The sequence below is a fragment of the Aquincola tertiaricarbonis genome, from assembly GCF_000969605.1.
In the GTDB taxonomy this organism is placed as follows: Bacteria; Pseudomonadota; Gammaproteobacteria; order Burkholderiales; family Burkholderiaceae_C; genus Aquincola; species Aquincola tertiaricarbonis.
Genome location: NZ_JZUE01000035.1, coordinates 1 through 42,148, shown reverse-complemented (window position 1 = coordinate 42,148; position 42,148 = coordinate 1). Strand labels below are relative to the sequence as shown.

At 70.3% G+C, this 42,148-nt stretch carries 32 protein-coding genes and 1 pseudogene; 17 read left to right on the top strand and 16 right to left on the bottom strand.

The genetic code is table 11. The annotated features are described in order from the left end of the window. Both VO99_RS25525 and VO99_RS25520 read right to left on the bottom strand, forming a co-directional pair. Nucleotides 1-7,780, bottom strand: a 7,780-nt coding sequence (locus VO99_RS25525; RefSeq protein WP_198157066.1) for a PKD domain-containing protein, incomplete at its 3' end; no start/stop codon positions are given. Between the two features lie 2,805 nt (nt 7,781-10,585). Further along, a complete protein-coding gene (locus VO99_RS25520; protein WP_046115775.1) occupies nt 10,586-12,283 on the bottom strand; it encodes a thiamine pyrophosphate-binding protein in 1,698 nt (565 codons plus the stop codon). A 215-nt stretch (nt 12,284-12,498) separates the two neighbouring features. On the opposite strand from VO99_RS25520, the gene VO99_RS25515 reads away from it, so the two are divergent. From VO99_RS25515 to VO99_RS25500, 4 genes are read left to right on the top strand one after another with little or no spacing between them, the layout of a single operon-like run. Continuing rightward, nucleotides 12,499-13,419 (top strand): DUF6345 domain-containing protein, encoded by a 921-nt coding sequence (locus VO99_RS25515; RefSeq protein WP_046115774.1) that lies wholly within the window; start codon nt 12,499-12,501, stop codon nt 13,417-13,419. Nucleotides 13,420-13,434: 15 nt separating this feature from the next. Beyond that, the gene (locus VO99_RS25510; protein ID WP_046115773.1) at nt 13,435-14,559 is read left to right on the top strand and encodes a hypothetical protein; all 1,125 of its coding nucleotides are present in this window, start codon (nt 13,435-13,437) and stop codon (nt 14,557-14,559) included. A gap of 29 nt (nt 14,560-14,588) precedes the next feature. Continuing rightward, a complete protein-coding gene (locus VO99_RS25505; RefSeq protein ID WP_046115772.1) occupies nt 14,589-15,407 on the top strand; it encodes a PEP-CTERM sorting domain-containing protein in 819 nt (272 codons plus the stop codon). Between the two features lie 35 nt (nt 15,408-15,442). Next, a complete protein-coding gene (locus VO99_RS25500) occupies nt 15,443-15,676 on the top strand; it encodes a hypothetical protein (RefSeq protein ID WP_157039785.1) in 234 nt (77 codons plus the stop codon). A gap of 16 nt (nt 15,677-15,692) precedes the next feature. Here VO99_RS25500 and VO99_RS25495 read toward each other — a convergent pair whose 3' ends face one another. Next, nucleotides 15,693-17,663, bottom strand: coding sequence for a sigma-54-dependent Fis family transcriptional regulator (locus tag VO99_RS25495; protein ID WP_052736624.1), 1,971 nt, complete (start codon nt 17,661-17,663; stop codon nt 15,693-15,695). Nucleotides 17,664-17,944: 281 nt separating this feature from the next. Here VO99_RS25495 and adh point away from each other — a divergent pair, with 281 nt between their 5' ends. From adh to VO99_RS25460, 7 genes are all read left to right on the top strand, one after another. Beyond that, nucleotides 17,945-19,465: an aldehyde dehydrogenase gene (gene adh, locus VO99_RS25490; protein ID WP_046115769.1), complete on the top strand. Its 1,521-nt coding sequence runs from the start codon at nt 17,945-17,947 to the stop codon at nt 19,463-19,465. 75 nt (nt 19,466-19,540) lie between these two features. Further along, the gene (locus VO99_RS25485; protein WP_083440925.1) at nt 19,541-21,259 is read left to right on the top strand and encodes a PQQ-dependent dehydrogenase, methanol/ethanol family; all 1,719 of its coding nucleotides are present in this window, start codon (nt 19,541-19,543) and stop codon (nt 21,257-21,259) included. A gap of 17 nt (nt 21,260-21,276) precedes the next feature. After that, a complete protein-coding gene (locus VO99_RS25480; protein ID WP_046115768.1) occupies nt 21,277-22,431 on the top strand; it encodes a c-type cytochrome in 1,155 nt (384 codons plus the stop codon). A gap of 54 nt (nt 22,432-22,485) precedes the next feature. Continuing rightward, on the top strand, nt 22,486-22,905 hold the full coding sequence (locus VO99_RS25475; RefSeq protein WP_046115767.1) for a DUF779 domain-containing protein: 420 nt from the start codon (nt 22,486-22,488) through the stop codon (nt 22,903-22,905). Further along, on the top strand, nt 22,902-24,965 hold the full coding sequence (locus tag VO99_RS25470) for a TonB-dependent receptor family protein (protein ID WP_046115766.1): 2,064 nt from the start codon (nt 22,902-22,904) through the stop codon (nt 24,963-24,965). Before VO99_RS25475 ends, VO99_RS25470 begins: the two co-directional genes overlap by 4 nt. Nucleotides 24,966-25,012: 47 nt before the next feature. Next, complete coding sequence (locus VO99_RS25465) at nt 25,013-25,309, top strand: toxin-antitoxin system TumE family protein (protein WP_046115765.1); 297 nt, start codon at nt 25,013-25,015, stop codon at nt 25,307-25,309. Continuing rightward, on the top strand, nt 25,290-25,643 hold the full coding sequence (locus VO99_RS25460) for an HVO_A0114 family putative DNA-binding protein (RefSeq protein WP_046115764.1): 354 nt from the start codon (nt 25,290-25,292) through the stop codon (nt 25,641-25,643). The genes VO99_RS25465 and VO99_RS25460 overlap by 20 nt, the downstream gene beginning before the upstream one ends. Here the strand turns inward: VO99_RS25460 and VO99_RS25455 are convergent. After that, complete coding sequence (locus tag VO99_RS25455) at nt 25,631-26,875, bottom strand: MFS transporter (protein WP_046115763.1); 1,245 nt, start codon at nt 26,873-26,875, stop codon at nt 25,631-25,633. The two genes, VO99_RS25460 and VO99_RS25455, sit on opposite strands and share 13 nt — an antisense overlap. Nucleotides 26,876-26,940: 65 nt before the next feature. Here VO99_RS25455 and VO99_RS25450 point away from each other — a divergent pair, with 65 nt between their 5' ends. After that, nucleotides 26,941-27,807, top strand: coding sequence for an AraC family transcriptional regulator (locus VO99_RS25450; RefSeq protein ID WP_046115762.1), 867 nt, complete (start codon nt 26,941-26,943; stop codon nt 27,805-27,807). Nucleotides 27,808-27,907: 100 nt separating this feature from the next. Further along, nucleotides 27,908-28,210, top strand: coding sequence for a late competence development ComFB family protein (locus tag VO99_RS25445; protein WP_046115782.1), 303 nt, complete (start codon nt 27,908-27,910; stop codon nt 28,208-28,210). 15 nt (nt 28,211-28,225) lie between these two features. Here VO99_RS25445 and VO99_RS25440 read toward each other — a convergent pair whose 3' ends face one another. The 6 genes from VO99_RS25440 to VO99_RS25415 form a co-directional block, all read right to left on the bottom strand. After that, nucleotides 28,226-28,867: an ATPase gene (locus VO99_RS25440; RefSeq protein ID WP_198157065.1), complete on the bottom strand. Its 642-nt coding sequence runs from the start codon at nt 28,865-28,867 to the stop codon at nt 28,226-28,228. Further along, nucleotides 28,864-29,259 (bottom strand): type II toxin-antitoxin system Phd/YefM family antitoxin, encoded by a 396-nt coding sequence (locus VO99_RS25435; RefSeq protein ID WP_046115761.1) that lies wholly within the window; start codon nt 29,257-29,259, stop codon nt 28,864-28,866. Before VO99_RS25435 ends, VO99_RS25440 begins: the two co-directional genes overlap by 4 nt. A gap of 70 nt (nt 29,260-29,329) precedes the next feature. Then, nucleotides 29,330-31,936 (bottom strand): ATP-dependent chaperone ClpB, encoded by a 2,607-nt coding sequence (clpB, locus tag VO99_RS25430; protein WP_046115760.1) that lies wholly within the window; start codon nt 31,934-31,936, stop codon nt 29,330-29,332. A gap of 89 nt (nt 31,937-32,025) precedes the next feature. Beyond that, nucleotides 32,026-32,559 carry a flavin reductase family protein gene (locus VO99_RS25425; protein ID WP_232315549.1) on the bottom strand — a complete coding sequence of 178 codons (534 nt, stop codon included), beginning with the start codon at nt 32,557-32,559 and terminating at the stop codon, nt 32,026-32,028. Continuing rightward, nucleotides 32,556-32,957: a CrcB family protein gene (locus VO99_RS25420; RefSeq protein ID WP_046115759.1), complete on the bottom strand. Its 402-nt coding sequence runs from the start codon at nt 32,955-32,957 to the stop codon at nt 32,556-32,558. Before VO99_RS25420 ends, VO99_RS25425 begins: the two co-directional genes overlap by 4 nt. Beyond that, entirely contained in the window at nt 32,954-33,532 is a 579-nt protein-coding gene (locus tag VO99_RS25415; protein ID WP_232315548.1) for a molybdenum cofactor biosynthesis protein MoaE, read from the bottom strand. Before VO99_RS25415 ends, VO99_RS25420 begins: the two co-directional genes overlap by 4 nt. A 258-nt stretch (nt 33,533-33,790) precedes the next feature. On the opposite strand from VO99_RS25415, the gene dapA reads away from it, so the two are divergent. Then, nucleotides 33,791-34,672, top strand: coding sequence for a 4-hydroxy-tetrahydrodipicolinate synthase (dapA, locus tag VO99_RS25410; RefSeq protein ID WP_157039784.1), 882 nt, complete (start codon nt 33,791-33,793; stop codon nt 34,670-34,672). Nucleotides 34,673-34,681: 9 nt separating this feature from the next. On the opposite strand, the gene VO99_RS25405 is transcribed toward dapA, so the two are convergent. Genes VO99_RS25405 through VO99_RS25380 form a run of 6 tightly spaced genes read right to left on the bottom strand, consistent with a single transcriptional unit; the run spans nt 34,682 to nt 40,738 of the window. Further along, nucleotides 34,682-34,936 carry a MoaD/ThiS family protein gene (locus tag VO99_RS25405; RefSeq protein WP_046115758.1) on the bottom strand — a complete coding sequence of 85 codons (255 nt, stop codon included), beginning with the start codon at nt 34,934-34,936 and terminating at the stop codon, nt 34,682-34,684. Between the two features lie 13 nt (nt 34,937-34,949). Next, on the bottom strand, nt 34,950-36,227 hold the full coding sequence (locus VO99_RS25400; protein WP_046115757.1) for a molybdopterin molybdotransferase MoeA: 1,278 nt from the start codon (nt 36,225-36,227) through the stop codon (nt 34,950-34,952). Then, nucleotides 36,224-36,769 carry a molybdopterin-guanine dinucleotide biosynthesis protein B gene (gene mobB, locus VO99_RS25395; RefSeq protein ID WP_046115777.1) on the bottom strand — a complete coding sequence of 182 codons (546 nt, stop codon included), beginning with the start codon at nt 36,767-36,769 and terminating at the stop codon, nt 36,224-36,226. The genes VO99_RS25400 and mobB overlap by 4 nt, the downstream gene beginning before the upstream one ends. A gap of 17 nt (nt 36,770-36,786) precedes the next feature. Beyond that, on the bottom strand, nt 36,787-38,199 hold the full coding sequence (thrC, locus tag VO99_RS25390; protein WP_046115756.1) for a threonine synthase: 1,413 nt from the start codon (nt 38,197-38,199) through the stop codon (nt 36,787-36,789). Nucleotides 38,200-38,201: 2 nt separating this feature from the next. Then, on the bottom strand, nt 38,202-39,515 hold the full coding sequence (locus VO99_RS25385; RefSeq protein WP_046115755.1) for a homoserine dehydrogenase: 1,314 nt from the start codon (nt 39,513-39,515) through the stop codon (nt 38,202-38,204). After that, the gene (locus tag VO99_RS25380; protein WP_046115754.1) at nt 39,512-40,738 is read right to left on the bottom strand and encodes a pyridoxal phosphate-dependent aminotransferase; all 1,227 of its coding nucleotides are present in this window, start codon (nt 40,736-40,738) and stop codon (nt 39,512-39,514) included. The genes VO99_RS25385 and VO99_RS25380 overlap by 4 nt, the downstream gene beginning before the upstream one ends. A gap of 37 nt (nt 40,739-40,775) precedes the next feature. On the opposite strand from VO99_RS25380, the gene VO99_RS25375 reads away from it, so the two are divergent. The 3 genes and pseudogenes from VO99_RS25375 to VO99_RS25365 form a co-directional block, all read left to right on the top strand. Continuing rightward, complete coding sequence (locus VO99_RS25375) at nt 40,776-41,153, top strand: Mth938-like domain-containing protein (protein WP_046115753.1); 378 nt, start codon at nt 40,776-40,778, stop codon at nt 41,151-41,153. 116 nt (nt 41,154-41,269) lie between these two features. Further along, nucleotides 41,270-41,746, top strand: coding sequence for a peroxiredoxin (locus VO99_RS25370; RefSeq protein ID WP_046115752.1), 477 nt, complete (start codon nt 41,270-41,272; stop codon nt 41,744-41,746). Nucleotides 41,747-41,891: 145 nt separating this feature from the next. Next, a pseudogene (locus tag VO99_RS25365) lies at nt 41,892-42,148 on the top strand (PhoH family protein); the annotation flags it as partial.

The window sequence follows — 42,148 nt, the reverse complement described above, 5'->3', positions numbered from 1 at the left end:
CGTCGCCCCAGTCGATGCTGTAGCCGGTGCGGGTGTCGGTGCCGGGATCGGTGATGGCGCCCACGCTCAGCACATAGCTGGCGCCTTCGGCCACGCTGTTGGCACCGGTGACGGCGGCGACCGGCGCCACGTTGCTCACCAGCACCGAGCGCGTGCCGGCGTTGGTCCAGGTGCCGTCCTCGTCCACCACCGACACGTTGATGTTGCGGGTGACGGCGCCGTCGGCATACACATGGCTGACCTGCCGGCTGGGCGGCAGATCGGCGGCCAGCACGGTCTGCACCGGGCTGCCGTCGCCCCAGTTGATGTCGTAGCGCTGCACGGTGTCGGTGCCCGGGTCCACCACGTCCAGCGTCATGGTGTACGCCGAGCCTTCGGCCACCGACGTGGCGCCCTGCAGCTGCACCGTGGGCGCCACGTTGGCCACCTGCACCACGAAGCTGTCGCTGCCCTGCTGCGCGCCGGAGTCGTCCACCGTCACCTGCACGGTGTAGCTGCCGCCGTGGTCGGCATAGGCATGCGAGATGTTGAAGCTGAGCACGCCCGCGGCCAGATTGCCGCTGCTGGTCTGGCCGTCGCCCCAGTTGACGGTGTAGCTGCGGCCGGCCGGCGCCTGGTCGGTGGGGTCGGTGAAGCTGATGCTGCGGGTGAATACCGTGCCTTCGTTGACCGAGAGGTCGGCGCCCGCCTGCACGGTAATGACCTCGGCCGGTGCCACCACGTTCACGCTGCGGCTGCCGGCATTGGCGAACACGCCGTCCTCGTCCTGCAGCGCCACGCGGATGGTGGGCGTGCCGGGGTTGGCGTAGGTGTGCTGCAGCTCGCGGTTGGCCGGCAGGTCGGCCGCGGCCACCACCTGCAGCGGCGTGCCGTCGCCCCAGTCGATGCGGTACTGGGTGACGGTGTCGGCGCCCGGATCGACCACGGTGCCCAGGTCCAGCACATAAGGCTGGCCCTGCACCGCATTGGCATTGCCGAACAATGTCAGCGTGGGCGCCACGTTGGCCACCACCACCTGGAAGCTGTCGGTCGCCACGCTGTTGGGCAGGCCGCGCTGGTCGTCGGCGCGCACCTGCACGGTGTAGCTGCCGTTGTCGGCAAAGTAGTGGCTGATGCTGTGGTTGGGCGTGTTGCCCACCGTGAACACCTGCGGCGCCTGGCCGTCGCCCCAGTCGATGGTGAGCAGATGGCCCTCGGGGTCGGGGTCGCCCAGCGTGATGCTGTGGTTGAACCACACGCCCTCGTTGGCGGTGTCGTTGGCGCCGGCCTCCAGCCGCGGCCCATCGTTCACGTTGGCCAGGTTGATGGTGGTGAGCACCGGCGTGGAGGCATAGGCCACGCCATCCGAGCCGGTCCAGCGGAACTGGTCGGCACCGAACCAGTCGGCATTGCCCTGGTAGGTGAGCTGGCCGGCCTGCAGCTGTGCCAGCGTGATCTCCTGCCCGGCCACCACGGCGGTGCCGTTCAGGCGCAGCGTGCCCTCGCCCGGCAGCGTGGTGATGCGGATGGACTGCAGCGTCTGGCCGTCCACGTCGGCGAAGCCGGCCTCGAACACGGCATTGCCCAGCACCAGCGGCGTGTCCTCCTGGCCGTTGGCGATGACGTCGGACACCTGCGGCGCGGTGTTGCTGAAGCGCTGAAGGCGGATCTCGTAGGTGTCGTTGCCACCATCGCCCACGCCGTCACCATTGCCATCGCCGCTGGCGATGTAGCTGCTCCAGCTGACGACGAAGCCGCCGTCGGCCATGCTGGCGATGGCAGGCTGCTGCTGCGTGCTGTATTCGTAGCCGTTGATCTGCGTCTCGCCGTCCACCGCCTGGCCGGCGGCGTTGTACTGCTGCAGGTAGACGTCGCCGCCGTTGTCGCCGTACCAGGCCACCACCCAGCCGCCGTTCTCCAGCGCGGTGACGTCCACGTCGTACTGGTTGCTGCTGATGGTGGTGTTGACGCGGAACTCCGCGCCCACGGCCGTGCCGGTGGCATCGAAGCGCTGCGCATACACGCCCCAGCCGCTGAGGTCCTGCTGGTAGGACTGCCAGGTGACCAGGAAGCCGCCGTCCTTCAAGGCGGTGATGGCCGGCTGCTGCTGCTGGCTGTCGGTGTAGCCATTGACGGCGAATGCGCTGCCCTGGGCCACGCCAGCGGCACTGAAGCGCTGGCCGAACACGCCGTAGCTGCTGCCGTCCAGGTCGTTGTCGGTCCACACCACCACGAAGCTGCCGCCCTGCAGCACCGCCAATGCCGGCTCCGACTGGTAGCGGAAGATCTCGCCCCGGCCGGGATTGGCCTTCGTCTCGCCGCCCAGCGCCGTGCCGTTGGCGCCATAGCGCTGGAAGAAGACGTCGGAATACTCGGTGTCGTTGTCGCTGTAGGAGTCGTGGTGCCAGGCCACGATGAAACCGCCGTCGGCGGTGGCCGCCAGCGCCGGCTGCACCTGGTTGGACGTGGTCAGCGTGTTGACGCGGAACTCGCCGCCTGCGGCGCTCCCGTTCGCATTGAAGCGCTGGCCGTACACGCCCCAGCCGGAGCCGTCCTGACCCTGCGATTGCCACACCACCACGTGTCCGCCACCCGCCAGGCCCACCACCTGCGCGTTCTCCTGCTGGCCGGCGGTGGTGGTGGGGATGCGGAACTGCGCACCCGCCGGGTTGTCATTGGCGTCGTAGCGCTGGCCGTACACGCCGTGGCTGCTGCCGTCGGCACCGCCCTGGTCGGTCCACACCACCACATAGCCGCCATCGGCCAGGCGGGCGATGTCCGACTCCACCTGCTGGCCGGCGCGCGTGGTGTTGACCGTCTGCTCCAGGCCGAAGCGCACGGCGCCGTCGATCTGCGGCGTGACGTTGATGGTCACCGCGCGGGCGGCGCTGGCACCGCCGTCGCCATCGGTCACGCGGATGCTGACGGTGCGGCTGGCGATGGGATTGCTGACGGTGTTGGCATAGGTCAGGTTCTCGATCACCTGCTCCACCGCCTCCACGCTGGCATTGGCATTGAAGCGCACGCTCAGCTTGTCGCCATTGGCGCCGGCGCTGACGATCTGCCCGATGGCCACGCCGCTGAAGCTCACCACACTGCCCACCACGCCCACCTGGCCGGCACCCAGGCCTTCATGGCGGATGCCCAGCTGGTCCTGGTTGTCCAGGCTCTGCAGGCCGAGCTGGTCCTGCGCGCCGTAGTCGGTGAGGTAGTTCACCTCCAGCAGGCCACCGTCGAAGTTGGCCGAGTCGGTGTCGATCAGGCCCACGCCCGGGTCGATCAACTGCGGCACCGCATTCACCAGGTTCTCGGCGAAGGTGACGCTGGGCGTCACGTCCACCAGCTGCGGGTTGGCCTGGCGTGTGAGCAGCGCCGGGTTGCCGAACACCTGCTGGTAGATCTGGTACTGGCCGCTCTGGTAGTCGTAGTCGGTCCAGGCCACCACGAAGGCGCCGCCGCCCAGGCCCGCGATCGCCGGCTGGTGGGCATTGTTGTTGTCGGCGGTGTCCACCCGGGTCTCGTTGTCCAGCGGGCGGCCGGCGGCGTCGAACTGCTGCACCGAGATGCGGTTGCCGTCCTGGTAGGTCACGGCGAAACCGCCGTGCGACAAGGCGGTGACGGCGGGATTGGACTCGTTGTCCAGCGTGTGCGTGTTGATGCGGAATTCGCTGCCCACCGGCGCGCCGTTGCTGCCGTAGCGCTGGCCGAACACGCCGCCGCTGTTGCCATCCTGGCCTTCGGAGCGCCACACCACCACGAAGCCGCCGCCGGTGAGCGCCACCACGTCGGGCTCGCTCTGGGTGCTGGGCGTATAGCTGTTGACCTGAAATTCGCCACCCACCGAGCTGCCATCGGCCGCGTAACGCTGGCCGTAGATGCCGGTGCTGTTGCCGTCCTGCCCTTCGCTCTGCCACACGATGACAAAGCCACCGCCTGGCAGCGCCGCCACCTTGGGCTGGTGCTGCTGCTGGAAGGTTTCGCCACCGCTGGTGTCGTTGACCACGAATTCACTGCCCTGCTTCGCGCCGTTGGCATCGAAACGCTGGGCATAGACGTTGTAGTACGTGCCGTCCTGGAAGTCGGCATACCAGGTTGCCACGAAGCCTCCGCCCGCCAGCGCCGCCACGTCCACCTGGCTCTGGTTGCTGCTGCCGCCGGTGTTGACCAGGAACTCAGCCCCTGCGGGCACCCCGTTGGCATCGAAGCGCTGGCCGTAGACGCCGCTGCCGCTGCCGTCCTGATTCTGCGACGTCCACATCAGCACGAAGCCACCACTGGCCAGGCCGGCCGCGGTGGGCGCAACCTGGTCATAAGGGGTGTAAGTGTTTGCCTGGAACTCGCTGCCCACCGGCACGCCGTTGGCATCGAAGCGCTGGGCATGCACGCCAGTGCCCCAGCCGTCCTGGCCTTGCGAGGTCCAGACGATCACGTAGCCGCCATCGGCCAGCCGGGTGATGGCCGGCAGGTTCTGCGTGTCGGGGGCATAGGTGTTGACCAGCTCGTTGCCGAACAGCGCCTGCGCGCCGTCCGCCTCGGGCGTGACGTTGACCGTGACCACCTGCGGCTCGCTGGTGGCGCCGTCGCCATCGCTCAGGCTGATGCTGATGGCGCGGCTGCCCACCGGGTTGGAGGCGGTGTTGGCATAGGTCAGCGCCTCCACCACCGCTTCCACGGCGGCGGGCGTGGCCTGGGCATTGAAGCGCAGCACCAGGTCGGCGCCGGCACTGCCGTTGGTCAGCACGGTGGCCACCACCACGCCGCCCACGCTCACCGCGCTGCCGGTCACCCGCACCTGGCCCGGCCCGTCGCCGGTGCTGCGCAGGCCCAGCTGGTCCTGGGCGCGCACGTCCTCCGGCAACTGGGCCACCTCCAGGTTGCCGTAGCCGGAGATCACGCTCACCCACAGCTGGCCGCCATCGAAGTTGGCCGAGTCGGCATCGGCCAGGTCGATGCTGGCGTCGATCAGCTGCGCTGCGGCATTCACCAGGTTTTCCGGCAGCGTGATGCTGTCGACCAGGTCGGTGATCACCGGCCGCGACTGGCGCGTGGTGGTGGCCGGATTGGCCAGCAGCTGCTGCACCACCTCGTAGCTGACCTGGGCCTGCACATAGTCGCCCCAGGTGGCCACCAGGCTGCCGTTGGCCAGTGCCGTGACCTGCGGCAGGCTGACGTTGCCGCCGCTGTCCAGCGTGTCCAGCCGCAGCTCGCCGTCCAGCCGCGTGCCGTCGGCCGCGAACTGCTGCAGCCAGGCCTGGCCGTTGTCGATCCAGGCCACGGCAAAACCGCCGCCAGGCAGGGCCGTCACGCTGGGCGTGTGCTGGTTGCCGACGATGTCGGCATGGATGCGGAACTCCGGCCCCACCGGCGCGCCGGACGCATTCAGCCGCTGGCCGTAGACACCGCCGCTGTTGCCGTCCTGGCTGTCGGAGTGCCACACCACGATGTAGCCGCCGCCGGCGAGCGCCGCCACGTCGGGCTGGTATTGGCTGCCGTCGGTGTAGCTGTTGACGCGGAACTCGCTGCCCTGGGCACTGCCGTTGGCCGCGAAGCGCTGGCCATAGACCCCGGCGCCAGAGCCGTCCTGGCCGTCGCTGCGCCAGACGATGAGGAAGCTGCCATCGGCCGCGGCGGCCACGGCCGGCTCGGCCTGGTACGAACTGCTGGCGTCGGTGTTGACCGTCCACTCCGGGCCCACCGGCACGTTGGCGGCATCGAAGCGCTGGGCGACGATCTGGTAGTAGGTTCCTTCGTGGTAGTAGCTGTACCAGGTGGCCACGAAGCCGCCGCCGGGCAAGGCCGCCAGGCTCACCTGGCTCTGCTCGTTGTCGGTGGTGGTGTTGATACGGAACTCGCTGCCCGCCGGTGCGCCGTCGGCGCCGAAGCGCTGGCCGTACAGCCCGGTGCTGCTGCCGTCCTGGTTCTGCGATTCCCAGGCCACCACGAAGCCGCCGCCGGCCAGGCCCACCACCTTGGGGTGGTCCTGCACCTGCAGCGTCTGGGTGTTGACCTGGAACTCCGGCCCCACCCGCTCGCCGGCCGCGGTGTAGCGCTGGCCGAACACGCCGCCCTGCGACCCGTCCTGGCCTTGCGAAGTCCACACCGTGACATAGCCGCCGCCGGTGAGCGCGGCCGTGGCCGGTTCGCCCTGGGTGTCGGGCCGGAAGGTGTTGACCACCTCGTTGCCGAACAGCGGCTGCGGGCCGTCGGCCTGCGGCGTGACGTTGACCGTCACCAGCCGCGGATCGCTGGTGCCGCCGTCGCCATCGCTCACGCTGATGCTCACCACCCGGCTGGCCGACGGGGCCGACGAGGTGTTGGCATAGGTCAGGCTCTCGATCACCGCCTCCACCGCGGCGCTGGTGGCGCTGGCGTTGAAGCGCAGCACCAGGTCGGCGCCGGCCGCGCCGCCCAGCTCGATCACGCCGATGGCCACGCCGCCGTAGCTCACCGTGCTGCCGCTGACCGACACCTGGCCCGCGCCGGTGCCCACGGAGCGGATGCCCAGCACGTCCTGCTGCACCAGGCCGGCGGCCAGCGGTCCGTCGTTGTCGTGCGGATAGCCGTTGATCACGCTGACCCACAGCCGGCCGCCGTCGAAGTTGGCGGAATCGGCATCGCTCAGCCCCGCGCTGGCATCGATGAGCTGGCCACCGGCATTGACCAAGGCCTCGTCGAAGGTGACGCTGTCGGCCAGGTCCACCAGCACCGGGGCGGCCGAGCTGGCCACCGAGCCCGGCGTGCCGAACACGCGGTGGAACACGCCGTAGCTGTTGTCGGTCCGGCGCTCGGCGTCGTAGTTGCTCCAGGCGGCCACGAAATTGCCGCCGGCCAGGCCGACCACGTCCGGTTCGATCTGCGTGCTGGCGGTGCGCTGGTTGAGGACGAACACGCCGTCCACCCGCTGGCCGGTGGCGCTGAACTGCTGCGCCACCACCTCGTAGTTGGAGCCGCCCACCGCATAGGTGGAGTCCCAGGTGACGACGAAGCCGCCGGTGTCCAGCGCGGCCACGCGGGCGTAGTTGTTGTAGTCCGCCCGGGTGTCGGGCGTGCTTACCAGCAGTTCGGCACCCAGCTTGCTGCCGTCCGCCGCAAAGCGCTGCGCCAGCACGCTGTTGGTGCTGTCGTCATGCCACACCGCCACGAAGCCGCCGCCGGCCAGGCCCACCACGTCGGCGCCCTGCTGCGTGCCGGCCACGGTGGTGTTGGCGATGATCTCCGACCCCAGCTTGCTGCCATCGGCCGCGAAGCGCTGCAGCACGATGCCGTAGCCGCTGCCGTCGGCACCGCTGGTGTCGGTCCACGCCGCCACGAAGCCGCCGCCGGCCAGGCTGGCGAGCTGGGGCTGCACCTGGCTGCCGTTCACATTGCTGTTGAGCGTGAACTCGGCGCCCAGCGGCGTGCCATCGGCCGCGAAGCGCTGGCCCAGCACGTCGTAGGTGTAGCCGGCGGTGGCATTGGAATAGTCGCTTTCGTAGGCCACCACGAAGCTGCCGTCGGCCAGGCCCAGCACCGTGGGCATGTTCTGGGTGCTGGTGATGGTGGTGTTGACGCGGAACTCGCCTCCCGCCGGCTGGCCGGCGGCGTTGAAGCGCTGCGCATACACGCCGCTGCCGCTGCCGTCGTGGCCGCTGGTCCAGGCCACCACGTAACCGCCATCGGCCAGCCCGGAGACCGCCGGCTGGTTCTGCGTGTTGAGGGTGTAGCTGTTGACCTGCACCTCGGCGCCCTGGGCACTGCCGTTGGCGGCGAAGCGCTGCAGGTGGATGCTGCCGCCGCTGCCGTCCTGGCCGCCGTCGCTCACCGGTGGACAGGCCGGTGACCGCCGGCTGGTACTGGCCGCCGGTGGTGCTCTCGTTGACCAGGAACTCGCCGCCGACCTTCACGCCCGCGGCATCGAAGCGCTGGCCATACACCCCGGCGCTGCTGCCGTCCTGGCCGTCGGAGCGCCAGACCACGACGAAGCCGCCATTGCTCAGCAGCGCCACCGCGGGCTCGTACTGCGCGCCGGCAGTGCTGCCATTGACGAGGAAGGTGTCGCCCAGCGTGCCGTTGGCCGCCACGGTGCGGCCATAGACGCCGTAGCTGCTGCCGTCGTTGCCGCCCTGGTCGGTCCACACCACCACCAGGCTGCCGTCGGCGCGGGCGGCGATTTGCGCCTGCTCCTGCGTGCTGGGCTGTGCCGTGCCCGGCTGGCCCGGCACGGTGGAGATGCGGGTCTCCGCCAGCGTCACCGCACCGGTGTTGTCGAAGCGCTTGAGGTAGATGTCGTAGCCATTGCCACCCGCCTGGGCCGACGACCACACCGCCGCGAAGCCGCCGGTGTAGCCCGCCACCGCGCCGTCGTACTGCGCGCTGCTGGTGGTGGTGTTGACGATGAAGTTGCCGCCCTGGGCCACGCCGGCGCCGTTGTAGCGCTGGCCGATCACGCCCTGCCCGCTGCCGTCCACGCCGGAGTTGTCTTCCCACGTGAGCACGAAGCCGCCGTCGCTCAAGGCCGCCAGGTGCGGCTGGCGCTGCTCGCCTTCCGTGGCGCCGGCCGCACGCACCTCGGGGCCGATGGCGGTGCCGTTGGCCGCGAAGCGCTGCCAGTACACGCCGGTGCCGGCGCCGTCCTGGGCCTGCGACTCCCAGGCGATGACGTAGCTGCCATCGGCCAGCACCGCGATGGTGGGTGTGTCCTGCGTGCTGGCGCGGTAGCTGTTGACCGCCTCCTCCCCATGCGCCACCGGCCGGCCGTCCAGCTCGGCCGTCACCTGGATGGTGACGGTGCTGGCCTCGCTGCTGCCGCCGTCGCCGTCGCTGATGCGCAGGCCCACCGTGCGGCTGGGCTGCGGGCTCTGCGAGGTGCTGGCGTAGGTGAGGTTCTGCACCAGCGCTTCCACCGCATCCACGGTGGCGCTGGCATTGAAGCTGATGACGAGGTTGGCGCCGTTGGCGCCGCCGCTCAGCGTGCCGATGGCCACGCCGCCGTAACTGACGGTGCTGCCGGCCAGGCCGATCTGGCCAAAGCCGTTGCCCTGGTGCCGCACGCCCAGCTGGTCGGTGGCATCACCGCCCTGCACATAGAACAGGTCGAGCCGGCCGCCGGCCAGGTCGGCGGAATCGCTGTCCGCCAGGCTGATGGCTGCGTCGATCACCTGCGGCGCGGTGTTCACCAGGTTTTCGGCGAAGGTCACGGTGCCGGTGAAGTCGCCCAGCGTGGGGTCGGCCTGGCGAACCGGCGGATTGGCATCGCCGAAGATCTGCTGCGCGATGCGATAGGTGTTGTCGCCGGGGCCCGCGGCGGTGACGTAGTCGGCATAGACCACCACGTAGTTGCCGTTGCCCAGGTCGGCGATGTCGGGCTGGTACTCGGTGCTGTTGCTGCCGGACGCCAGCTTCTGCTGGCCGGTGAGGGCCACGCCCGCCGCGCTGTATTCCCGCAGGTACACGTCGGCCGTGCTGCCGCTGCCGCTGCTGTCGTAGTTGTCGTTGAACCAGGTGACGACGAAGCCGCCGGTGGACAGGCCGGTGACCGAGGGCTGGTACTGGCCGCCGTTGGTGGTCTCGTTGACCAGGAAGGCCGCGCCCACCTTCGCGCCGGCTGCGTCGAAGCGCTGGCCGTAGACGCCGGCACTGCTGCCGTCCTGCGCATCGGAGCGCCACACCACGACGAAGCCGCCGCCCGACAGCATCGCCACGCTGGGCTCGTACTGCGCGCCGCTGGTGAAGGTGTTGACCAGGAAGGGATTGCCCAGCGTGCCGTCGGCCGCCACGGTGCGGCCGTACACGCCGTAGCTGCTGCCATCGCTGCCGCCCTGGTCGGTCCAGACGATGACCAGGCTGCCGTCCGCCCGCGCAGCGATGTCGGCCTGCTCCTGCGTGCCGGCCTGGGCGCTGCCCGGGCTGCCCGGCACGGTGGAGATGCGGGTTTCCGCCAGCACCGTGGCGCCGGTGTTGTCGAAGCGGCGCAGGATGATGTCGTAGCCGTTGCCACCGGCCTGGGCCGACGACCATACCGCCGCGAAGCCGCCGGTGTAGCCCGCCACCGCGCCGTCGTACTGGGAGCTGCTGGTGGTGGCGTTCACCACGAAGTTGGCGCCCTGCGGCACGCCGTCCGCGTTGAAGCGCTGGCCCATCACGCCGGTGCTGCTGCCATCGGCCTCGGCGTCGTCCTGCCAGGTGACCACCCAGCCGCCATCGCTCAAGGCGGTGATGCGCGGGCTGTGCTGGCCCCCTTCGGAGAGCTGGTTGATGCGCCACTCGGGCCCTACGGCCACGCCGGCCGCGCTGAAGCGCTGGGCATAGATGCCCTGGCTGTCGGAGTCGTCCTGGCCGTACGACTGCCAGACCACCACGTAGCTGCCATCGGCCAGCACCGTGACCTTCGGCGCCTCCTGGCTGCCCGGTTGGAAAACGTTGACCGCGCTTTCGCCAAACACGACGCCCATTGCCCGCTCCTCGAATGTTGTGGCTGTAACGAAGCGGCGCACCAGCGCGCCGAGACGTAACAGTTGTTCTCCGAGTGTTGGCTGGCGTTGCATTGAGCAACAACCCCTAAATTGCTGAGACTGCGCGAATTTCCACAGCCTAGGGGGATCAGTGTCTGCTCACCCCCTTGACTTCATCATTTTTTCTTCATAGCTGCTGCGCGAATGGCGCTCAGGGTGCTGCGGGTGGTACTGACGTCAGTGTCCAGCTTCACATGCAGCAGCGTGGGGCGGCCACTGTCGAGGGCGGCAGCGAAGGCCGGCTCGAACTGCGCGGTTGCGTCGATGCGCTCGGCGCGCCAGCCGTAGGCCCGGGCCAGCGCGGCGAAGTCGGGGTTGAACAGGTCGCTGCCGCTCACGCGGCCAGGGTAGTCGCGCTCCTGGTGCATGCGGATGGTGCCGTAGGTGCCGTTGTCCACCACCACGCTGATGAGCCGCGTGGCGCCGTAGCCGGTGGCGGTGGCCAGCTCCTGGCCGGTCATCAGGAAGTCGCCGTCGCCGGCGATGTTGACCACGGTGCGCTGCGGCTGCAGCAGCGAGGCCGCCACCGCCGCCGGCACGCCGTAGCCCATCGCGCCCGAGGTGGGCGCGAGCTGCGTGCGGCCGTGGTGCTGCAGCCCGAAGTAGCGCACATAGCGGTGCAGCCAGCCGGCATAGTTGCCCGCGCCGTTGGTGTACACGGTGTCCTTGGGTGCCAGGCGCTGGATGGTCTTCATCACCTGGGCCATGTCCATCGGCACCACCTCGGGCGCGACGTGGTTGGCCTCGTAGTCGGCATGCGCGGCGGCGGCCCAGTCGGCCCAGCGCGGCGTGCCGGCGGGAGCGGCCAGCGTCTCCAGCGCCTTGCCGGCATGGCACATCGCGCTCTGCAGCATCAGGTCGGCGCTGTACACGCGGCCCAGTTCCTCGGCACCGGCATGCATGTGCACCAGCTTCTGTGCCGGCCGCGGCACCTGCAGCAGGGTGTAGCCGCTGGTGGTCATCTCGCCCAGGCGCACGCCCACGGCCAGCACCAGGTCGGCCTCGCGGATGCGCTGCGCCAGCTTCGGGTTGATGGCGATGCCCACGTCGCCCGCATACAGCGGATGGCGGTTGTCGAAGGTGTCCTGGAAGCGGAAGCCGCAGCCCACCGGCAGGCCCCAGTTCTCGGCGAAGCGCTGCAGCGCCTGCACGCTCTCGGCCGTCCAGCCGCTGCCGCCGGCGATGACGAAAGGCCTCTGCGCTGCAGCCAGCATTGCACGCAGGTCGCGCATCGCGCCGGGTGCGGGCCAGGCGGTGGCGGGTTCGATGCGCGGCAGCACCGGCGCCGCGGTGGGCGCGGCCAGCATGTCCTCGGGCAGCACCAGCACCACCGGTCCCGGCCGGCCCTGCATCGCGGTATGGAAGGCGCGGGCCACGTACTCGGGCAGGCGGTCGGCGTCGTGCACCTCGCCCACCCACTTGGCCATGCCCAGCGTGCCGGGGCCGAACACCTGCCGGTAGTCCAGCTCCTGGAAAGCCTCGCGGTCGCGCTGGTCGCTGGCCACCTGGCCGACGAACAGCACCATCGGCGTGGAGTCCTGGAAGGCGGTGTGCACGCCGATGCTGGCATTGGTGGCGCCGGGGCCGCGGGTGACGAAGCAGATGCCCGGGCGGCCGCTGAGCTTGCCCTGCGCCTCGGCCATGAAGGCGGCGCCGCCCTCCTGCCGGCAGGCCACGAAGCGGATGCGCTCGCGGTGTTCATGGAAGCCGTCGAGCACGGCCAGGTAGCTTTCACCGGGCACGCCGAAGGCGGTGTCGACGCCTTGTGCAACGAGGGCTTCGACCAAAGCGTGGCCGGCGGGGCGAGTGTTCATGGGACGGCAGGTGTTGAGGGTTGGACAGCGGGTGCGGCGGCGATTATGCGAGCCGCCCTTCCCCCACATGGGCGCCCCCGCCGCGGCCCCCCGCACCCCCTTCCGGGCCCCCATTGTTGAAGTGCGCCGGGGGTGTTGCCGCACGGGTCGGCCGCCTACCTTTGAAGCACGGCCGCTGCAACCCGCTGGCGGCCGGCCCGCACAGGAGGCACACCTTGAAGATCCTCATCCCACCCCATCACCGGCGCCTGCTGATCCGGCTGGCGGCCGCGGCCGCCGTCTCCACCGGCCTGTCCACGGCCCTGGCCTTCAAGGTCGACATGTACGCCATCGGCAACTGGAGCGGTGGCAACTGCGCGCCCGGCGACACCGACGCCGACCGCGGTTCCTGGCCCGGCATGGCCACGGCCTGGTACGACCGCATGGGCGCCATCGGCCACAGCAAGACCGGCAAGTTCGTCGACGGCAACACCACGCTGCAGCGCTTCTGCGACCCCAGCTTCGATGCCGGCTGCCTGGACTTCGCCTACGTAGACTGGCCCGACGCGGCCATCGTGGCCGCGCATGGCTTCGATGCCGGCAATGCCTGGGGCGCCCTGATGCGCAACAGCTGGAAGAACCAGTGCAGCCTGCGCATGGGCGGTGCCGGCGGCACCACCTTCGTGGGCGACAAGAGCCTGAAATTCCTGCACGCCTCGTCCTGCTACAGCCTGAACGACAACTACTTCAGCAACATGCGGGTGGCCATGAAGGAGCCCGGCACCGCCAAGGGCCTGCATGTGATGACGGGCTTCCACGGGATCATGTGGATCAGCTCCAGCTTCAACGGCGACTACCGCGACACCGCCAGCGACGGCCACGTGATGCCGGTGGCCACCGCCTGGGTCACCAACCACTACAAGTCCAACCAGTTCTCCTGCGCGGGCTACGACCCGTTCGGCTGGTTCGGCACCTGCCAGGACCAGTGCCCCACCGCGATGACCGTGGGCCCCAGCGGCGGCAATGCGCTCAACCGGCTGCTGCACGAGCGCTACAACAACAGCGCCGCCTTCGGCCCACCCACCGGCCGCAGCTGGTACGCCTGGATGGGCTATCGCGGCTGCGACCCGGTCGGCGAAAACCCCTTCAACCCCTGAAGCAGGACGCACACCATGAACTCCCTCAAGCTCAATCCCACCGCCGCTGCCTGCGCGGCCCTGGCCGCCCTGGCCTGCTGCCTGCCGGTGCAGGCGCAGAGCCGGCTCGACGTGCTGCAGAAGGACGTGGCCGCCGCGCTGTCGCGGGTGATGCCCAACGGCCCGGGCGAGGTGGTCGGCAAGCTGGCCAACGTGCGGCCCGATGGCGCCATCTCGCGCGGCTTCAATCCCGGCCGCGTGTCGCAGGCGGTGTTCGGCCGCGGCAGCCCCAGTGCGGCGCCCGAATGCCGCGGCGCCACCACGCCGATGAAGGAGCCGGACGAAGGCCTGTGCACGCTGGAACTCGGCGGGCGCGATGACCCGGCCGGCGCCTACGTGCAGCTGGCCTTCAGCAAGAACATCGGCCAGGGCGACATCCGCTACTTCCGCCGCGCCGCCTTCAAGCCGGGCGACGAGGGCACGCCGCAGCCGCTGAAGCTCACCGACGAGGACGCCTACAAGACCGCGCTGGCCTTCGCCGAGCTGCTGGGCATTCCCAAGTCGGAGATCCCGCAGGCGCCGCCGGGCGCCAAGGTGCCGCTGCCGGTGCGCACGCTGGTGGCCGGCGCGGCCGACGAGCCCGGCGCCAATGCCCGGCAGTTCGAGCTGCAGAAGGTGGTGGTGCTGCCGCGGGCCTTCCTGGTGCCCGGTGGCCTGCTGCGGGACGGCACCAGCGGCGTGGCGCTGGACCATGTGATCGCGCCCGGGCAGGCGGTGATCGCCATCAACGACGCCGGCGTGCAGTTCGCGCAGGTGCAGGGCTGGTCGGATGCGCAGATCGATCCCAAGACCGACGCCCGGCGTGCCAAGTCGGCCAGCACGCTGGTCAACGAGATCACCCAGGACCTGTGGAACGAGGGCGTGCGCGAAGTGCGCTCGATGTCGGTGCTGATCGCGCTGCGCAAGGGCTATCCGCATCCCGACGATCCCAACCCGCCGCTGTGCCCGGTGTGCGGCGTGCTGCAGCCGGCGGTGAAGGTCATCGTCTCCCAGGCGACGCGGGAGCGGCTGCAGACCTCCGAGAAGGCCTTCGCCGCGCCCGGCCTGGTGCGCGAATACGACCTGCTGGCACCCACCGAGGCCGAAGGCGCGCTGCGCTGAAGCCCCGCACCCTTTCAAGGAGCCCTCTCATGGCAAGAACCTCTCTGCTGCCCCTGACCGCCGCCTGCGCCCTGGCCTGCGCACTGGCCGTGCCCGCCGCCCAGGCCGCGGTGGCCGGCGGCACCGGCCCCGACTTCGAAGGCGGCTTCGAGAACATCGCCTACGGCCTGGCCGGCAACGTGTTCCAGCTCACGCCGCGGCTGTTCATCAACGGCCTGGGTTCGCCCGGCGGGCCGGCCAGCGTCACCACGCTCAACAGCGCGCTGGACTACGCGGTGTCGGTGGCCGGCGCGGGCAGCGGCCTGATGACGGTGGACTACCGCATCACCAACAGCAGCGCCACCGACAGCTTCTCGCAGCTGCGCTTCATGGTGTTCGCCAACCCCGACGGCGAGCAGCTGAACTTCCTGGACCGGGTCACCGAGACCTGGGGCGCGGCCGTGGCCGGCGACCCGGTGCGCCGCGAGGTGCATGCGGCCACGGCCGACCCCTTCGACAACATCCTGGGCCGCTTTGCGGTCAATGCCAACCTGACCGACGCGGCGCCCGATGCCGCCTGCCTGGCCCCGGCCGGTTGCGACGCGGTGATGGGCCTGCAATGGAACGCGCCGACGCTGGGCCCGAATGAAAGCCTGCTGGTGCGGCTGGCGCTGTCGGACGACGGACGTTCGGTCTCGGGCCGCTCGCTCAGCTTCGCCGGCGTGGGCGCCGCGGGCACCACGTTGACGGTCTCGGGCTTCAGCCAGGTGACGGCGGTGCCGGAGCCCTCCACCTGGGCGATGGCGCTGGCCGGGCTGGCGGTGGTGGCCCGCCTGGCGGGCCGCCGGGCGCGGCGGTTGCCGGCCTGAAGCGCGCTGGAAGGCACGGCGCAAGGAGTCAGGGCGTGGACGGACTGAAGCGGATGGCGATGGTGAGCGGCCTGGCCTGGGCCGCGCTGCATGGCAGCGTGCTGGGCGCCCCGGGCGGGCCGCGGCCCTCGGTGGCCGCTTCGGCCGCCTCGGCCGCCACGCCCGCGCCCAGCTACGAGGAACGGGTGCGCCGCTGCCAGGCGCACCCGGTGCGCGCCGTGCGCGAGGAATGCCTGCGCCAGGTGCGCAAGGATTTCGGCCGGACCTGAGGTCGGCCCGCCGCCGTCAGCGGCCTTCGGCGGGCGGCTGCCCAGCCTCCTGCGCTTCCTGCGCCTTCTGGGCCTTCTGCGCGATGTGCCGGTACACCGTGCTGCGGTGCACGCCCAGGGCCCGCGCGGCGGCCGCCACCCGGCCCTGCTGGGCCTGCAGCGCGCGGTCGATGGCCTCGGCCGTCAGGCTGCGCAGGTCCGCCGGTCCTTCCGCCGGCACGGCCGCCGCGCCTGCAGCCGGCGGCAGGGGCTGCGCCGGGCCCATGGCCGGCAGGCCCGTGGCAACGGCCGCCGCGGCCACCGGGCGGCCCGGCAGCGGCGGCAGCTGGGCCACGCCGATCACCGTGCCCGGATCGGCCAGCGCCACCAGCGTGCGCAGGGTGCTGGCCAGCTGGCGCAGGTTGCCGGGCCAGGGCCGCGCGGCCAGTTCGGCCACGGCCTCGGGCGACAGCTTCAGGCCCATCGCCTGCCCGCCGGCCTGCACGAACAGGCGCTCGACCAGCGCCGGGATGTCCCGCCGCTCGCGCAGCGCCGGCAGCGCCACGGTGTAGTCCTGCAGCCGGTAGAACAGGTCGGCGCGGAAGCTGCCCGCCTCCACCATCGCGGCCAGGTCGCGGTGGGTGGCGCACACCAGCGCGAAGTCCACCGGCACCGCCCGCCCGCCGCCCAGCGGCGTCACGCTGCGTTCCTGCAGCACCCGCAGCAGGCGCGACTGCAGCAGCAGCGGCATGTCGCCGATCTCGTCGAGGAACAGCACGCCGCCATCGGCTTCGCGCACGCGGCCGACCTGGCCCTTGCGCTGTGCGCCGGTGAAGGCACCCTCGGCATAGCCGAACAGTTCGGCCTCCACCAGCGTCTCCGGCAGCGCCGCACAGTTCAGCGCCACGAACGGCCCGCGCGCGCGGCTGCTGCGCTGGTGCAGCAGGCCGGCGAACACGTCCTTGCCCGATCCGGTCTCGCCCTGCAGCAGCACCGAGCTGCCGGCGTCCAGCACCCGCACCGCACGCGCCAGCAAGGGCTCGATGGTGTCGTCGGTGCTGAAGGCCGCCGGCGCCCGCGCGCTGCCGCCGGCCGGCCGCACCGGCGCGGCGGTGGCCGCCGGCGCGTGCTGCCAGGCCGCGGCGAAGCCGTTTCCGGCATGGGTGGTGAGCAGGCCGCCGCGGCCGTCCAGGCTGCGCCAGCCGCGGTCGAACAAAGCGTCCATCGAATGGTCCAGCACCGCGCCCCAGCGCAGTCCCAGCGCCCGCAGCGCGATGGGATTGGCACCGACGATGCGGTCGTCCTCCAGCAGCAGCACCGCCTCGCGGGCGGTGCCCAGCATCGGCGCCTTGGCATGGAAGCGCAGCAGCCGGCGGCCCTGCGCATCGGCATGGATGAGCCGGTGCTCGATCTGCTCGCCGGCCAGCTTCACCAGCGCCAGCGCATGCTGGTGCATCTCGCTGGCGCTGCCCGAGACATCGAGCACGCCCAGCACCTCGCCGCGCGGCGAGAGGATGGGCGCGGCCGCGCAATGCAGGATGTGGTGCTCGTCCAGGAAGTGCTCTGCGCCGCGCACCTCCAGTGCCTGCCGCTCCACCAGCGCGGTGCCGATGGCATTGGTGCCGCATTGGTCCTCCGACCAGCCCACGCCCGGCTGCAGGGCCACGCGCTGCGCACGGCGCAAGAACTCGCTGCTGCCGCCTTCTTCCAGGATCAGGCCCTGCGCGTCGGTGAGGATCAGCACGCTGCGGGTGTGCGCCATCTGCTCAGCCAGTGCCTCCAGCTCCGGCTGCGCATGGTCGATCAGCTTGCGCGAGGCTTCCAGCCGGCTGGCGAAGACCGAACGGGCCAGCGGCTCCGGCCCCGGCACCTGGCCGCGGCAGCGCTGCCAGCTGCGCTCGATCAGCTGCGACAGCGGCGAGGCGCCGGCTGCCGGCAAGGTGCCTTCCTCGATGAAGCGGCGCCGCGCCGCCTGCATGCTGGCAGCGTCGGCGGGAAGTTGTTGCATGCGCTTGTCTCCGCGTCTCGTCGGGTCGCGAATCGCGCCTGCCACGGCAGGTGCTTGTCGCAGCTTGCGACAACGCGCCCATGCCGCCCGTCGCAGCCGGCAAGACCACCGCCGGCCTGCGGATTGTGGGCCGCCCCATGCGGCTTCTTCGCCCTCGGCAGCGGGCTGCCCTTCGGTAAAAACCCGTGCTTCGGTGGCACAGGCTCTGCAGAAGGAGGACTGCAGCGGCGCATGTCGCAGCCGCTCGAAGCCCGCAACCGCCACCGTCACGGAGACACCCCATGGACATGCTCGAACCCGGCCGCTTCGGCACCCCCGTCGCCTTCAAGAAGCGCTACGGCAACTACATCAACGGCCAGTGGGTGGAGCCCGCGCAGGGCCAGTACTTCGACAACCTGACGCCCGTCACCGGCCAGGCCTTCTGCGAGATCCCGCGCTCCACCGCGGAGGACGTGGAACGCGCGCTGGATGCCGCCCATGCCGCCAAGGCCGCCTGGGGCAGGACCTCGCCGGCCGAGCGCGCGGTGATCCTCAACAAGATCGCCGACCGCATCGAGGCCAACCTGCCGATGCTGGCCGCCGCCGAGACCTGGGACAACGGCAAGCCCATCCGCGAGACCACCTTCGCCGACCTGCCGCTGGCGGTGGACCACTTCCGCTACTTCGCGGGCTGCGTGCGTTCGCAGGAAGGCAGCATCAGCGAGATCGATGCGCAGACCTATGCGTACCACTTCCATGAGCCGCTGGGCGTGGTGGGCCAGATCATCCCGTGGAACTTCCCGCTGCTGATGGCGGTGTGGAAGCTGGCGCCCGCGCTGGCCGCCGGCAACTGCGTGGTGCTCAAGCCCGCGGAGCAGACGCCGGTGTCCATCCTCGTGCTGATGGAAGTCATCGGCGACCTGCTCCCGCCGGGCGTGCTCAACGTGGTCAACGGCTTCGGGCTGGAATGCGGCAAGCCGCTGGCCAGCAGCCAGCGCATCGCCAAGATCGCCTTCACCGGCGAGACCACAACCGGCCGGCTGATCATGCAGTACGCCAGCCAGAACCTGATCCCGGTGACGCTGGAGCTGGGCGGCAAGTCGCCCAACGTGTTCTTCGCCGACGTGATGAGCAAGGACGACGCCTTCTTCAACAAGGCGCTGGAAGGCTTCGCGCTGTTTGCGCTCAACCAGGGCGAGGTGTGCACCTGCCCGTCGCGCGTGTTGATCCAGGAATCGATCTACGAGGCCTTCATCGAACGTGCGGTGGAGCGTGTGCGCGCCATCAAGCAGGGCAACCCGCTGGAGATGAGCACGATGATCGGCGCGCAGGCGTCCAGCGAGCAGCTGGAGAAGATCCTCAGCTACATGGACATCGGCCGCCAGGAAGGCGCGGCCTGCCTGATCGGCGGTGGCCGCAACCTGCTGGAAGGCGACCTGAAGGACGGCTACTACGTGCAGCCGACCGTATTCAAGGGCCACAACAAGATGCGCATCTTCCAGGAGGAGATCTTCGGCCCGGTGGTGTCGGTCACCACCTTCAAGGACGAGGAAGAGGCCCTGGCCATCGCCAACGACACGCTGTACGGCCTGGGCGCCGGCGTGTGGACACGCGACATGAACACCTCGTTCCGCATGGGCCGCGGCATCCAGGCCGGCCGCGTTTGGACCAACTGCTACCACGCCTACCCGGCGCATGCGGCCTTCGGCGGCTACAAGCAGTCCGGCATCGGCCGCGAGAACCACAAGATGATGCTCGACCACTACCAGCAGACCAAGAACCTGCTGGTGAGCTACAGCGACCAGGCGCTCGGCTTTTTCTGAGCCACTGAGCCACTGAGCCGCTGAGCCCGCGGCCCGGCTGCCCGGCCGGGCCCTTTCCACCCGAGGAGACACCCCATGACCACCTTCCCCACGCGCTGGGGCGGCCCGCTGCTGGCCGCCGCTTTCACCGCCACGCTGGCCCTGCCCTGCACCACCGTGCAGGCCAATGACGAGCTGGCCAGGTTGTCCAGCCAAGAAGGCCAGTGGCCGATGTACGGCCGCGACTATGCCAACACGCACTACAGCCCGCTCAAGCAGATCGGCCGCGGCAACGTCAAGAACCTGAAGCTCGCGTACACGCTGCAGCTGGGCGCGCTGCGCAGCAACGAATCCACGCCCATCGTGGTGGGCGACATGCTGTACGTCTCCAGCTCCTGGGGGCCGAAGACGGTGTTCGCGCTCGATGCCGCCACCGGCGCCATCCGCTGGCGCTACGAGCCCGACCTGCCCGGCGACACCATGCAGTACGGCTGCTGCGACGTGGTCAACCGCGGCGTGAGCTATGGCGACGGCCGCATCTACGTCGGCCGGCTGGACGGCCATCTGGTGGCGCTGGACGCCAAGACCGGTGAGGAGCTGTGGGACACCAAGGTGGTGGACTACAAGCAGGGCGCGGTCATCACCTCGCCGCCGCTGGTGGTGAAGAACATGGTGGTCACCGGCTTCGGCGGCGGCGAATACGGCGTGCGCGGCGCCCTCAGCGCCTACGACGCCAAGACCGGCAAGCAGCTGTGGAACACCTTCACCACCGCCGGCGAAGGCGAGCCGGGCAACGACTCGTGGAAGGGCGACAGCTGGAAGAACGGCGGCGGCGCGGCCTGGCTGATCGGCTCCTACGACGCGAAGACCAACACCATCTTCTACGGCACCAGCAACCCCAGCCCCTGGAACAACGCGCTGCGCGGCCCCGACAGCAGCGACTACGGCCAGTTCACCAACCTCTACACCAGTTCAACCGTCGCCTTCGATGCCGACACCGGCAGGATCAAGTGGTGGCTGCAGGGCACGCCCTACGACGCCTGGGACTTCGACGGCGTGAACGAGGCGGTGCTCACCGACCTGAAGATCGACGGCGCCAGCCGGCCGGTGATGATGAAGGCCGACCGCAACGGCTTCTTCTACGTGGCCGACCGCAACAGCGGCAAGCTGATCTCGGCCCAGCCCTTCGTGCCCACCAACTGGGCCACGGGCATCGACCTGGCCACCGCCCGGCCGATCGAGGTGTCGGCCAAGCGGCCGCGCACCGGCCATGCCGCCAGCGACATCTGCCCCAACCTGCTGGGCGGCAAGAACTGGCAGCCGATGTCCTTCGACCCCAACACGCAGCTGGTCTACATCCCGGCCAACAACGTGTGCATGGACATGGCCGCCACCGAGGTGCAATACAAGAAGGGCACGATGTACCTGGGCAAGGAGTTCCCGGCCAAGCCCGGGCCAGGCGACTACCTGGGCGAGCTGGTGGCCTGGGATCCGGTGAAGCAGCGCAAGGCCTGGGGCCTGAAGGAAAGCACGCCCTTCAACGGCGGCACCCTGTCCACCGGCGGCGGGCTGGTCTTCGCGGGCAACAACGGCGGCCTGTTCCGCGCGCTGGACGCGAAGACCGGCGAGGTGCTGTGGCGCATGAACCTGGGCTCGGGCATCGGCGCCGGCCCCATGACCTTCACCGCCGGCGGCAAGCAGTACGTGGCCGTCGTGGTGGGCCGCACCGCCTCCATCCCCGCCTTCCTCGGCGACCTGGGCAAGACCATGCTGTCCACGCCCGATGGCGGCGCGCTGTTCGTGTTCTCGCTGTGATGCGGAGGCCACCTGCCATGTTCACCTGTCTAGACAAGTGGCGGCGCAGCCTGCTGGGCGCCGGCCTGGCGGCCGCCTGCATCGGCGCCGCCGCAGCCACCGGCGCGGTGCCGGCCGAAGGCCCGCTGCGCGCCTGCGCCGACCCCGACAACCTGCCCTTCTCCAGCGCCGCCGAGGGACCGAAGGGCTTCTATGTGGAGCTGGCGGACAAGCTGTCCGAAGCCCTGGGCCGCGGCGCCGCGCAGGAGGTGTGGCACTCCACGCTGTACGCCAGGCGTGCCGTCCGCAGCACGCTGCTGGCCCGACGCTGCGACCTCTACATCGGCCTGCCCGCCGAAGGCGATTTCATGCGGCCGCAGGTGGTGATGTCGGCGCCCTTCGCGGTGCATCACTACGCACTCGTCCTGCCGCCTGGCCAGCGGATCTCGGGCGTGGCCGAGCTGCGCGGCCGGCGCGTGGCGGTGCAGCTGCTCACGCCGCCGCACCAGCTGCTGGCCACCACCGAGGGCATGCAGACGGTGACGGTGCGCTCGCCCGAGGAAGGCCTGCAGGCGCTGGCCGACGGTCAGGCCGACGTGGCCTGGCTGTGGGGCCCTTCGGCCGGCTACCACAACCGCACGCGGCATGCGGAGCGCTGGCAGGTGCTGGCCACCGACGGGCCGGGCATGGCCTGGCCGGTGGCCATCGGCTTCCGCCGCGACGACGCGGCGCTGCGGGCCCAGGTGCAGCAGCAGCTCGACGGCCTGCAGGGCTGGATCACCGGCCTGGCGGCGAAGTACGGCTTTCCGGCCGGGCCGGCGCTGCCACTGGCCGCGGCGGATGCGCCGGTGCTGCGGCTGGCGGCGGCCGGCGCGGTGGGCGGGCTGATGGGCCAGGCGACCGCAGCGGTGGTGGCCGATGCGGCGGGCAGCGATGCGATGCTGTCGCGCGGCAGGACGCTGTTCAACACCAACTGCTCCCACTGCCATGGGCCCAACGCGCAATCGCCCGAAGCGCGCATCGACCTGCGCAAGCTCGGCCGCCGCTATGGCGACGAGATGACCGAGGTGTTCCACGCCACGGTACGCGCCGGCCGGCCCGACAAGGGCATGCCCGCCTGGAAGGGCGTGCTGGCCGAGGACGACATCGCCTCGATCAAGGCCTTCGTCGACAGCGTGCAGCAGCGCAAGTAGCCGCCGCATCTTCGGCTACCCTTGGCCGCAGGTTGTACAAGGCAGGAGACAAGCATGACGGTGGACCGCGTGACCGCCACGCCGCAGGCGCTGGCGTTGATCGACAAGCTGAGGGCCGAGCACGGGCCCCTGATGTTCCACCAGTCGGGGGGCTGCTGCGACGGCAGCGCCCCGATGTGCTACCCCGACGGCGAGCTGATCGTCGGCGACGGCGACAGGCTGCTGGGCCATATCGGCGGCATGCCGTTCTTCATCAGCGCGCCGCAGTTCGAGTACTGGCAGCACACGCAGCTCATCATCGACGTGGTGCCCGGGCGCGGCGGCATGTTCTCGCTGGAAGGCCGGCACGGCGAGCGCTTCCTCACCCGATCGCGGCTGTTCACCGACGACGAGAACGCCTGGCTCCAGGCAAACGCGCCGGCGTTGACCGCCACGCAGGCCGCGGCCCTGCCCACCCGCGAGGTGGCCGCATGAAGCGCCTGTTCCTCAAGCCCGTCGCGGCGGCCTGCTCGCTGCTGCTGGCCGGCGCCGCCGCGCAGGCGCAGCCGGTGGAATCGGTGGTCATCACCGGCACCCGCAGCGCCGAGCGCGCCTTCGACGTGCCCGCCTCCATCGACCGTGTGGACGGCGAAGCCCTGCGCGACCAGCAGTGGCGCGTGAACCTGTCGGAAAGCGTGGCCCGCATCCCCGGCCTGCTGGTGCAGAACCGGCAGAACTACGCGCAGGACCTGCAGGTGTCGTCGCGCGGCTTCGGCGCCCGCGCCACCTTCGGCGTGCGCGGCGTGCGGCTGATCCAGGACGGCATCCCGCTGACCATGCCCGACGGCCAGGGCCAGACCGCGCTGATGGACCTGGAAGGCGCCGGCGCCATCGAGGTGCTGCGCGGCCCCTTTGCGGCGCTGTACGGCAATGCCTCGGGTGGCGTCATCCACGTCATCGGCGACGACGCGCCGAAGCGGCCGTTCGTCGAAGCCAGCGTGATGGGCGGCAGCGACGAGACCTGGCGCACCGGCGTGCGCTTCGGCGTCGCCAGCGGCAGCTTCGGCGCCACCGGCAATGTCTCGCGCTTCGAGACCAACGGCTCGCGCGACCATAGCGCGGCGCGGCGCGACCTGGCCAATGCGCGGCTGCGCTTCGGGCTGGACAACGGCGCCAGCATCGTCGTCATCGCCAATGCGCTCGACCAGCCCGACACGCAGGACCCGCTGGGGCTCACCCAGGCCCAGCTCGACGCCGACCCCCGCCAGGCCGGCACCAATGCGCTGGCGCAGGACACGCGCAAGAGCATCCGCCACAGCCAGGGCGGCGTGGTGTTCCGCCATCCGCAGCTGCTGGGCGGCGCGCTGGAGGCCAGCGTCTATGGCGGCCAGCGCCAGCTCACCCAGTACCTCGGGCTGCCGCTGGCAGCGCAGGGCATCACCTCGTCGGGCGGCGTGGTGGACCTGGACCGCAACTTCTCCGGCACCGGGCTGCAATGGCGGCTGGGCGACGACCAGCGCTCGCTGACGGTGGGCCTGGCCTACGATCGCATGCGCGAGCACCGGCAGGGCTTCGTCAACACCGCCGGCGTGGCCGGCGAGCAGCGCCGCGACGAGCAGGACAGCGTCAACAGCTTCGACCAGTTCGTCATCGGCAGCTGGCAGGTGGCGCCCACCTGGAAGCTCACGGGCGGCCTGCGGCACAGCGTGGTGCGCTTCAAGGCGGAAGACCGCTTCATCATCGGCACCAACCCCGACGACAGCGGCTCGGCCCGCTACAGCGCCACCAGCCCGGTGCTGGGCGTGCTGCACCAGCTCACGCCCGACGTGCACCTGTTCGCCTCGCTCGGCCGTGGCTTCGAGACGCCCACCTTCGCCGAGCTGGCCTACCGCAGCGGCGGCCAGCCGGGCCTGAACTTCGACCTGGCCGCGGCCAAGAGCCGCAACTTCGAGGCGGGCGTCAAGGCCCGGCTGGGCAGCAGCATGCGCGCCACCGCGGTGGCTTTCCGCGCCGACACGCGCAACGAGGTGGTCTCGGCCGGCTCCAGCGGCGGCCGCACCGTGTTCACCAACGCCGGCAAGACGCGGCGCACGGGACTGGAGCTGTCGATGGAGGCCACGCTGCCGGCCGGCTTCAACGCCATGCTGGCCTACACCTACACCAAGGCCGAATACCGCGACCTGGTCACGCCGGCCGGCGCGGACCTGTCGGGCAAGCGCATTCCGGGCGTGCCGCGCCAGGTGCTGTTCGGCGAGCTGGGCTGGCGCCACCAGCCCAGCGGCTTCAGCACCGCGGCCGAGGTGCGCGGCGCCAGCAAGCTGATGGCCAACGATGCCAACACCGCCTCGGCGGCCGGCTACGTCGCCGCCAGCCTGCGCGCCGGCTTCGAGCAGCGCATGGGCGCCTGGAAGCTCAGCCAGTTCGCCCGCGTCGACAACCTGTTCGACAAGGACTACGTCGGCTCGGTCATCGTCAACGAAGCCAACCAGCGCTACTTCGAGCCCGCCCCCGGCCGCACCTGGGCGCTGGGGGTGACGGGGAGCTACAGCTTCTAGTGTTGGATTGATTGACAACAGCCTTGCCTGTTGTCATCATCTCCAACATGAAGGCCATCGCCCTGATCCGCCGCCGCGTCGTGGTGGCAGAAGACGCGTTCGCGGAACTGGCCGTCTGGCGCCTGCCGGCGCCGGTGCCGCCATCCGGCCACCCTTCCAAGTACCGGCTGGCCTACGTGGTTCAAGGTCGGTGCGTGCTGCGCTACGACAACGAGCGCGGCAAGGGGGATCACCGTCATGTCGGTGAGGTCGAATCGGACTGCGTGTTCGAAACGCCTGAGCGGCTGATGCAGGATTTCAACGCGGACATCACGAGGTGGAACCATGAAAACGGTCGTTCTTGAAGTACGTTCTCTGGCCGACACGCTGGCCGATGCCGCGCGGGCGATGAACAGCGGCCGTGCCGATGCGGCCACGCGGATCGGCTTCGCCACGCCGGAGCTGCTGTGGCAGGTGCTCAGCGCCAAGCGCTGGGAGTTGCTGAAGGCCTTGTGCGGTGCCGGCCCAGTGTCCATCCGCGAAGCGGCGCGGCGGGTGGGCCGGGACGTGAAGGCGGTACACGGCGACGTCACTGCGCTGCTGCAGGCCGGCGTGCTCACCCGCCCCGCCGACGGCAGCGCCGGCATCGAGTTCCCGTTCGATGCGGTGAAGGTGGAGTTCCTGCTTCAGGCCGCCTGAACCACCCGCTGCGTGCGGCGCACCCGCCGCACGTTGAAAGCGCTGGCGATCAGCACGCCCTGCACCGCGGCCAGGCCGATCCACACGGTGGTGTAGCGGCCCTGGTCCATCAGCGCGCCGAACAGCAGCGGCGCCACCGCCTGGCCGATGTCCAGCCCCGCATACACCACGCCGTAGACCCGGCCGGTGGCGTTGTCGGGCGAGGAGCGCTTGACCAGCAGGTCGCGCGACGGCCCGGCAATGCCGGCGAAGAAGCCCATCGCGCCGAACAGCACCGGCACCGCGGTGGCCGGCAGGTCGCTCAGGCCCAGCACCAGCGCCACGGCGGCCGCCACGCCGAAGGCCGCGCCCACGATGCGCTCGCAGCGCGCGGGGTCGGACGCCAGGAAGCCGCCCACCACCATGCCGCCGGCACTGCACACCATGTAGATCGTCAGGCACATGGCCACCAGGCCCATCGGCACCTCGTGCAGCCGGCGCGCGGCCTCGGGTGCGAAGCTCTGCACCACGCTCAACGACGCGGCATAGAAGAAGAAGAACGCGAAGCACATCCACACCGCGGGGATCTTCAGGAAGTCGAAGGCGCCTTCGGCCTGCAGCGGCGCGGCACCCGGCCGCGCGGCGGGCGTGGCCGGCAGCGGCGGCAGTTCCAGCTGCCGGCGGTTGACCAGCAGCAGAGCCAGCACGCCAAAGGCCAGCGCGGCCGCCGCCATCAGCGCCACCCGCCAGCTGAACGCATGCGCCAGCGGCACCAGCATGGCCGGCGCCAGCGCCCAGCCCAGGCTACCGGTGATGCCGTGCACGCTGTAGGCATGGCCCAGCCGCGCCTTGCCGATCCTGCGGTTGAGCAGCGTGTAGTCCACCGGATGGAACACGCCGTTGCCCACGCCCGCCACCGCCGACCAGAAGGCCAGCATGGCGTAGCTGTGGCTGGTGGCATAGCCCAGCGCGGCGGCGCCCAGCAGCCCCAGCCCCATGAACAGGATGGGCCGCGGCCCGAAGCGGTCCACCGCGAAGCCCGACACCGCCTGCACCACGCAGCTCACCACGAAGAAGATGGTGAGCAGGAAGCCCAGCTGCGTATAGCTGACGGCGAACTCGTCCTTCAGCCACGGGAACAGCGGCGCCAGCAGCAGCTGGCTGTAGTGGCTGATGAGGTGGGCGATGCCCACCAGGCCGATGAAGGTGGCGTCCTGCCGCAGGGGAACGGGCGGTGCTGCGAGTGTGCTCATGCCGGCGATGGTAGGCGGCGGCACCTCGGCAGCTTTACGATAGGCGGCCAACTTCTGTCGAGATCATGCCAAGCCCGACACCGCAACGCATCGGCCCGCTGACGCCGCACCTGTTCACGCCCACCGCGGGGCGGCCGGTGCGCGCCAAGCGCCACCGCCTGACGCCGGAGCAGTTCGTGGTGCCGCATGCGCACCACTGGGCGCAGTTCGCCTTCTCGGCCACCGGCGTCACGCGGCTCACCACCGCCGACGGCAGCTACATCGTGCCGCCGTCACGCGCGGTCTGGGTGCCGCCCGGCATGGAGCACGCGGTCACGGTGCTGAGCGAAACCGACCTGATGACGCTGTACTTCCACCAGCCGCCCGGCCGCTGCGGCCCGCAGGTGCCGCGTGCCGAGGAAGCCGCCTGGCGCCAGTGCCGGGTGCTGGAGGTGACCGACCTGCTGCGCGCGCTGGTGATGGCGATGGACGCCCGCCCCGACGGCCTGGCCCGCCCGCTGGTGCTGGACCGCGAGGCCCAGGCCCGCGAGGCGCGGTTGAATGCACTGGCCCTGGACGAGCTGCGCCGCGCCCGGCCGGTGAAGCTGGGCGTGGACCTGCCCGCCGATGCCCGCCTGCGCATGCTGTGCGAGGCGGTGCTGGACGACCCCACCCGCCACGCCACGCTGGAAGGCTGGGCCCGCGATACCGGCGCCAGCGCCCGCACCGTGGCCCGCCTGTTCCAGCAGGAGCTGGGCACCAGCTTCGGCCAGTGGCGCCAACAGGTGCTGCTGGCCAAGGCGGTGGCGATGGCGGCGCACAAGCACCCGATGAAGCGCATCGCCGCCGACCTGGGCTATGCCAGCGCCAGCGCCTTCACCGCGATGGTCCGCCGCTCGGTGGGCATGCCGCCGGCGCGCTTCTTCGGCGCCGCGTTGCAGCCCGGGCCGTGACGAAAGCCCGGTTTTGCCTCCCCTATTCGGGGGACATCGTCGTGCTCCGCTGCCCACAATGACCGCCGCCACCGGCACCACTGCCGCCAACGGAGACGTCATGAGCCTGGACTTTTCTTCCATCCACAACCACCACGAGAGCAGCGTGTTCGAAGCCGTCGTCGAGATGTCGGCCCGCTTCCCCGAGGTGGCCGCCCGGCATGAGCTGCTGATCGACGTGGCCTGCATCGCGCTCAACCGGGTGCAGCCGCGCTACATCCGCCACAAGGTGGACTACCTGTTCTACCTGACCGAAGCCGAGCGTGCGGCCAATGCCCAGATGATCGCCTCGGCGGTGCAGCATGCCTTCGATTTCGTCAGCGCGCGGGAGCGCGCCAAGCCGGCGCCCAAGCTGGCCGCCTGAAGCGGCCCGAGGCGCTCAACCCAGCGCGCCTGGCAAGGCCCAGGCCGCCGCCAGCAGCGGCTTGGCCCACTCACCCACCTGCGGCAGCGGCGCCTGCTGCACGATGCGCCCGCGCTGCAGGTGCAGCAGCAGCACCGGCGCCGGCCGCCGGCCCTGGTGCGGATCGCCCTCGGCACTGTTGTCGTACAGCCGCAGGCTGGCCAGCTGCGGCAGCAGCTTCACCAGGTTGGCGCGGCTGCTGTCGAAGCGCTCGCGGATCCTGGCCTCGGGGATGTCGTGGCCGCCGGCCGCCACCCGGCTGCGCACCCGCTGCAGGTGCAGCTCGGGCGTGGCCAGGCCGGCAAACCACAGGTGCAGCTCGGCGCCCTGCTGCGCGCCCTGCAGCAGCAGTGCCGGCAGCGTGCGGCCGCCCAGCGTGGTTTCCATCGCATAGGTGCCGCCTTCGGCCAGCGCACGCTGCAGCCCGCGCAGGCCGAGCTGCCAGGCCTGCGCATTGGCGGCTTCCAGCCCCAGCGAGGCATCGGCCTGCCGCAAGTTGCGTGCAGCGATGTCGGGATTGAAGTAAGGGACGCCGGCAGCCTGCAGCGCGGCGCCGCCTATGCTGCTCTTGCCGGCGCCGTTGACGCCGGCCAGCACGTACAGGCGCGCGGCGCTCACCGGGCGGCGGGAGTGCCGCCGCCGTCGGCCTGCACGGCCGCCAGCGCGGCATCGGCCAGTTGATCGGGCGTCATCGCGAAGGCATCGGCCATGCGGTCGGCCACGCCGGGCGCCTGCATGCGCTGGTACATCTCGTCGAAGCGGCGGGTGAGCTGGTCCAGGTCGGGCTCGGCGGCCTGCTGCAGCGCCAGGTAGCGCTCCACCGACATCAGCACCATCGCCGGCTGCTCATGGCGGGTAACCACCACCGCGCCGTGGGCCATCACCGTGCTGGTGACCTTGTTCATGCCCGAGACCAGCTGCGTGGCGGAGACGCTGGGCAGCGCCTGCATGCGCTGGCGCGAGCGGGCCTGCGGGCTGGAACTGGCGATCGCGGCGGGCAAGGCGGACATGGCGGAGCTCCAGGAGGAATGTCCGCCATCTTACCCAAAATACCCGAAATGGGTATTTTGGGTGTCCACGTCAGTGAACCACGCGCTCGAAGGAGAAGTCGCCCTCGCGCAGGTTGACCGGGATCACGTCCTTCGGCCCGAAGCGGCCTTCCAGGATGAGCTTGGCGACCGGGTTCTCGATGCGCTGCTGGATCGCCCGCTTGAGCGGCCGCGCTCCGAAGGCCGGGTCGAAGCCCACCTTGGCCAGTTCCTTCAGCGCCTCGGGCGAGACGTCGAGCTTCATCTCCATCTTCTCGAGCCGTGCTTCCAGGCCCTTGAGCTGGATCTTCGCGATGTTCTCGATGTGCTGGCGGTCCAGCGCATGGAACACCACCGTCTCGTCGATGCGGTTCAGGAACTCGGGCCGGAAATGCTCCTTCACCTCGCCCCACACCGCCTCGCGGATCAGCTCGCTGTCCTGCCCCGCCATCTGCATGATGAGGTGCGAGCCCAGGTTGCTGGTCATCACGATCACCGTGTTCTTGAAGTCCACGGTGCGGCCCTGGCCATCCGTCAGCCGGCCGTCGTCCAGCACCTGCAGCAGCACGTTGAACACGTCGGGGTGGGCCTTTTCCACCTCGTCGAGCAGCACCACGCTGTAAGGCTTGCGCCGCACGGCCTCGGTCAGCGCGCCGCCTTCGTCGTAGCCCACGTAGCCCGGGGGCGCACCGATCAGCCGGCTGACCGAGTGCTTCTCCATGTACTCGCTCATGTCGACCCGGATCATGTGGTCGGTGGAGTCGAACAGGAAGCCGGCCAGCGCCTTGCACAGCTCGGTCTTGCCCACGCCGGTGGGGCCCAGGAACAGAAAGCTGCCCAGCGGCCGGTTGGGGTCGGAGAGGCCCGCGCGCGAGCGCCGGATGGCGTCGGCCACGGCCACGATGGCCTCGTCCTGGCCCACCACGCGCTCGTGCAGCCTGGCCTCCATCTGCAGCAGCTTGTCGCGCTCACCCTGCATCAGCTTGTTCACCGGGATGCCGGTGGCGCGCGAAACCACCTCGGCGATCTCTTCCGCGCCCACCATGGTGCGCAGCAGCTGCGGGCCGCCCTTGCCGTCCTTGGCGCCGGCGGCCTTGCCGGCTTCCTTGGCCTGGGCTTCCTTCAGCCGCGACTCCAGCCCCGGCAGCTTGCCGTACTGCAGCTCGGCCACCTTGTTGAAGTCGCCCTTGCGCTTGAATTCCTCGATCTGGAACTTGATGCGGTCGATCTCTTCCTTCACGTGGGCCGAGCCCTGCGCCGCGGCCTTTTCGCTCTTCCAGATCTCCTCCAGGTCGGCGTACTCGCGCTGCAGCTTGACCAGCTCTTCCTCGATCAGGCCCAGGCGGCGCTGCGAGCCTTCGTCGTGCTCCTTCTTCATCGCCTCGCGCTCGATCTTGAGCTGGATGACGCGGCGGTCCAGCCGGTCCATCACCTCGGGCTTGGAGTCGATCTCGATCTTGATCTTGGCCGCCGCCTCGTCGATCAGGTCGATCGCCTTGTCGGGCAGGAAGCGGTCGGTGATGTAGCGGTGGCTCAGCTCGGCCGCGGCCACGATGGCCGGGTCGGTGATCTCCACGCCGTGGTGCACCTCGTACTTCTCCTGCAGGCCGCGCAGGATGGCGATGGTGGCCTCCACCGTGGGCTCGCCCACCAGCACCTTCTGGAAGCGGCGCTCCAGCGCGGCGTCCTTCTCGACGTACTTGCGGTATTCGTCCAGCGTGGTGGCGCCGATGCAGTGCAGCTCGCCACGCGCCAGGGCGGGCTTGAGCATGTTGCCGGCGTCCATCGCGCCCTCGGCCTTGCCGGCGCCCACCATAGTGTGCAGCTCGTCGATGAACAGGATGATGCGGCCCTGGTCGGCCGACACTTCCTTCAGCACGCCCTTCAGGCGTTCCTCGAACTCGCCGCGGTACTTGGCACCGGCCAGCAGGCCGGCCATGTCCAGCACCAGCACGCGCTTGTCCTTCAGGCTCTCGGGCACCTCGCCATTGACGATGCGCTGCGCCAGGCCCTCGACGATGGCCGTCTTGCCGACGCCGGGCTCGCCGATCAGCACCGGGTTGTTCTTGCTGCGGCGCTGCAGCACCTGGATCGCGCGGCGGATCTCGTCGTCGCGGCCGATCACCGGATCGAGCTTGCCCTGGCGGGCGCGCTCGGTCAGGTCGAGCGTGTATTTCTTGAGCGCCTCGCGCTGGCCCTCGGCCTCGGCCGAGTCCACCTTGGCACCGCCGCGCACCGCATCGATGGCGGCTTCGAGCGACTTGCGGGTGACGCCGTGGCCACGCACGATGCCGCCCAGGTCGGTCTTGGCATCGGCCAGCGCCAGCAGGAACATCTCGCTGGCGATGAACTGGTCGCCGCGCTTGCCGGCTTCCTTCTCGGCCGCCTGCAGCAGCGCCACCAGGTCGCGGCCGGGCTGGACCACCTGGCCCTGGCCCTGCACCTGCGGCAGGCCGGCCACGGCGGTGTCCATGGCCGTTTTCAGCGCGGCGGTGTTGGCGCCGGCGCGGTCGAGCAGGGCCTTGGGCCCGTCGGGTTGCACCAGCATAGCGGCCAGCACGTGGGCCGGTTCGATGTAGGGGTTGTCGCGCGTGACGGCGAGCGTCTGCGCTTCGGCCAGGGCCTGTTGGAAGGCGGTGGTGAGCTTGTCGATTCGCATGGGGTTTGACCTCCGATTGCGAGAGACATGAGGCGCTCTGGCCCCGTTTTCAAGTTGCGCCAGGTCAAGGCCTGGCGCATCGACGGTGGCTACAGCCGGTCGCCCAGGTCGTGATAGTGCCCGGCGTGGAATACCAGCGGCGCCGTCTCGGCCGCATGGCAGTGGGCCAGCACCTGGCCGATGAACAGCACATGGTCGCCGGCCGTCTGCTGCGCCGTCAGCGCGCACTCGAACACCGCGGCGCAGCCGGCCAGCACCGGCGCGCCGTGCGCCCCGTCGCGCCAGTCGCCGCCCTGGAACTTGTCGGCCACCGACGACGCGAAGCGCCGCGACAGCTCGACCTGGTCTTCCGCCAGCACGTTGACCGCGAACACCGGCGCCGCCGAGAACGGCGCCAGGCTGCCGCTGGCCTGGCGCAGCGACCACAGCACCAGCGGCGGATCGAGCGACAGCGCGCTGAAGGAATTGGCCGTCAGCCCCACCGGCGCGCCGTCGGCGTCGCGGCAGGTGATGATGGTCACGCCGGTGGCATAGCGGCCTAGTGCCGCGCGAAGCGCCAGGCGCGCGGCGGCGGGATCGGCCTGGGCGGGCAGTTTCATCGCCGCGTCGATGGGTGCGTTCATGGGCGCAGCGCCGCCCGCGCGAGCAGGAAGCCGAGGCTGGCGCACAGCAGCGCGCCCAGCACGTGGGACAGGGTATGGGCCGCGGCCATCGGCAGCTCGCCGCGCTGCAGCAGGCCCAGCGATTCGCCGGAGAAGGCCGAGAAGGTGGTGAGCCCACCGAGGAAGCCGGTGACTGCAAGGTGGCGCAGCGTCTCGTCCGGGTGGCGTGCGAACAGCACCATCGCCGCGCCGACCAGGAAGCCGCCCACGCAATTCACCAGCAGCGTGCCCAGCGGAAAGCCGCGCCACAGGCCGTTGAACCACAGCCCGGCGGCAAAGCGGGCCAGCGCACCGGCGGCCGCGCCGATGCCGATCGCCGCCACGGTGGTCCAGGGCACCGCGCCGAGGGCGGCCGTCATGCGGGCTGCACCGCCGGCAGGGCGGGTGGAAGCCCGGCAACGCTGCCGGCGAGGTTGGTCGCCGGCAGGCCCCAGCGAGCGGCGGCGGCATCGTCGGCCACGCGGGCATCCACCCAGCGGGCGCCGTCGGCGCTGTGTTCCTTCTTCCAGAACGGGGCCTGGGTCTTCAGGTAGTCCATCAGGAACTCGCAGGCCTGGAAGGCCTCGCCGCGGTGCGCGGCGGCCACGGCCACCAGCACGATCTGCTCGTTCAGCGCCAGCGGGCCGATGCGATGCACCACCCGCGCGCCGCGGATGCCGAAGCGGCGCTGCGCCTCGTCGATCATGGCCTCGATCGCGCGCTCGGTCATGCCGGGATAGTGCTCCAGCTCCAGCAGGCTGACCGGCGCGGCGGCCTGTGCGGCACTGCCGTCGCGGTCGCGCACCGTGCCGACGAAGGCGGCCACCGCGCCGATGCCGGCATCGCCGGCACGCAGCTCGGCCACTTCGGCGGACAGGTCGAAATCGGCGGCCTGCACACGCACCCGCGGCCGGGCCTGGCCGGCGGCGGAGGTGTGCGCTATTTCCATCTGCATTTGCGGGATTGTGGCATCTAGAATTCAGCCCCATGCCCGGCAACACCTTGTCCCCAGCCCGCTTCGGCGACCTGGGCGCAAGCCTGGGCCTCAAAAAACTGCGGCGCTTCTGACCGGAGCTGCGGTTCCGTGTTCGGATGCGCGACGCAACGGACCTGGCCGCCCCGCTCCACCCCCCTGCTCCCCGCTGCCACCCACCCGCTGAGCCGCCACGCGCACACGGTTTGCCCCTTGCGGTCGCAACCAGGAGAACTGTTCGTGCTCGATCTTTCAGGTGTGTGGATCCCCCTCGTCACTCCCTTCGACGGCGGCCGTGTCGACCTGCCGGCGCTGCGCCGGCTGGTGGCCACGCTGGCGACCGGCGGCATCGCCGGCTACGTGGTGTGCGGCAGCACCGGCGAAGCGGCGCTGCTGAGCGAGGCGGAGCAGCGCCAGGTGCTGCAGGCGGTGATGGCCGAGCGGGCCGGCCTGCCGGTGCTGATGGGCGTGGCCGGCAGCGCGCCGGCCGCGGTGCGCGACGAACTGCTGCAGTGGGCCGAATGCGGCGTGCAGGGCTTCCTGGTGCCGCCGCCGCTGTACGTCAAGCCGCCGCAGGCCGGCGTGATCGACTTCTTCAGCATGCTGGCCGATGCCTCGCCGCTGCCGGTGGTGCTCTACGACATTCCTTCGCGCACCGGCACCCGCATCCAGCGCGAGACGGCGCTGGCGCTGGCGGCGCATGAGCGCATCACCGGCCTGAAGGACTGCGGTGGCTGCGCTGCCGACACGCAGGCGCTGATCGACGACGGCCGGCTGCAGGTGCTGGCGGGCGACGACGTGAACATCTTCGCCACGCTGTGCGCAGGCGGCGCGGGCAGCATCTCGGCCTCGGCCCATCTGCACCCGCGGCTCTTCGTGCGGCTGCGCGAGCAGCTGCTGGCCGGCGACCTGCCCGCCGCGCGCCGGCTGTGGCAGGCACTGCTGCCCTGGATCGACGCCGCCTTCGCCGAGCCCAACCCGGCACCGGCCAAGGCCGCGCTGGCGGCGCAAGGCCTGCTGAAGAACGAGCTGCGCGCGCCGATGCGGCCGGTGTCGGCGGCGCTGCAGCAGCGCATCGAAGGCTTGGTGGCCGATCTCGGCCGGCTGGCCGCGGCAGGCTGAAGCCCGCCTTCAGCCGCCGGTGACCGGAGGGAAGAACGCCACCTCGGCGCCCTCGGGCAGCGGCTGGGCTTCGTCCTGGCACATCAGCTGGTCGACCGCACAGCGCACCGCGCGGCCGGCGCCCAGCTTCTCGGCATGCAGCGGGCTGCGCGTCACCAGTGCGGCGCGCAGGTCGGCCACGCGGCTGCCGGCGGGCAGCTCGACGGCCTCGCCGCTGCCCAGTGCCTCGCGCAGCGAGGCGAAGTAACGCACCTGCACCTTCATCGCGCCGGCCCGCTCAGGTGCCCACCAGCGCCTGCATCGGCAGGAAGGCGACGGTGTCGCCCTTCGCGATGGCCTGGCCGGGCGGGTTGTCCACCAGGCCGTCGGCCCAGACGGTGGACGTGAGCACGCCCGAGCCCTGGTTGCTGAACAGCACCAGCGCGCCGCTGGCCTCATCGAAGCGCACGCGCAGGAACTCGCGCCGCTTGTCGGGCCGCAGCCAGTCGAAGCCGGCGCGGGCCTGCATGGCGCGCGGCAGCGTGGCCGGCAGGCCCTGCAGCGCCTGCAGCACCGGGCGCACCGCCACCATGAAGGTGATGAAGGCCGACACCGGGTTGCCCGGCAGGCCGACGAACAAGGCTTCGCCACCGCCGGCCCGGTTCACCGCGCCAAAGGCCAGCGGCTTGCCCGGCTTGATCGCCAGCTGCCACAGCGCCAGCCGGCCCTCGGCCTGCACGGCGGGCTTCACATGGTCTTCGTCGCCCACCGACACGCCACCGCAGGTGAGGATCAGGTCGTGCCCCTCGGCCGCCGTGCGCAGCGCCTGCCGCGTGGCGTCCAGCCGGTCGGCCACGATGCCCAGGTCGGTCACCTCGCAGCCGGCCGACTGCAGCAGCCCGCGCAACGTGAAGCGGTTGGAGTTGTAGATCGCGCCCGGCGGCATGCGCTCGGGCGGCACCTCGTCGGGCATCACCAGCTCGTCGCCGGTGGAAAACAGTGCCACCCGCGGCCGGCGCAGCACCTGCACCGTGGCGGCGCCCACCGAGGCGGCCAGGCCCAGCGCCTGCGGCGACAGGCGCTGGCCGCGCTCCAGCACCACGGCGCCGCTGCGCACATCCTCGCCACGGCGGCGGATCGAGAGGCCCGGCGTGGGCAGCAGGTTCACGCGCACGCTGCCGAGGTCACCCGCCCCGCCTGCCACCGCCTCACAGCGTTCCTGCATCACCACCGCATCGGCGCCGGCCGGGATCTGCGCGCCGGTGAAGATGCGCGCCGCGGTGCCGGGCTGCAGCGGCTGGCCCACGGTGCCGGCGGGGATGCGCTGGCTCACCGGCAGCACGGTGCCTTCGGCCTGCACGTCGGCCACGCGCACGGCGTAGCCGTCCATCGCAGTGTTGTCCTGCGGCGGCACGTCCAGGCCGGAGCGCACCTCGGCGGCCAGCACGCGGCCCAGCGCATCGAAGGTGGACAGCGTCTCGGTGTCGGTGATCGCCGCGGCGCGGGCGCCCTCGCCCAGCAGGCGCAGCGCCTCGTCCAGCGACATCAGCGGGGAACGCTCGGGGGATGGGGTCATGCAGCCTCGTCGGGAAAGTGGTGCTCCGGCCGGTAGTCGAAGCGGTCGCCCGATTGCAGCAGCCATTGCGCCACCGCGGCGGGATCGTCGATGGAAAGCTGCGGCAGCGACGTGGCCACCGGCGGCGGGCTGTCGGTGGCCAGCGCCACCACGAAGGGATCGTCGGTGTAGAGCGGCGCCATCTGCTCGGGCGCGGCGGCGCGGCGCACCTCGATCTTCGGCAGGTCGGCATGCTTGAAGCCTTCGACCAGCACCCAGTCGCAGGGCGACAGCTCGGCCAGCAGCTGGTGCACCGATGGTTCGGTCTCGGCGTCGTACTCGCGCAGCAGCGCCAGCCGCTTCTGCGAAGCCAGCAGCACCTCGAAGGCACCGGCCTCGCGGTGGCGCCAGCTGTCCTTGCCGGGCTGGTCGACGTCGAAGCGCTTGTGCGCATGCTTGAGCACCGACACCCGCCGGCCCGACGCCTTCAGCGCGGCCAGCACGCCGGTGATCAGCGTGGTCTTGCCGACGTTGGACGGGCCGGCGAAACCCACCACCTTCACGGGCACTGCCTGCTGGATCAAGTGCTGACGCGGGCCGAGATGTAGGCCTTGACGCCCTGCGGATCGGCCGGCATCACGGTGAAGCGCTTGGGCAGGTCCTCGATGCCCTGCAGCGCAGCCGGGCGGTCGGGCTCGCGGCCCAGCGCCTCGCGGATCGTCTCGGCGAACTTCACCGGCAGCGCGGTTTCCAGCACCAGCGTGGTGGTGCCGGCCAGCGACTGCTCACGCGCCACCTTCAGGCCGTCGGCGGTGTGGGTGTCGATCATCACGCCGTAGTGCTCCCAGGTGTCGCGGATGGTGCGCAGCCGGTCGGCATGGGTGCTCTTGCCCGACACGAAGCCGAAGGACGCGATGCGCTCGAATTCATCGGGCTTGAGGCTGAACACGCCGGCCTGCTCCACCTCCTCGCCGAACAGGTGGCGCACCTGCTCGCCGTCGCGGTTCATCAGGTCGAAGACGAAGCGCTCGAAGTTGCTCGCCTTGCTGATGTCCATCGACGGGCTGGAGGTCTCGTGCGTCTCGTGGCCCTTGCGCACGCGGTAGGTGCCGGTGCGGAAGAACTCGTCCAGCACGTCGTTCTCGTTGGTGGCCAGGATCAGCCGCTCGATCGGCAGGCCCATCATGCGGGCCACGTGGCCGGCGCAGATGTTGCCGAAGTTGCCCGAAGGCACCGCGAAGCTCACCCGTTCCTGGTTGTGCTGCGTGGCCTGGAAATAGCCGGCGAAGTAGTACACCACCTGCGCCAGCAGCCGCGCCCAGTTGATCGAGTTGACGGTGCCGATGCGGTGCGCGCGCTTGAACGGCAGGTCGTTGCTCACCGCCTTGACGATGTCCTGGCAGTCGTCGAACACGCCTTCGATGGCGATGTTGTGGATGTTCTCGTCCTGCAGGCTGAACATCTGCGCCTGCTGGAACGGGCTCATGCGGCCATGCGGGCTCAGCATGAACACCTGCACGCCCTGCTTGCCGCGCATCGCGTACTCGGCGGCGCTGCCGGTGTCGCCCGAGGTGGCGCCCAGGATGTTGAGCGTCTCGCCGCGGCGGGCCAGTTCGTACTCGAACAGGTGGCCCAGCAGCTGCATCGCCATGTCCTTGAAGGCCAGCGTGGGCCCGTTGGACAGCGCCTCCAGCGCCAGCCCCGGCTCCAGCGGCTTCAGCGGCACGATGGCCTCGGTGCCGAACACCGCATGGGTGTAGGTCTTGTGCGTCAGCGCCCGCAGGTCGTCGGCCGGGATGTCGTCGATGTACAGCGACAGGATCTCGAACGCCAGGTCCGCATACGACAGCGTGCGCCAGCGGTTCATCGTGGCGTCCTCGATGTGCGGATAGCGCTCGGGCAGGTACAGGCCGCCGTCGGGCGCCAGGCCTTCGAGCAGGATCTCGCTGAAGCTGCGGCGGTCGGTGTTGCCGCGGGTGCTGATGTATTTCACGGTCAGGCCAGTTCTTCCTTGCGCAGCGCGACGATGGGCGCCAGCACCGTGGGCAGCGCCTGCATCTGCGCAAGCGCCTTGCGCATGCGGCCTTCCACGGTGTCGTGCGTCAGGATGATGAGGTCGGTCTGCCGCTCGCCTTCGGCGGATTCGCGCTGCAGCACCGCGTCGATGGAGATGTCCAGCTCGGCCAGGATGGTGGTGATGCGGCTCAGCACCCCAGTCTCGTCGGCCACCACCAGGCGCAGGTAGAAGGCGGTGCGCACCTGCTCGATCGGCAGGATGGGCGCGTCGCTCATCGCATCGGGCTGGAAGGCCAGGTGCGGCACGCGGTGGTCGGGGTCGGCGGTGTGCAGCCGGGTGATGTCGACCAGGTCGGCCACCACGGCGCTGGCGGTGGGCTCGCTGCCGGCGCCCTTGCCGTAGTACAGCGTGGTGCCCACGGCATCGCCCTGCACCACCACCGCGTTCATCGCGCCTTCCACATTGGCGATGAGGCGCTTGGCCGGCACCAGCGTGGGGTGCACGCGCAGCTCGATGCCGTCGTCGCGGCAGCGGGTGATGCCCAGCAGCTTGATGCGGTAGCCCAGCTGCTCGGCATAGCGGATGTCGGCCGCCTGCAGCTTGGTGATGCCCTCGACATAGGCCTTGTCGAACTGCACCGGCACGCCGAAGGCGATGGCGCTCATCAGCGTGAGCTTGTGGGCGGCGTCCACGCCTTCGATGTCGAAGGTGGGGTCGGCTTCGGCATAACCCAGGCGCTGCGCTTCGGCCAGCACGGTGGCGAAGTCCAGGCCCTTGCTGCGCATCTCGCTGAGGATGAAGTTGGTGGTGCCGTTGATGATCCCGGCGATCCACTCGATGCGGTTGGCCGTCAGGCCCTCGCGCAGCGCCTTGATGATGGGGATGCCGCCGGCCACCGCCGCCTCGAAGCCGACCATCACGCCGCGTGCGCTGGCCGCCGCGAAGATCTCGCTGCCATGCACCGCCAGCAGCGCCTTGTTGGCGGTGACCACGTGCTTGCCGGCCTCGATCGCGGCCAGCACCAGCGCGCGCGCGCGGTCGGTGCCGCCGATCAGCTCGACCACGATGTCCACGTCGGGCCGGCGCACCGCGGCCTCGAAGCCGTGGTCGATCGGCACGCCGGACGCACCCAGCGCCTCGGTGGCCTTGGCGGTGTTGCGCGCGGTGATGGACACCACTTCCAGCCCGCGGCCGGCGCGGCGCTGGATCTCAGCCTGGTTGCGTTGCAGCACATGCACCACGCCGCTGGCCACCACGCCAGCGCCGAGCACGGCGATCCGAATCGGTTTCATTGGGAATGTCTCTTGCGGTAGTGCTCGAGGAAGCGCGCGATGCGGCCGATGGCCTCGGCCAGGTCGTCGGAATTGGGCAGGAACACGATGCGGAAGTGGTCGGGCGTGGGCCAGTTGAAGCCCGTGCCCTGCACGATCAGCACTTTCTCCTCGGCCAGCAACTCGTAGGCGAACTGCTGGTCGTTCTGGATCGGGTACATGCGCGGGTCCAGCCGCGGGAACATGTACAGCGCGGCCTTGGGCTTGACCACGCTCACGCCCGGGATCTGAGTCAGCAGCTCGTAGGCCAGGTCGCGCTGGCGGCACAGCCGGCCCGTGGGCGCCACCAGGTCGTTGATGCTCTGGTAGCCGCCCAGCGCGGTCTGGATGGCGAGCTGGCCCGGCGTGTTGGCGCACAGCCGCATCGAGGCCAGCATGTTCAGGCCCTCGATGTAGTCGCGTGCATGGCGCTTGTCGCCCGACACCACCATCCAGCCGGCGCGGTAGCCGCAGCTGCGGTAGTTCTTGGACAGCCCGTTGTAGGTGATGCACAGCACGTCGTCGGCCAGCGAGGCGATGCTGGTGTGCACCGCGCCGTCGTACAGCGTCTTGTCATAGATCTCGTCGGCCAGGATCAGCAGCTGGTGCTCGCGCGCCACCTGCACGATCTCGCGCAGCACGCTCTCGGGGTACAGCGCGCCGGTCGGGTTGTTCGGGTTGATGACGACGATGGCCTTGGTGTTGGCCGTGATCTTCGAGCGGATGTCGGCGATGTCCGGCAGCCAGTCGCTCTGCTCGTCGCACATGTAGTGCACCGGCGTGCCGCCGGACAGCGCCACCGAGGCGGTGTACAGCGGGTAGTCGGGCGAAGGCAGCAGCACCTCGTCGCCGTTGTTGAGCAGCGCGTTCAGGCTCATCGTGATGAGCTCGGAAACACCGTTGCCCAGGTAGACGTCGTCGACCGTGACGCCCTTGATCTGCTTTTGCTGCGTGTAGTGCACCACCGCCTTGCGCGGCGCAAACAGGCCCAGGCTGTCGGTGTAGCCCGCCGTGTGCGGCAGGTTGCGGATCATGTCCTGCACGATCTCGTCGGGCGGCTCCAGCCCGAACGCGGCCACGTTGCCGATGTTGAGCTTGATGATCTTCTGCCCCTCGTCCTCCATCTGCCGGGCCTTGGCCAGGACGGGTCCACGAATGTCGTAACACACGTCGGCGAGCTTGGTGGACTTTGAGAGAGGCTTCACAGGGGGATTCTCCGAAGAACCGATAATTAGAGCACGTATGAAATTCCAACCCGACCATCTCGAAGGCGTCAACAGCATCTCGCGCGTGGAGCCCGGGCGCCTGTGGGTCAACGGCACGCCCTGGACCGCCAGCGTGCTGGTGCCCTGGCGCGGCCAGGCGCTGGCATGGCCCGTGGGCGCGCTCGCGGAACTCACCGCGGCGCACTTCGAGCAGGTGCTGTCGCTGCAGCCCGAACTGGTGATCTTCGGCTCGGGCCCGCAGCTGCGCTTCGTCAGCCCGGCGCTGCAGCGCTCGCTGATCGAGCGGCGCATCGGCGTGGAGACGATGGATACCGCGGCCGCCTGCCGCACCTACAACGTGCTTGCCAGCGAAGGCCGATCGGTCGTCGCGGCCCTGTTGCTGCCAGCGCAGTGAATCCTCACCGGCAAGGCAAGTTCAAACCTCACGAAACCGAGCTCGTCGTACGACCCCCGTATAATCGAGGGTTGTTCCTGCACCGTCAGGTAACCCCATAGAAGAGATCCGCCTTCATGACGCCAGCCCTCAATAAAGCCCTCCCGGAGTTTGAAGCGCTTGCCACGGGCGGTGTGAAATTCACACCCCAGGCGTATGCCGGTCAGACGGTGATCCTGTACTTCTACCCGAAGGACAACACCCCCGGCTGCACCACCGAAGCAATGCAGTTTCGTGACCACCACAAGGAGCTGGTGGCCGCCGGCGCCGTGGTCTTCGGCGTGTCGCGCGACAACATGGCCTCGCACGAGAAGTTCAAGCAGGCGCTCGACCTGCCGTTCGAACTGATCGCCGACACCGAAGAGAAGCTCTGCCACATGTTCGGCGTGGTGAAGAACAAGATCATGTACGGCAAGAAGGTCAAGGGCATCGAGCGCAGCACCTTCCTGATCGACGCCAACGGCGTGCTGCGTGCCGAGTGGCGCGGCCTGAAGGTCGCCGGCCACGTCGAAGAAGTGATCAAGGCGGTGAACGCCTTGAAACTCGCCGCCTGAGCACGCCCCGCAACGGTCATGAACCCCGGCGCATAATGCGCCGCATGTTCGTGAGTTGTTGCGACCCCGCGTCCATCCCCCTCCAAAGCCGCGCAGGCCCCTGCGCGGCTTTGTCGTTTCTACGAGCCTGAAAAGCCCACCGCCCATGCCCCTGCCCAAGCCGCCGACCCGCAAAGCAGCCGTACTCGCTTCCGCCGACTTCGATTCGCAGGCCGCGCCCAAGACCGGCAAACGCGCCGCCAAGCAACCTGCAGCGGCCGAGGTGGCGCCCGCGGTGCTGGACCTGTTCAGCCATGACGAGACCGAGGTGCCCGCGGCCAAGGCCGCGCCGGCACCCGCCCCGGCCCGCCAGCCCGGCGGCCGCACCGCCGCCCGCGAGCCCGCAGGCCGCGCGCCGGCCAC

What these genes read in the sequence shown, in the direction of transcription:
- VO99_RS25520 (WP_046115775.1), bottom strand. Translation starts at nt 12,283, where the DNA reads ATGAACACTCGCCCCGCCGGCCACGCTTTGGTCGAAGCCCTCGTTGCA.
- VO99_RS25510 (WP_046115773.1), top strand. Translation starts at nt 13,435, where the DNA reads ATGAACTCCCTCAAGCTCAATCCCACCGCCGCTGCCTGCGCGGCCCTG.
- VO99_RS25505 (WP_046115772.1), top strand. Translation starts at nt 14,589, where the DNA reads ATGGCAAGAACCTCTCTGCTGCCCCTGACCGCCGCCTGCGCCCTGGCC.
- VO99_RS25495 (WP_052736624.1), bottom strand. Translation starts at nt 17,663, where the DNA reads ATGCAACAACTTCCCGCCGACGCTGCCAGCATGCAGGCGGCGCGGCGC.
- adh (WP_046115769.1), top strand. Translation starts at nt 17,945, where the DNA reads ATGGACATGCTCGAACCCGGCCGCTTCGGCACCCCCGTCGCCTTCAAG.
- VO99_RS25485 (WP_083440925.1), top strand. Translation starts at nt 19,541, where the DNA reads ATGACCACCTTCCCCACGCGCTGGGGCGGCCCGCTGCTGGCCGCCGCT.
- VO99_RS25480 (WP_046115768.1), top strand. Translation starts at nt 21,277, where the DNA reads ATGTTCACCTGTCTAGACAAGTGGCGGCGCAGCCTGCTGGGCGCCGGC.
- VO99_RS25475 (WP_046115767.1), top strand. Translation starts at nt 22,486, where the DNA reads ATGACGGTGGACCGCGTGACCGCCACGCCGCAGGCGCTGGCGTTGATC.
- VO99_RS25470 (WP_046115766.1), top strand. Translation starts at nt 22,902, where the DNA reads ATGAAGCGCCTGTTCCTCAAGCCCGTCGCGGCGGCCTGCTCGCTGCTG.
- VO99_RS25465 (WP_046115765.1), top strand. Translation starts at nt 25,013, where the DNA reads ATGAAGGCCATCGCCCTGATCCGCCGCCGCGTCGTGGTGGCAGAAGAC.
- VO99_RS25460 (WP_046115764.1), top strand. Translation starts at nt 25,290, where the DNA reads ATGAAAACGGTCGTTCTTGAAGTACGTTCTCTGGCCGACACGCTGGCC.
- VO99_RS25455 (WP_046115763.1), bottom strand. Translation starts at nt 26,875, where the DNA reads ATGAGCACACTCGCAGCACCGCCCGTTCCCCTGCGGCAGGACGCCACC.
- VO99_RS25450 (WP_046115762.1), top strand. Translation starts at nt 26,941, where the DNA reads ATGCCAAGCCCGACACCGCAACGCATCGGCCCGCTGACGCCGCACCTG.
- VO99_RS25445 (WP_046115782.1), top strand. Translation starts at nt 27,908, where the DNA reads ATGAGCCTGGACTTTTCTTCCATCCACAACCACCACGAGAGCAGCGTG.
- VO99_RS25435 (WP_046115761.1), bottom strand. Translation starts at nt 29,259, where the DNA reads ATGTCCGCCTTGCCCGCCGCGATCGCCAGTTCCAGCCCGCAGGCCCGC.
- clpB (WP_046115760.1), bottom strand. Translation starts at nt 31,936, where the DNA reads ATGCGAATCGACAAGCTCACCACCGCCTTCCAACAGGCCCTGGCCGAA.
- VO99_RS25425 (WP_232315549.1), bottom strand. Translation starts at nt 32,559, where the DNA reads ATGAACGCACCCATCGACGCGGCGATGAAACTGCCCGCCCAGGCCGAT.
- VO99_RS25420 (WP_046115759.1), bottom strand. Translation starts at nt 32,957, where the DNA reads ATGACGGCCGCCCTCGGCGCGGTGCCCTGGACCACCGTGGCGGCGATC.
- VO99_RS25415 (WP_232315548.1), bottom strand. Translation starts at nt 33,532, where the DNA reads ATGCAGATGGAAATAGCGCACACCTCCGCCGCCGGCCAGGCCCGGCCG.
- VO99_RS25405 (WP_046115758.1), bottom strand. Translation starts at nt 34,936, where the DNA reads ATGAAGGTGCAGGTGCGTTACTTCGCCTCGCTGCGCGAGGCACTGGGC.
- VO99_RS25400 (WP_046115757.1), bottom strand. Translation starts at nt 36,227, where the DNA reads ATGACCCCATCCCCCGAGCGTTCCCCGCTGATGTCGCTGGACGAGGCG.
- VO99_RS25385 (WP_046115755.1), bottom strand. Translation starts at nt 39,515, where the DNA reads ATGAAACCGATTCGGATCGCCGTGCTCGGCGCTGGCGTGGTGGCCAGC.
- VO99_RS25375 (WP_046115753.1), top strand. Translation starts at nt 40,776, where the DNA reads ATGAAATTCCAACCCGACCATCTCGAAGGCGTCAACAGCATCTCGCGC.
- VO99_RS25370 (WP_046115752.1), top strand. Translation starts at nt 41,270, where the DNA reads ATGACGCCAGCCCTCAATAAAGCCCTCCCGGAGTTTGAAGCGCTTGCC.